Below are 49,731 nucleotides of genomic sequence, written 5' to 3'. Positions count from 1 at the left end.
GCCGGGCAACCCACCCACCGGGCCCACGACAACGCCGCTGCACCGACCACACCACCGGTCAGGTCCAGCGGCGTCGTGCATCCCCCACACCCCCCCACGGATGCGCAAAACCCCCACCACGCGCAGCATGAGGATGAACCCACTCATCCGTCGGGCCGGCCCAGGCCGTTCCGGGACGGGAGATCAGCGCCATGAACTTCGCGGCGAACCTGGCGGCCGACTACCCGCTGCTCAACATCTTCTGGACCATGCTCTGGTTCTTCCTGTGGATCCTCTGGTTCATGCTCCTGTTCCGGATCATCGCCGACCTCTTCCGCGACGACTCGCTGAGCGGCTGGGCCAAGGCCGGCTGGGCCGTGTTCGTCGTGCTGCTGCCCTTCCTCGGTGTCTTCGTCTACCTCATCGCCCGCGGGCGGGGCATGGGCGAGCGCGAGCTCAGCCGGGCGCAGCAGAGCGAGGAGCGGTTCCGGACGTACGTCCGCGACACCGCGGCCGGCTCGGACCAGCCGTCCACCGCGGATCAGCTGGCCAAGATCAGCGAACTCCGCGCGGCGGGCCACATCACGGACGAGGAGTTCGCGCAGGCGAAGGCCAAGATCCTGGCCTGACCGCCGCCCCGGTCCACAGCTCCGGCCCACGGCCCCGGCCGACCGGGCCCGGATCCCCCCGAGGGTGCGAAACCCGGGCGGACCGGCGGACCGTTCGCACTACAGTCTGATCCCGTCGGGACGCACCCGTCTCTCACAGGGGGAACAGACTTGAGGCTTCATCACCATGCCGGAACGGCCGGACGCACGGGTGGACTCCCGTCCGTCCGGCCGTTCCGGCGGCGCGCGCGGGCCGTCCTCGTGACGCTCGCCCTGGTCGGCGGACTGCAGGGCGGCCTGGTCACGGCGGCGCAGGCGGACCCGGCGGCGTCGCTGTGCTCGTCGGTCAACGGGCCGTTCGGTTCGGCGGTCGTCGGCGGGGGCCGTTACCGGATCATGCCGGACGAGTGGAACTCCGCGGCCGAGGTCTGCATGACCAGCGACGGCGGCCCGAACTTCACGGTCACCCGCAGCGACCTCAGCAGCGCCACCAACACCAAGCCCGGGGCCCCGGGCGCGTACACCCGCATCGAGTACGTGCCGCGTCCCGGTGAACTCCCCACGCCCGTGGCCACGATGGGGGACACCCTGACCGGCTGGCGGACCAGCACCGGCGTCCCGGGGCAGTACAACGCGGCCTACGACCTCTGGTACGCGGACGCGGCCGAGGCGTGCGGTCCGACGACCTCGCACGAGCTGATGATCTGGCTCGACCGGCAGGGCGGGCCCGTCCCGCTGGGCACCGCCACCCAGCAGGTCGCCCTCGGCGGCCGGACGTACCAGGTCCACCAGTACCAGAACGCCGCCAACGGCAAGCAGGTCATCAGCTACCTGGCGACCAGCCCGGTCCGCTCGGTCTACGCCCTGAACCTGCGCGCGATCACCAACGACGCCGTGGTCCGGGGCTACGTGCCCGCCGACGGGAAGCTCTGCTCCGTCCAGGCGGGCTTCGAGATCTGGAACGGCGGCGCCGGACTCGCCACGAACTCCTTCTCCTACCAACCCGCCGTCGGCCTCCCGACGGGCAACGTGACGTCCGGGCTCCCCGGCAAGTGCCTCGACGCCGGGAACAACTCGGCGGGCCCCGAGACCTTCAGCATGCCCGCCGACATCTGGGACTGCGCCACGACGCCGAACCAGACCTGGACGGTCGGCAACGACGGCACCGTCAGGGCCCTCGGCAAGTGCCTCGACGTCACCGGCGGCGGAACCGCCGACGGGACCCCGGTCCAGCTCTACCCCTGCAACGGCACCGGCGCCCAGGTGTGGAGGCAGAACGCCAAGGGCCTGCAGAACCCGCAGTCCGGTCTCTGCCTGGCCGACCCCGCCGCCTCGACCACCAACGGCACCCAGCTGATCCTCTGGACCTGCGGTGCGAGCGGACAGGACTGGCGCCACCCCTACAGCGGGCAGCCGCTGTGGACCGCCTTCACCAACAAGGCGACCTCCTACTGCCTGAGCGGCGGGGTCGAGAACGCCGGCTCGGTCAGTCTCCACACGTGCAGCGCCGGCACCACCCCGCCGCAGAACTGGCAGCTGGTCAAGGACGGCACCCTGCGCGTCTCCACCGGGGCGTGCCTGGACGCGGGCAGCGCCGGCACCGCCGGCAGCCCGGTCCAGCTGGCGCCGTGCTCGGGATCGGCCACGCAGCAGTGGCTGCTGTCGCCCACCGGCTACCTGCTGAACCCCGTGTCCGGCAAGTGCCTGGACGACCCGCAGTCGACGGCCGTGCAGGGCGTCCCGCTGAACCTGTGGACCTGCAACGGCACCGCGGCCCAGGTCTGGTACTCGGCGGCCTGACCGGGCCGGGCCCGACAGGGCCGGACCGGTGGCCCGACCGGGCTTCCGGTCGGGCCACCGGTCAGGGGAGTGCGCCGCAGGCCCGGGAAGGAGCCCCCGCTCCCCCGGGCCTGCGGCCTGCCCGGCGGCCCCGCCGGTCCCGCCCGGGCCGCCGGTCCCGCCCTACGGAACCGGCTGCTGCTGGGTGACGCAGTGGATGCCGCCGCCACCGAGACCGAGGTGGTCGATGTTCAGCTGCTCGACGACGCGGCCCGGGAAGAGCGACTGCAGCTTCGCCTTCGCCGCCGCGTCGGCCCGGGAGTCCCCGAACTGGGCGGCGATCACCGCGCCGTTGCAGACGTAGTAGTTGGCGTAGGAGCCGACGAACGCCGGGTCGCTCTGCCGGATCCGGTAGTAGTCGGGTCCACCGAGCTTGGTGGCCTGGATCCGGACGCCGCGTGCGTCGGTCGACGCGGACAGCACGTTGTACTGGTTGATCTCGTCCTTGGTCCAGACGTCCGACGGGTCGTCCGTGGCGTTCGGCTGCTGGACCAGCCCCTTGCCCGGGGCGAGGAAGCGCGAGGTCGCGTCGACGTGGTCGCCGGTGATGTCCTGCCCGACGACCCCGGCGAACCAGATGACCTTGGTGGCACCGTACGCGGCCTTCATCGCGTTCTCGGCCTGCGCCTGCGTCATGCCCGGGTTCCGGTCGGCAACCAGGATGCTGCTCCGGGTGGCCATCAGGGTGCCCGCGCCGTCGGTCTCGACGGCGCCGCCCTCGCCGACCAGGCCCGCCGCGGTGAACGGCACCCCGACGAGGGCGGCGACCCGGGCGGCGACCTTGCCGTCGTTGCCGTGGACCTGGTGGCCGCCCCAGCCGTTGAAGTTGAGGCCGACCGCGTCCAGGCGGCCGAGACCGTCGGTGCGGAAGACCGGTCCGGAGTCCCGCATCCAGCAGTCGTTGACCGGGACCGTGGTGACCACCGTGACGTTGGCGCCCGGGCACGCCCGTCTGGCGGACGCCGCGGCGGCGGGGTTGGCGCACAGGTACACGGGCTCGTACTTGGCGACGGTGTTCGCGATCAGGGCGATGTTCGCCTGGATCTGGGCGACCGAGGGCGTCGTCCCGCCGCGGCGGCCACCGCGGCGGCCGGTCCAGATGGCGGGGTCGTCCGGCCAGGCCATCCAGGTCCGGGTGTGGGCCACCGTGTCGATCGGCACCGTGAAGGTGCCGGCCGTCGCGGCGGCCGGTCCTGCGGCGGCGGACCCCGCAGCGGCCCGGCCGGCCGCGGCCGCCGATCCGCTCGCGGCCCAGGCGGTGCCGGCCGCCGCCAGCCCGGCGGCGGCGAGGAAGTTCCGCCGCCCCAGCGCGCCCTGCGTTCTGCCGGACGACACGTGCGGTTCGTTCTGACCGTGCATCTCCTGGCCTCCCGTCTGCTACTCATCCGCGGTCGTTCCACGTGATGGCCATGACGGTAAAACTGACCAAGCGCTCGGTCAATACTTTGCGCGCGAGACTCTCGGTCCGGACTCGCCGCCCGCACCCGAGTCGCCGGCGCGTCGCCACCCGCGCACCCGGGCCGACGGACGCTCGCTAGAGTGCCCGGATGGCTAAGCACGCTGAGGACCCCCGCCCCGCCGAGCCGGCGGCCCGGGAGTCCGTGGACGGCGCCGGCGGGCCCGGCACCAGGCGCCCGCGGTCCTCGGCCAAGGGCGAGCAGACGCGCGCCCGGCTGCTCGCCGCCGCCCGCGAACTGCTCGCCGGGGACGGCTCGGTGCCCTTCACCACGCGCAACGTGGCCGCCCTGGGCGGCGTGACCCACGGCATGTGCCACTACCACTTCCAGAACCGCACCGACCTGATCGTGGCGCTGGTGGAGAGCATCAGGCCGGAGTGGATCACCCCCCTGGAGGAGGCCGTCGCCGGCCCGGGGACGTTCGCCGACCGGGCCGAGCGCGTCGTGGCGATGCTGGCGCAGCCGGAGGCCGGCGACCTGTCGCGGGTGCATGCGGCGCTGCACTGGTTCGCCGCCAACGACGAGCGCGTGCGGGAGAGCCTGGAGGCGGAGTACCGGCGGTGGCGGGAGTGCTTCGTCGCCCTGTTCCGGGTGCTGGCCGACGAGCGGGGCGGCGGGTTCGACCCCCGCCCGCTGGGAGAGGCCGCGGCGGCCGGCACGGACGGGCTCGCCGCGTTCCAGTCGCTCGGCGCGGCCGTCGACCCCGCGCCGGTGGTGCGGGCGCTCGTCCTCGGGCTCGCGGCCGGAGCGACGGGAGCGACGGGAGCGGCTGAACGCTGACGGCCGCCGACACCCCCCGGGATCACGAGCTCACACGGTCACGGGCTCGCCGGAGCGGCGGAGCCGCCCGTCGCCTCGGGCTGTTGCTGGGTGGAGCAGTGGATGCCCCCGCCGCCGGCGGCGATGGCGTCGATGCTCACCGGGACGACCTCGCGCCCGGGGTGGAGGTCGGCCAGGATTCCCGCCGCGCGGTCGTCGGACGCCCTGTCCCCGAACCGGGGCATGATCACGGCCCCGTTGACCACGTAGTAGTTGAGGTAGGTGGCCAGGAAGTCCTTCCCCGGGTCCGGGACGCCGCTGAGGTCGGGCTCGGTGAGGTCCACGATCCGCAGCGGGCGGCCCATGGCGTCGGTGGCCCCGCGGAGCACCTCCAGCGCCTGGTCGGAGGCCCGGGACCAGATGTCCGGCGGACTGTCCGGCCCGGGGCGGTGGATCAGCACCACGCCGGGCTCGGCGAACCGGGCCAGGGCGTCGATGTGGCAGTCGGTGATGTCCTGTCCGGCCACCCCGGCGAACCAGATGACCTTCCGGACGCCGAACAGTTCCTTGAAGGCGGCCTCGATCCCGTCACGGCTCTTCCCGGGGTTGCGGTTCTCGTTGACCCAGGAGCTCTCGGTGGCCATCAGGGTGCCCTCGCCGTCGACCTCGATCCCGCCGCCCTCACCGGTGATCGGCGCCTGGATGCGGCGGATCTCGTAGCGGTCGAGCAGCCTGCGGGCGACCTGGCCGTCCTCGGTGTGGGTCTGCTTGCCGCCCCAGCCGTTGAAGTTGAGGTCGACGCCCGCGAGTCCGGCCGGGCCGGTGACGAAGGTGGGGCCGGTGTCGCGGGCCCACAGGTCGTCCACCGGCAGGTCGATGACCTCCACGCTGGAGCCGCACAGCTGCCGGGCCGCGGCGCTCTGGTCCGGGCGGGCCATCAGCACCACCGGCTCGAAGCGGGCGACGGCCTGCGCGACGTGCGCGATGTCCTCGCGGACGGCCGGCAGTTGGTCGCCCCACACCTCTTCGAGGGCCGGCCAGGCCATGAACGTCCTGGTGTGGGGGCGCCACTCGGCCGGCATGGCGTACGAGGCCGGGGCCGCCGTGGAGGGTCCGGAGGCCGGGCTCGCGGACGCGCCCGGCGAGGACGGCTGCGTCCCGCCGGCCGGCTCCGCGTCGGAGCCGCAGCCCTCCAGCAGCGCGAGCGCGGCGACGGCCGCCCCCGAGCGGAGCACCGACCGGCGGGACAGGGAAGGTTCACTCACAGCAGGTCCCCTCGTTCATCCGCATGCACCCGAATCGGGCGATATCCGACAGTAGAGGTGACCGGGGGGCGTGCCGGTGAGCCCGCGCGCCGCCGATCGGGCGAATCGGCGCGGGGTGAAGCCGCACGGGCCAGGACCGGAACGGGCCCGGACCGCCGCCGTGGGGGCGTCGACGGTCCGGACCCGGGTACGGGGGCCGCCGCTACGGGCTGTCCGACAGCGCGCGGCGTGCGGCGGCGATGGACCGCGGGTCCCAGCCGGGCCCGGGCACGGAGTCCAGCAGCAGCCGGGTGTAGGGGTGGCTCGGCCTGGCGAGGACCTCGGCGGTCGGACCGGACTCGACGACCCGCCCGTGCCGCATCACGATGACGTCGTCGGTGACGCACCGGACGACCCCGAGGTCGTGGGTGATGAACAGGTAGCCGATGCCGGTCGCCTCCCGGATGTCGGCGAGCAGGTTGAGGATCTGCGCCTGCACGGACACGTCGAGGGCCGCCACCGCCTCGTCGAGGACGAGGACCGCCGGTTCCACCGCCAGTGCCCGGGCGATCGCGACCCGCTGGCGCTGGCCGCCGGAGAGCTGCCGGGGCAGTGCGCCCGCCTCCCGCTCCCCGAGGCCGACCTGCTCCAGGAGCTCGGCGATCCGGCGGGGGTGGTCGGCGTCGGGGAAGTGCAGCCGGAGGGTCTCGCGCAGCACGGCGCCGACGGTGGTGCGCGGGTCCAGGGACAGGTACGGGTCCTGGAAGACCATCTGCACCTCGCGGGCCCGTGCGAGCCGGTGGACCCGGCCGCGCCGCCGCTCGGTGCGGTCCCGGCGGTGGACCAGCACCCGGCCGGTGTCCGCCCGTTCCAGTCCCACGACGATCCGGGCGGTGGTGGTCTTGCCGGAGCCGGACTCGCCGACGATGCCCAGCGACCTGCCCTCGGCGAGGGTGAAGGAGACGTTGTCGACGGCCCGGACGCCTCCGTAGGCGCGGTGCAGCCCGACCACCTCCAGCACGGTCCTCCGCATCGGCGGCTCTCCCTTCGAACGGGTCGCGGCCCCGAGGTCCGGGCTACGCATCGGCGGTCGCCTCCCCCGTCCGGTCGCTGTGGTGGCAGGCGGTGCGGCGGCCCGGCTCGCCGTCGACCGGCAGCAGTTCGGGCGCCTGCCGGGTGCACTCAGAGGTCGCGAGCGGGCAGCGCAGCGCGAAGGGGCAGCCGACCGGCTCGTCGCGCAGGCCGGGCGGCCGGCCCTCGATGGCGGCGAGCCGGCCCCGGGGACCGTCCAGGCGCGGCGTCGAGGCGAGCAGCGCGGCCGTGTAGGGGTGGCGCGGCCGTGCGAACAGGGCCTCGGCGGGACCGGTCTCGACGATCCGCCCGGCGTACATCACGTAGACGCGGTCACCGATGGCGGCGGCGAGGCCCAGGTCGTGGGTGACGAAGAGCAGGCCGGTGCCGAAGCGTTCCTGGAGGTCGCCCAGGAGGGCGACCACCTCGGCCTGGGAGGTGACGTCCAGGGCCGTGGTGGGCTCGTCGGCGAGGATCAGCGCCGGATCGCCCATCAGTGCGGCCGCGATCATCACCCGCTGGAGCATGCCGCCGGACACCTGGCCCGGGTACCGGCCCAGGACCGACGCGGGGAGGCCGACGGCGTCCAGCATCTCGGTGGCCCGCGCGGTCGCGGCCTCGGCGGACAGGCCCCCGTTGAGACGCACGCTCTCGGTGAGGAAGTCCCCGAGGCGGCGCAGCGGGTTGATGGCGGCCCGGGGGTCCTGGAAGATCATCGCGGCGGTGCCGGTGCGCAGCCGGCGCAACTGCTCGGGCGTCATGGTGAGGACGTCGTCGCCGCCGACCCGGACGGTGCCCTCGGTGGCGGCTCCGGCGGGGAGCAGGCCGAGCACGCTGCGGGAGGTCAGGCTCTTCCCCGAGCCGGACTCCCCCACCAGGGCGACCGTCTCGCGGGCGCCGACGGTGAGGTCGACGCCGGCGAGCACGGGCCGGGCGGTGTTCGGCAGGCGCAGGCGGTAGGCCCGGATGTCGAGGACGGTCATCGGTCCCTCCTGGCGACCTGGTCGGCCCAGCGTTCGCCGACGACGTTGAAGGCGACGACGGTCAGCACGATCGCGGCGCAGGGCAGGACCGCCGACAGCGGGTAGCCGTGCTGGACGGCGGACTGGCCGTCGAAGACCATCCGGCCCCAGTCGGGGGTCAGCGCGGGGACGCCGAGCCCGAGGAAGGAGAGCCCGGCCAGGTCGATCAGGGCGTAGCCGAAGTTGATGGTGGCCTGCGCCAGGACGACCGGCGCGATGCCGGGGACGACGTGGCGCAGGCAGATCTGCAGGCCGGAATGGCCCTGGACCTGGTAGGCCTCGACGTAGGGGCGGGCGCGTTCGGCGAGGACGAGGGAGCGGGTGAGACGGCTGACGTAGGGCAGGTAGGCGATCGCGAGGGCGACGACGGGGGCCAGCAGGCCCTCGCCGTACACGGAGACGATCAGGATGGCCAGCAGCATGCCCGGGAAGGCGAAGACCAGTTCGGTGCTGCGGGAGAGGACGGAGTCCAGCCAGCCGCCCCGCCAGGCCGCGGTGACGCCGACGGCGACGCCGGCCAGGGTCGAGAAGGCGACCACGCCGAGCGGTCCGAGCAGGGAGGTGCGGGCGCCGGTGACCAGACGGGCGAGGGTGTCCCGGCCGGCGGCGTCGACGCCGAGCAGGTGCTCGGCGGAGGGTCCCGCGAGCGCGTCACCGAGGTCGACGGCGTTCGGGTCGTCGGGGGCGAGCCACGGGGCGAGGACCGCGGCCAGGACGACCAGGGCGACGAAGCCGAGGCAGATCCGGTGCAGCGGCGCGCGGGCGGTCCGGATCCGGCCGAGACCGGACCGGCGCGTCAGGACGGCGGTCATCGGGCGGCCTCCCGCGCGCCGAGGGTGACCCGGGGGTCGACCAGCGGGTGGAGCAGGTCGACGACCAAGTTCACCGCCATGAACAGCCCGACCATGATCAGCGAGATGGCCTGCACGGTGGGGAAGTCCTTGGTGGTGGTGGACAGTTCGAGGAGCTGGCCGATGCCGCCGACGCTGAACGCGGTCTCCACCAGGACGGTGCAGACCAGCAGCGTGGAGACGACGAGCCCGCCGGTGGTCAGGAGCGTGCCCAGGGCGTTGCGGAAGACGTGCCGGCGGACGACCCGGTGTTCGGAGACGCCCCGGCTGCGGGCGACGGTGACGTGCTCGTGGCCGAGGACGTCCAGCATCGCGGCGCGGGTGACCCGGGCGAGCATGCCGATCAGGTAGAGCGCGAGGGCGAGGGCGGGCAGGGCGAGGTGCCACAGCATCTGGCCGAGACCGTCGCCGGTCCCCCCGGTGGGGAACCAGCCCAGCTTCACGGCGAACAGGCCCTGCAGCAGGACGGCGGCGACGAAGGCGGGGGTGCCGACGGCGACGGTGGTGGTCACCAGGATGGTGGAGTCGGCGGCGCCGCCGCGGACCGCGCCGATCCAGCCGAGCAGCAGGCCGAGCGCGACGACGAGGACGAGGGCCATCGCCACCAGCAGCAGGGTCGCGGGGAGGCGGTCGGCGAGGAGCCGGGAGACGTCGGTCCGGTAGGTGATCGAGCGGCCGAAGTCGCCGTGGAGGACCTGACCGGCCCACCGCAGGTACTGCAGGAGGAACGGTTCGTCCAGGTGGTACTGGGCGTTGATCGCCCGCAGCGCCTCCGGGGAGGCCGAGCGGCCCGCGAGCAGGAAGCTCGCCGGGCTGCCCGGCGCGAGGTACATCGCGCCGAAGATCACGAACGAGGCGCCCACCAGGGTGGCGGCCATCTCGGCCAGCCGGCGGGCGGCGAATCTGAGGAAGCTCACCGGGCCGCCCCCACGTCGGCGGCCCACGGGTAGTACATGTACGCGATGGTGGTCGGGGCGCCGGTGATCCGCTTGTTGAGGAAGACCGCGGTCGGCCACTCGGCGACCGGGATCCAGAGCAGCTGGTCGGAGGCGATCTGCTGGAGGTGCGCGGTGATGGCGAACCGCTCGGCGGGGTCGGAGGCGTTGACGGCCTTCTTGACCAGGTCGTCGTAGGCGGGGTCGCTGAAGGAGGCGAAGTTCTGGAAGGCGCCGGTCCGGAAGTTGGCCAGCAGGTCGAGCGGGTCGGTGATGGAGTCGTAGTACGTCTCCGGGAACAGGTCGACGCCCTCGCGGGCCTGCGGGTCGGTGAACAGCGCGGTGAACGCGTTGGGCGCGATCGTCTTCAGCCGCACGTCGAGGCCGATCTTCGCACCGGCGGACTGGACGGCGGTGGCCAGGACCGACACGTCCTGACCGATCGGGCTGGTGGCGACGGTCAGGGTCTTCCCGGTGGCGCCGGCCTCCTTGATCAGCGCCTTGGCCCGCTCGATGTCCGGCGCGGTCGGGGTGAGTCCTTCGAAGGCCTCCCTGCGCACCTCCTCCGGCGCGCCCGCCCAGGCGGCGCGGCTGGTCAGCGAGCCGGTGACGTGCCCGGCCCCGCCGAGGCCGGTGCGGACGAAACCCGTCCGGTCGAGGGCGAGCGACAGCGCCTGCCGGACCCGGAGGTCGCCGAGCACGCCCTGCATGGTGGTGACGTTGACGTTGACCGTGCTCAGGCCCTCGCCGAAGTAGAGCGTGCCCGAGCCGCTGCCCCGCAGCCGCCCGTAGCTCTCGGTGGGGATCAGGTAGCCGCCGTCGGCCTCGCCGCTCAGCATCGCGTTGACCCGCGCCGAGGGGTCGGTGAGGAAGCGGAAGACCGCCTTGGCCGACTTGGCCTTCTGCCCCCAGTAGCCGTCGAAGCGCCTGAGCTCGACCGACTGGCCCTTGTTCCAGTCGCCGAGCTCGAACGGCCCGGTGCAGGCGAGGCCACCGCTGGTGCCGTAGTCCCGGCCGGCCGCCTCGATCCCGGCCTTCGAGGCGACGACGCCGGCGGCGGTGGCCATGTACTGGTTGAACTGCGAGTCCGGCTGGGTGAGTTTGACGGTGACCTGGAGCGGGCCGGTCACGGTGACGGAGCTGACGTTCTGGAACTGCTGTGCCCAGGCGGCCGCGTTGTCGGGGTTCATCTGGCGGCCGAGGCTGTACACCACGTCCTCGGCGGTCATCACGCGGCCGTCGTGGAAGCGCACGCCGGGCCGCAGGTCGTAGACCCAGGTGGTGGGGTCGGGGTTGGACGCCTTCTCGGCCAGCCCCGGCGCGAGGGTCAGCTGCGGGGTCCACCGCATGAGGCTCTCGCAGACGTTGGACAGGACGGTGTTCTGCGGGTAGTCGAAGGCCGAGACGTAGTCGAGGGTGGGCGGCTCGGCGTAGACGGCCCAGGTGAACGAGTCCAGCTCGCCGACGGCGGCCGGGGTGCCGGCGGACAGCCGGTACGACTCGCCGTCGGTGCCCCCGTCCTTCGGCGGGCCGGCGCAGCCGGAGGCGAACGTGAACGCGGCGAAGGTCGCGGCGGCCAGGGCGGCCGCCGCGGGGGCCTGCCGGCGGCGGGGGGATCTACGGGTGCGGGACCCGTCCTGGGGCTCTGGCATGAGGGTGGCTCTCTTCCGTGCGTGACGGGGCGAGGGAGGGTGGCGGCCCGGCCGGGCCCGCGGGTGGGTCGCGGGACCGGCCGGGCGGTCCGACGGCGGAAGGTACGGCGCCGGGCACCGGGCGGTGGGGCACCCGGCGGGTGGGCGGCGGGCGTGAGGCGTCGGGCCTCGGGCGTCGGGCGTCAGGCGTCAGGCGGTGGGGACTCAGGCGGTGGGGCGGGCCACCGGCACCTGCTGGGTGATGCAGTGGACCCCGCCGCCGCCGTAGGCGATCACCCGGGAGCGGATGCCGACGACCTTGCGGCCGGGCAGCGCCGCCGCGATCACCGCGAGCGCGCCCTCGTCCTGCTCGGGCACCCCCGCGACCGGCACGACGACGCCGCCGTTGGCGACGTAGAAGTTGAGGTAGCCGACCTCGGTCCGCTTGCCGTCGACCTCGACGAAGGCGGCCTGCGGCAGGTCGAGGATCTCCAGCCGGCGGCCCCGGGCGTCGACGGCGGCCTCCAGGACGGCGCGGTTCTCGCGCATCCGGGCGTAGTCGGGGTGCTCCGGGTCGCTCGGGAGCTGGACCACCACCTTGCCGGGGGCCACGAAGGCGCACACGCCGTCCACGTGGCCGTCGGTCTCGGTGTCCAGCAGCCCGCCCCACGGCAGCCAGATCACCGTGGTGACGCCGAGCCTGGCCTTCAACTCCTCCTCGATCTCCGCCCTGCTCATGCCCGGGTTGCGGTTGGGGTGGAGGAGGCACTGCTCGGTGGTGATCAGGGTGCCCTCGCCGTCCACGGTGACGGCGCCGCCCTCCAGGATCATCCGGGAGTCGATGCGCTCGACGCCGAGGCGCTCCAGCAGCACGCCGGCGATCCGGTCGTCCGTGTCGTACGGGTGGTGCTTGCCGCCCCAGGCGTTGAAGCGGAAGTCCACGCCGGCGCGCTCGCCCCCGGGGCCGAGCACGAAGATCGGGCCGGAGTCGCGGAACCAGGAGTCGTCGATGGGCAGTTCCACCACCTCGACGCCGTCACCGCACAGGACCCGCGCCTCCTCGCCCTGGCCGGGGCGGGCGACCATGGTCACCGGCTCGAACCCGGCGATCGCCCGGGCGACGTCGGCGTACTCGCGCTTGGCCTCCTCGAAGGTGTCGCCCCAGAGGTCGGCGCGGGTCGGCCAGGCCATCAGGCAGCGCTCGTGCTCGGTCCACTCGGCAGGCATGCGGAAACTCACGATGGAACTCATCTCTGTTCGGGCGTTCGGTCGGTGCGGTGGGTGCCGTCGGTGCGGTGGGTGCGGTTCCCCGGCGGGGCACGGGCGGTGCCCCGCCGGGGCGGCGGCGGTGGCTCTCAGCGGGCGTCGGGCACGGCCGGCTGCGACTGGGTGGAGCAGTGGATGCCGCCACCGCCGCTCGCGATGCCGTCGATGGCGGTCTGGACGATCCGGCGGTCCGGGTAGGCGGCCTGGAGGATCGCGTAGGCGACGCCGTCGGCGTAGCCGTCACCGAACTGCGGGGCGATGACGGCGCCGTTGACCGTGTAGTAGTTGGTGTAGCTGGACAGGAAGTCCTTGCCGCGGCCGCGGATCTCCCGGCGGTCCGGCCCGGGCAGTTCGGTGACCTGGAGGCGGCGGCCCCGGGCGTCGGTGGCGGCGTGCAGCAGCCGCTTCGTCTCGTTGTAGACGGCGACCCACCGGTCGTCGGTGCCGGGCCCGGGCTGGTCCAGGATGACCTTGCCCGGGGCGGTGAACCGGGCCAGGCAGTCGATGTGGCAGTCGGTGATGTCCTGGCCGGCGAGGCCCGGGACCCAGATGACCTTCTCGACGCCCAGCGCCGACTTCAGCCCCTGCTCCACCTGGGCCTGCGACCTGCCGGGGTTCCGGTTGGGGTTGACCAGGGAGCTGACGGTGACGAGCAGGGTGCCCTCGCCGTCCGTCTCCAGCGAGCCGCCCTCACCGACGAAGGGGGCCCGGATGCGGTCGATCCCGTACTCGGCCAGCAGGCCGGCCGCCGCTGCGGCGTCGTTGGCGTACGGCTGGTAGTACGAGGTGCCGCGCTTGCCCCAGCCGTTGAAGTTGGTGTCGACACCGGCGACGGACCCGGGCGCCACGACGAAGGTCGGTCCGAAGTCCCGGATCCACAGGTCGTCGACGGGAATGTCCAGGACCTCGATCGGGTGGTAGGCGCCCGATCCGCAGGCGTACCGCGCGGCGGCGGCCTGCCCGGGACGGGCCAGCATCACGACCGGTTCGTAGCGCGAGATCGTGTGGGCGAGCTCGGCGATGTCCCGGCGTACGCCGGACAGCTGGTTCTGCCAGACCGACGACAGCGCGGGCCAGGCCATGAAGGTGCGGGTGTGCGGATCGGTCTCCGCCGGCATCCGCAGTGCCGCGCCGGGCCGCGGTCCGGCCGCTGCGGGGGTGGGGGCCGCCGAGGCGGCGCGGGCGCTCACCGGCAGTGCGGCACCGAGGGCGGCCAGCGGCAGGGCCGCCGCACCGAACTTGAGCACGCTGCGACGGGGGGAAACGGGGTGGTTCATGGGGCTCCCTGGAGGGATCGGGAGGTGTGGGGTGACCCACATCCTGGACCGAACTGAAAGTTCAGTCAAGATTTTCGAGCCATCCTTCCGCCCCTGCCGCTCCCAGGACCTCGGGGCGAGCCTCACGGCGACCAGACGTCGCGGGTGGAGGCGCCGCAAAACGGCCCGACCGGAGAGATTCCCTCAGGACGCCCCCACGAGCTCGACTGAAGATATGATCAGGACAAGCACCCGGGACGTCTACCTGCGTGCGAGGAGAGAGAGCACCTGTGTCAGACCGTCGAACAGAGATCGTCAAGGCCGCCACCCGGGTCATCGCGCGGCGCGGCGTCCGCGGACTGCGGGTCGCGGACCTCGCGGCCGAGGCCGGGGTGTCGACCTCGCTGATCTACTACCACTTCACCGACCGGGCCGGGATCCTCCGCGAGACCCTCGGATTCATCAGTGAGAGAGCCGACCGCTACGCCGCGGAACCGGGGCGCGGGACCCTCGCGGACACGCCGGGGGCGGAGCTGGCACAGGCGCTGCTGCTGGAGCTCCAGGACACCGCCGAGGTGCGCGAGAACAGCACCGCCTGGGGCGAGTTGCGGGCGAGCGCGGTGTTCGAGGCCGGGCTGCGCGAGGACCTGGCCCGGGCCACCCACACCTGGGTGCACGAGATCGCCGACCTGCTCGGCCGCGCCCGACCCACCGGGATCGCACCGGCGCACGCCGCGTCCGCGGAGCGCCTCACGGCCCTGCTGGAGGGGCTGAGCGTCCGGTGGCTCAGCGGGTCCCTCCCCCTCGACCACGCCCGCCGACTGCTCGGCGAGGCGATCGACGCGGAGCTCGCGGACGCCCGGCCGGAGCGCCGCCTCGCGGTCGACTGACTTTTCGGTCACGCTTTTCGGTCACGCCGTGCGGCAACCGTCGCCCGGTACGCCGTCGACTTCCGCGACCACGACCTCCAGAGGCCCGTCCGCCGACCGGCCGACGAAGGTGCGCCCGGTGGACGACGAGCAGCCCGTCCACCGGGCACCCGGTCGCCTTACGGCGACCGGCAGGGGAAGGGGTCAGCTCCCGTCCGGCTTGCCGGGCTGGTCGTGGGTCGAGCAGTGGATGCCGCCACCCCCGGAGGCGATCCCGTCGATCTTCACCTGGACGATGTCGCGGCCGGGGAAGTGGTCGCGCAGGATCTGCTTCGCCCGGTCGTCGGCCTTGGCGTCCCCGAAGCGCGGCATGAACAACGACTTGTTGGCCACGTAGAAGTTGATGTACGAGGAGACGAAGGCGTCACCCTTCCCGGTGATCCGGTCCGGATCGGGCTGCGGCAGGTCGATCACCCGCAGCGCCCTCCCGTGGGCGTCGGTCGCGGACTTCAGCACCTCGCGGGCCTGCGTGGCCGAGCGCGACCAGACGTCGGCGGGCGCACCGGGGAACGGCTGGTCCAGCAGCACGACCCCGGGCGCCGCGAACCGCACCAGGCAGTCCACGTGGGCGTCGGTGATGTCCTGGTCGCGCACGCCCGCGAACCAGATCACCTTGGTCACGCCCAGGGCCTTCTTGAGTTCGGCCTCGATCTCGTCCCGGCTCCGGCCCGGATTGCGGCGCTGGTTGACCACCGAGCTCTCGGTGACCATCAGGGTGCCCTCCCCGTCGGTCTCGAAGGACCCGCCCTCCGCGACCAGCGGCGTGGCGACCCGTTCCAGCCCGTACCTCCCGAGGGCGGCGGCGGCCAGCGCCGAGTCGTTCGCGTGCTCCTTCTGCTTGTTGCCCCAGCCGTTGAAGTTGAAGTCGACCCCCTTCAGCGTCGATCCGTCCTCGACGAACACCGGCACGGTGTCGCGGGCCCACAGGTCGTCGACGGGCAGCGGGACGACCTCGACGTCGCTGCCGCACGCGTTCTGCGCCGCGGCCACCTGCGCGGGGCGGGCGAACATCACGACCGCCTCGTAGCCGGCGACGGCGCGCGCCAGCCGCGCGATGTCCGCGCGGACCTCGGGGAGTTGGTCCTCCCAGATGCCGGTGGACGCCGGCCAGGACATGAAGGTCCGGGTGTGGCTCTCCCACTCGGCGCCGAACCGGCGACCGGGGGTCGCGCCGCCGCCGGGCGCGGGCGGCTGCGACCCGCCCGGCGCGGGCGGCGCCGGCGGGGCGGGCGACTCCGAGGGGCCCGGGGGAAGCGCCTCCTCCGGGTCGTCCGGCGACGCGCAGGCCGCCGCGCCCAGGGAGAGCAGGCCGGCGCCGGCCGCGGCGCGCAGCATCGTCCGGCGGGACGGGGCCGACCGGACGGACCGGGCGGACGAGAAGAACGAGGACATGTCAGACACAGGAGGCTCCGGCTGGGTCAGGCGCTGGGCGGGGGTTCAGGACGGCGGAACGGTGGGGCGGACCGCGGGGGCGTCACCGGGTGCGGTCACCGGGTGCGGCGGTCTACTGCTCCTGGGGCAGCGGTTCCTGCATCGTGGAGCAGTGGATGCCACCGCCGCCCGCCATCAGGCGGTCGACGTCGAGCTGGACGACCTCGCGCCCGGGGAAGGCCTCCGCGAGGGTGCGCCGGGCCGCCTCGTCCTTCACCGGATCGCCGAACCGGGTGGCGACGACACCGCCGTTGACGACGTGGAAGTTGAGGTAGGAGTCGACGAACTTCGGGTCGCGCGAGCGGACGGTGTCGGGACCGTCCACCCGGATCACCCGGAGTCTGCGGCCGCGGGCGTCGGTGGCCCGGGAGAGGATGTCGAACTGTTCCCGGGCGTCCCGGGCCCAGACGTCGTCGCGGTCCGCCGGGGGCAGCTGGACCATGACGACACCGGGCCGGACGAACCGGGACGTGACGTCGATGTGGTCGTCGGTGATGTCCTTGCCCTTGATGCCCGGGACCCAGATCATCCGGTCCGCGCCGTACACCTCCAGGACGGCTTCCTCGATCTCGTCCCGGCTCATGCCCCGGTTGCGGTTCTTGTTGACCAGGCTGCTCTCGGTCGCCATGAGGGTCCCGTCGCCGTCCGTCTCGACCGACCCGCCCTCCCCGACGAAGTCGGCGCGGGAGAAGGGGATCCCGAGCAGGCCGGCGATGCCCTGCGCGACCTCCGCGTCGTCACGGTGCGTCTGCTTGTTCCCCCAGCCGTTGAAGTTGAGGCCGACGGCGTCGAGCCGCCCGTAGCCGTCGCGCCGGAACACCGGGGCGGTGTCCCGCATCCACAGGTCGTCGGTGGGGACGGTGTCGATCACCGTGACGGCGGGACCACACAGGGCCTGCGCCTCCCGGACGCTGTAGCCGTCCGGGGCGCACAGCACGACCTGCTCGAAGCGGGCGATCGTCCGGGCGATCAGCGCGATGTCCTGCTGGGCGCCCGACAGCTGCCGGCCCCAGACGGACCGGCGCGAGGGCCACGACATCCAGGTGCGGGCGTGCGGGACGTCGTCGCGGTCCACCCACCACTGCGGGAGGCCCGTGTCCGTCGCCTCCTGCGCGCGGCCGGCGTCCGGGACCGACCCGCGCGGGGCCTGCGCTCCGAAGAGTCGGCCGAACAGGGATCGGCTGTCACCGTGGGTGTCGCTCATGCGGGTCTCCGAATCAAGTGTTGCCCACCAGGTGGCCGGACGCCCGCCGACAGGGGCGGTCCGTCGGCAGGCACGCGCTCGGCGCGGCCGGTGGCCTTGCACGGGGCGCCCGGGGCGGATGTCGCCCGGCGCCGCTCCCTTCACTCTCGCATTGACTGAATTTTCAGTCAACAATCGAGGGGCACGCCTGCGCGTCGACCCGGGCAGCGACACCGGAGTCCGGACCGGAGTCCGGAGACGACGAAGCCCCGGACCGTCCCGGCCCGGGGCGGAACGCCGCGCGCGTCAGCCGCGCAGCCGCTCCAGTTCGCCGTCGATCGCGCCGACCATCAGCTCGCGCGCGTGCGCCACCGGCAGGCTCCCGCTGAGCCAGCGCACGCTCAGCCCCTCCAGCAGCGCGGTCAGCCGCTCCGCGGAGGCGGCGAGCGAGGCGGCCCCGTTCATCGGGTGCACCCTGCCGAGCAGGTCGGTGACCTCCTGGACCCACACCAGCGTGGCCCGGGCCAGGTCCTCCCGGAGATCGGGATCGAACACGGCGCTCGCCCGCAGCTCCCCCCACGCCGTGCTGTTCTCGCGCACCTCGGGGGTGTCCTGGAGCTCCAGCAGCAACGTCTGCCGCAGTTCGCCCCGGGCGTCGAGGGGCGGGGCGTCCGCCGCGCGCTCCGTCGTGTACCGCTCGGCGCGGTCGTTGATGAACTCCAGCGTCGCGCGGAGGATCCCCGCGCGGTCCTTGAAGTGGTAGTAGATCAGCGCGGTGGACACGCCCGCCTCGGCCGCCAGCTCCTCCACGCGCAGCCCGCGGACACCGCGCCGGGCGATGACCCGCGCGGCCGCTTCCATGATCAGGGTTCGACGGTCAGCCACAAGCGATCACCTTACCGGGAGGCCGGCCGATCGCGGACCCCGGGGCCATCCTGACTGAAACTACAGTCGGGGTATGATCCGTGCGGTTCACCGCCGCCACCCGCTCGACCCGCTGGAGCCAGCATGACCGCAGAACCCTTCGGTGCCCCGTCACCCACGGCGTTCCGGGAGCTGTCCCCGGACGACCCCCGCGAGGTGGGCGGATACCGCCTCTGCGCGCGGCTGGGCGCGGGCGGCATGGGCCGCGTCTATCTCGCGTACACCCCCGGCGGACGCCCGGTCGCGCTCAAGGTCGTCCGGCCCGAGCTCGCCGAGGACCCCGAGTTCCGGCACCGCTTCGCCCAGGAGGTCGCGAGCGCCCGGCGCATCCACGGCCTCTACACCGCCCAGGTGGTCGACGCCGGCACCGACGCCGCCACACCCTGGCTGGCCACCACCTTCGTGCCCGGCCCCTCCCTCCAGCAGGTCGTGCACCGCCACGGTCCGCTGCCCGAACGCACCGTCCTGCTGCTCCTGGCCGGGGTCGCCGAGGCCCTGCAGGCGATCCACGCCGCCGGTGTCGTCCACCGCGACCTCAAGCCCGGCAACGTCCTCCTCGCCGCCGACGGCCCGCGCGTCATCGACTTCGGCATCGCCCGCGCCGCCGACGCCGTCCCGCTCACCAGCACCGGCCTGAGCATCGGCTCTCCGGGCTTCATGGCCCCCGAACAGGTCCTCGGGCTCGCCCCGACCCCGGCCACCGACGTCTTCGCGCTGGGCGCGCTGGCCGCCTACGTCGGCGGCGGCGCACCGCCCTTCGGCGACGGACCCGAGCCCGCGGCGCTCTACCGGGCGGTGCACGAGGAGCCCGACCTCTCCCGGCTGCCCGCCGGGCTGCACGAGCTGGTCCTGCGCTGCCTGGCCAAGGACCCCGCGGACCGCCCGGACACCGCCCGGTTGATCGAGGCCGCGCGCGACCACCCCGCCACCGGCGGCGAACTCCGCTTCTCCGACGACTGGTTGCCCCAGCAGGTCAGCAGCGAGATCAGCCGCCACACCGACCTGCCGACGACGCCGACCGCCACGCCGTCGCCGACCGCGGTCCCCGGCTACACGGTGGTCTACTCCGGCCTCGAACTGACCTCGCCCGACCACACCTACGAGTTCGACCTCCGGGCCGGCAAGGTCGCGCCGCAGGAGGCCTCCACCTGGTACCTGGGCCGCCACGCCGGCGAGTTCTACATCCCGGAGGACAGCGACGCCCACATCGCGCCGGCGGGCGGCCTCGGCCTCGCCGACTGCGTCAAGGGCGTCGAGACCCAGCCCGCGTCCGCCCTGCCCTTCAGCACCCTCCGCCCCGACCGGAGCTTCTGCGTCCGGGCGGCCGGCGGCCGGGAGTTCGCCGTCGTCCGCCCGCTCGCGACCGGCCCGGACAGCGGCCCGGTCACCGTCGGCGTCACGTACTACCGCCGCTCCACCTGAGCACCGGCGCGGGGCGTCACGGCTCCGGCAGCCGGAACTCGAACCACACCACCTTGCCCCGGCCCTGCGGGTACCAGCCCCAGCACAGGGCGAGCCGGTCCACCAGGAAGAGGCCGAGGCCGCCGACGTCGTCCGGACCGTGCGTCGTGCGGAGCCTCGGCGGGCGCGGACTGCCGTCGGACACCTCCGCGCGCAGCCGTCCCGGCCCCTGGACGAGCAGCAGGTCGTGCGGGGTCCCGGCGTGGCGGCAGGCGTTGGAGACCACCTCGGAGACCAGCAGCACGGCGTCCCCGACCACGACCGGGTCGGCTCTGCCCGCCAGCCGGTACGCCGTGAAGTCCCTCGCCGCGGAGACCACGCCGGGGTGCGCCGACAGCGGCAGCCGGCCGGCCTCCCACGGGGGTCCGGTGCCGGGGTCGGCCGTGCTCGACGCGGGGGTGCCTGGTTCGGCGGTGCCGGGCCCGGCGGTGCCGGGCCCGTCGTACAGCCGGCTGCAGGTCATCAGAGTCGATCCCTCCTGGTTCGTCGTCCTCTCCGGGGCACCTGCGGCGCTCGGCCGGCGCCCCGGACTCGTGTGTCAGCGTCGGACTCGTGTGTCAGCGTCCGGGGAAGTGGCGGAGTCCGCCGCCGTGCGAGGCCTCCTCGCCCGGTGCCGCGACGGCGCGGCCGTCCGCCCCGTCGACGGACCGTGAGCGCGGTGCGTCCCCACGGGCGGGCGGCTCGCCCCTGACGTCCCGGACGGCCGGGTCCGCACGGACGCCGGAGTCCGCACGGATCGCGGAGTCCTCACGGCCCGCAGGCTCCTCGCGGACGGGCGGCCGGTCCTGACGGACGTCCTCGGCCGGGTGCTTCCCGGACCGGGCGGCGTGCCGGGCGCCACGACGCCGGCGGAAGACCCGGGCCGTGGCGAGCGCCAGACCGAGACAGAACAGCAGGGCGAGCGCCAGACCGGCCAGGAAGATCCCCAGGGCGTCGAGCGTCACCAGGTCCTGCCCCAGAATCGTGACCTGGTACTCCGGCCCGCCGGACAGGTTGTCCGCGATCAGCAGGCCCGTGAAGGCCCCGGTCGCGACGATCAGCAGAAGTCCGAACAGCAGCATGGCGATGTCCTCCGGTCCCGTTCACCCCGGCTCCACCCCGTCGACCCGCGCCTACCCTCCCCGCCCCGGGGCTAACGCGCGAAGACGGCCGGCCCCTCCACGGCGGGCCGGCCTCGCGCTACTCGATCCGGACGGCGACGAGGCAGGTGTCGTCGTCGGTGTCGGCCGGGCTGAGCTCCAACAGGCTGTCCAGATACCGCTCCAGGTCGTGGCCGGGCGGACCGGCCGCCCGGATCAGCTGGTCGACGGACTCCTCCGTCGGGTGGCCCCGGCGCTCGACGAGGCCGTCGGTGTAGAGCAGCAGGACGTCGCCGGCGACCAGTTGGACGGTCCGCTCCTCGTACACGGCCTCCTCCAGGGCGCCGAGCAGCACCCCGTGCGGCAGCGGCAGCACCTCGGCCCCGGACGGACCCAGCAGGATCGGCGGCAGGTGTCCGGCCCGGGCCCAGCGCACCTCGCCACCGGCCGGGTCGAACAGCACGCAGGCGGCCGTGGCCGTGACCTGTCCCGGTTCGCGCAGGGCGACGGTGTTGGCCCACTCCAGCAGCCGGCCCGGCCCGGCACCCGTGACGGCGAGGCCGCGCAGCGCGTGCCGGAGCGCGACCATGCCGGTGGCCGCGCCGACGCCGTGCCCCGCGACGTCGCCGACGGCCAGCAGCACCCGCTTGTCGGGGAGCACCAGCACGTCGTACCAGTCGCCGCCGACCCGTTCCCGCTTGGCGGCGGGCCGGTAGCGGACGGCGGCCCGCAGGCCCGTGGTGTCGAGCGGCGGCGGCGCGGAGGGCAGGATCGCCTGCTGGAGGCTGAGGGCCAACTGCTCGCTCTCGACCGTCTCCTGCTCGCTGTCGGCGAGCCGCTGCCGGGTGGCGCCCAGCGCGATCTCCGTCCGGTGCTGCGCCGACACGTCGAGGTACGCCCCGCGGACGGCGTCCAGCCGGCCGTCCTCGTCCAGGACCGGCTCGACGACGACCCTGGTGTAGTGCTCGGTGCCGTCGGGGTGGCGCAGCCGGAACACGGCGGAGGAGGTGCGGTGGCGGCGCTCGACGGCGTCCACGAGCCTCCGGACGGCGGGCTCGTCGTCGGGGTGGACGTGCCCGGCCAGGTCGGCCAGCGGAACGGCGGGGGCCTGCGGCGACCGCCCGTACAGCTCGGCCAGGCCTTCGCCCCAGAGGATCCGGCCGGTCCCCGGGTGTTCCTGGAAGCCGGCGACCCGGGCGAGCCGCTGGGCCTGGTGCTGCACGGCGGCCTGGTCGGACTCGCCGGGCCGGTCGGCCGCGGGCTGCCAGGTGACCAGCAGACGGCGGCCGAACGGCGCGACGGCGAGCCGGACGGTGACGGGCACGTCCGTCCCGCCGCTCCGGAAGACCACGTGGAGACGCTCGCCGGACCGGGGTTCGCCGCTCGCGTGGGCGCGCAGCAGCGGTTCGAGCAGGCCGGTGGCGCAGGCGACCGGGTAGACCTCCAGCAGGGAGGCGCCGTCCAGCCCGCTGCGGGGGCGGCCGAGCGGGTCGCGGAACGGCGGGCTGGTGCGGAGGATGGTGAAGTCGACCACCCGGCCGTCCCTGAGGACGGGTTCGAGCAGCAGGGCGGGGGTGAGCAGACCGTCGAGCACGTCGGCCTGCCGGTCCGGTTCGGCCGGGGCGCCCGGATCGCCGAGCAGGGTGCTGCAGAGGTCGGCGAGGGCGCGGAGCCGGCGGTGCTGCGGCGGGGTGAGAACGGGTGCGGGGCCGGGCCAGAGCACTTCGAGCGCTCCCCGCCGCCGACCGTCGTCGACAAGGGGGAGGACGAGCCGCGGCGCGTCGACACCACCGACCGACGGCACGGCCGGGACGGGGCCCGTGGTACCCGCGGTCCCGTCGTCGGGCCAGCACTCGACGCCCTCCGAGACGGCCCGCTGGGCCGGGGTGGCGACCGTCGGCGGGACGCGGCTCCAGGCTCCGGCCTCGTCCGCGCGGAGCCCGGCCTGGGCCACGAGTGCGAGGGCCCCGCCGGGCAACCGCTGCCAGACCACGACGGCGTGGGCGCCGAGCGGTCCGGCGATCTGCCGGAGCAGGGCGTCGACGGCGGCCGGCAGGTCGGGTGCGGCGGCGATCGCCCGGGCGGCGACCGCTGCGGCGACCGGCTCGGCGGCCCGCTCGGCAGCGGGGTTCCGGGCGGGCTGCGCCGACGGCCCGGCCGGCCCGGACGGCGTCGGCAGCTCGTCCCGGTCCTCCTGCCGCCCGACGATGTCGGCCGCCAGCGTGGCGACCGGTACCCCCGCCGTGCGGGCGAGCCCGGCAAGGCGGACGGCCGCCTCACCGGGCGGCACGGCCAGCCGTTCGGCGAGCATGCCGGTGGCCAGGTCGACGAGGGTCCGGGGCCCCTCCTCCGCGCGCACCCGGGCCGCGTCGTCCTGGAGCCGCCGGACGGCGGCGGCCAGCAGCCGGGCGCTGCCGGACGCGGAGTCGCCCTCGCCGGCCCCGGCCCCGCCGTGCCGGGGGTCGCCGTGCCGGGACTCGCCGGGCCAGGGATCGCCGGTCATGGCGCGTCCGGCCGGTGCCGCATCCGGGCCGGCAGGTGGTCGGTGTCCACCGGCTCGGTGACGTGGTCGTCGGCCCCGGCCTCGCGGCTCCTGTCCCGGTCCCCGGGCATCGCCCTGGCGGTGACGGCGACGACCGGCGGGCGGGCGAAGCGCTCCTCGGCGCGGACGGCGGCGACGGTGGCGTAGCCGTCGAGGCCGGGCATCATCACGTCCATCAGGACGGGACCGGTCTCGGGGTGGGCGCGCCGCAGGTCGAGACCGGCGCCGCCGGCGGCGGCGTGCAGCACGGTCGGGCCGCGCGGCCCCTGTTCGGCCGGGGTGATCCGGCCCACCGGCACCGCTCCCGGCGCCGCCTGTTCGTCCATCCGTCCACCGCCCGGATCGGCTGCGCGGCCGGAGCCCCGCGGGCAGCCCGGCCGGTGGAGGCGGCGGCACCGCCTCACCTCCCACTCTGCCACCGACCGGCGCGGCGTGGCGGGCGGGCCGGGCGTGCGTCCGGCGGTCGGGCGAAGGGCCGGCGGTCGGGCGAAGGGCCGGCCCGGGCGGGTTCGCCCGACGGCCGCCCGGGTAGACGCGCCCGGACAGGGACACGACCGTGGGAGGAGTGGCCGCCATGCCCCGAGGATCCAGCCCCAAGCGGGAGCGCCAGTACGAGCACATCAAGGACAGCGTCCTCGACCGGGGCGAGAGCGAGGACCGGGCGAAGGAGATCGCCGCCCGCACGGTCAACAAGGAACGCGCCCGGCACGGCGAGTCGAGGACCGCGAGCCGCAGCTCGACCCAGGACGTCTCCTCCGGGCACCGGGGCGGGAAGCGTTCGCACACGGGCGCCGCCGGGCCCACCTACGACCAGCTGTACAACGAGGCCAGACAGCGCGGCATCAAGGGCCGTTCGACGATGAACAAGGGCGAGCTGGCCCGAGCCCTCGGGCACTGACCGGCCGGCCCCGCCGCCGGTACGGTCGCCCCGACCGGGCTCCCCGCCCGCCGCGGCGCCCGTACCGGTCAGCTCGCCCGGCCGTCGAGGCCCCGGAGGCGGTGGAGCGGGGACGGCACCTCCAGCCAGACCTGCTTGCCCCCGCCCTCCGGCCGGGAGCCCCAGACCCGGGCGAGCCGGTCCACCACCCGCAGCCCGTGCCCGCCCGGCCGGCCCGGATCGGCGTGCGGGCGCAGCCTCGGCGGCACCGGGCTGCCGTCGCTGACCTCGACCCGGAGCCTGACGCTGTCCCAGCGGAGCCGGAGTTCGCGGGGGCCGCCCGGGGCGTACAGGCAGGCGTTGGTGACGAGTTCCGACACCATGAGCAGCACGTCCTGCGCGACGGCGAGCCGTTCCTCGTCGGGCTGCCGCTCGTCCCCGTCCGCCGGCAGCCACCGCCAGTCGAGCAGCGCCCGCCGGCTGAAGTCCCGGCAGCGCTGGACCGCACCGTCACTGCCGCGCAGGGCCAGCCGCCGGAGCTCGTCCCGGCGGGACGGCGGGCCCACTCCGGGAACGGTCATCAGGGCGCCCCTCAGCCGTGACCGGAGGGCCGGTCCGGTGTCTGCGGGTCCGGTGGCTCCCCGGCGCCCAGCGCGGCGTCGAGCCCGGGGTGGATCCGCAGCACGGAGTTCACCCCGGTGATCTCGAACAGCCGGGCGACGACCCCGCGCGGCCCGGCGAGTTCCAGCCTCAGCCCGGCCCGCTCCGCCTCCGGGCGGGCCCGCAGGAGGGTGTTCAGTCCGGTGGAGTCGCAGAAGCGCAGGTCGGTGAGGTCGACCACGATCCGGGTGAGGCCGCCCTCCGGTGGCGCGGCGAGCGCCGTCCGCAGACCGTCCGCCGAGGTGTGGTCCAGTTCCCCCGCCAGGGCGACGATCAGCACGGACCCCTCACGGCGCGCCGCGACCTTCAGCACCCCCGGCTCCAGCGCGTCGTCCGCCGGCCCGCGTCCTTCCCCGGCAGGCAGCTGCATGATCGGCTCCCGGTCCGTTCGGGACGGCACGGTGCCGTCCCGACCATGATGCCGCGCGGGAGGCGGGGCCGCGCGGACGGCGCGGAGCGGCCGGACCGGCACGGTACCGCTCCGGACCGGCGAAGCCCGGACCGATGCGTTCATGCCCGGCGTCTGCCCACGCCCGGCCCGGCTACACGCGGACTCCCCCGCCCAGGACGGCGCGGCGGCGCGCAGGGCGAACACCTCGGCGGTGTCGGCGAGTTCGGGCATGCGCGCGACGCGCGGCCGGGGCCGGGGCCGGGGCCGGGCGCGTTCGACCGGGCTGCCGTCGGCGGTGGCCCGGACACCGGGCACGGCCGGGGCGCGGACCCGGCACGGCCCCCGTCAGCCCGTTCCGGCGGGGTCCTCCGTCCAGCCCGGGGCGTCGCGGTCCTCCAGTTGCTCGCGCAGGCGGGTGAGGGTGGCGGAGAGCAGCCGGGAGACGTGCATCTGGGAGACGCCGACCCGTTCGGCGATCTCGGACTGGGTCCGGTCGTCCCAGAACCGCAGCTTGAGCACGGTCCGCTCGCGTTCCGGCAGCCGGCCGAGGAGGGGCCGGACGGCGGTGCGGAAGTCGGCGAGTTCGATGCCGGGGTCGCAGGAGCCGAGCCGGTCGAGCATGGCGCTGCCGGTCTCGTCGGTGTCGTTGTCCCGCAGCGCGTCCAGCGAGTCGGGTCGGTAGACCCGGCCGGCGACCAGCCCCTCGATCACCTCGTCGACGGTGAGGTGGAGGTACTCGGCGAGCTCCGCGGGCTGCGGCAGACGGCCCAGCCGCTGTTCGAGCCGGTCGGAGCCGCGCACGACGCTCAGGTACAGCTCCTGCATCCGCCGGGGGACGCGCACCGGCCAGGAGGTGTCGCGGAAGAACCGCTTGATCTCGCCGGCGATGGTGGGGATGGCATAGGTGACGAACTCGACGCCGCGCTGCGGGTCGAAGCCGTCCACGGCCTTGATCAGGCCGACGGTGCCGACCTGGAGGATGTCGTCCATCTCCTCCGGGCGGTGACGGAAGCGGCCCGCGATGAAACGCACCAGCGGCATGTTGAGCTCGATGACGGTGCCGCGGACGTAGCTGTAGGCGTGGCTCTCGCGGGCCAGCCCGGTGAGGCGCTCGAAGAGGGCGTCGCTCAGCTCGCGGGCCTCGGTCTTGCCCATCGCGCGCAGTTCCTGCTCGGTGGGGCGCGGCGGTAGTTCGGACACCGGCGGATCGGACGGGACCTGCGGGGTCGGGCTCCCCGGGCCGGTGGTCGGACCGGCTGCGGGGTGGTGGGCCGGACGGGGCGGCGCGGCGGTCGGCAGCACGCCGGGAAGGGTGGTGGGCACAACTGGCTCCAGGGCAGCGGGCATCCCTCGGACCGCGCGGGAGGCGGATCGCGCCCGCGCGCCGCGGGTTGTCTTCCCGAGGGCCACTGCCCGGCTTCTTCAAGCGACGGTCCCGGTGGCACCCCGACGGGGTGCCGGAGCGGGGTGCGGGCTTCCGCGACCGCTCCGTCTCCGGTGATACCCATCCTTCGGACGATTGATGCCGATCTGACCTGCTTTGCCGGAGGCGGGTCGGACGCGAGGACCGGCCGGCGGCACCGAGGGGAGGCCGGTTGGCGACCTGTCAGGCACGCCGCCGAAGAGCGGACAGGTTGCGAGGTCCGCCGCCCGGCTCCGCCGGATAGCGTCGGGGCATGATCCACAGCTTCGCCCTGCACGTGGCCGACGTCGACCTCCTCCCCGACCCGCTGGACCCGGACCAGATCGTCTCCGGTGACCCGCAGGTCACCGGCCGGGTGCTCTGGGAGTCCCCCGACGGCCGGCGGCTGCGCGGCGTCTGGCAGATCACCCCCGGGGTGGTCACCGACACCGAGGCCGACGAGCTGTTCGTCGTGGTCAGCGGCCGGGCCACCGTCGAGGTCGAGAACGGGCCCACCCTGGAGGTCGGGCCCGGCGACGTGGCCGTCCTGCGGGAGGGCGACCGGACCACCTGGACGGTGCACGAGACGCTCCGCAAGGTCTACGCGATCGACCTCGGCGCCGTCTGACCGGCCACGGCCGGTCACCCCGGGCCGACGCGCGGGCAACTCCCCAGACCGCACGGGGTGCGTACGGGGTGGGTGCGTACGGTGCGTGCGGCCCTCGCCGCTCAGTGGCCGAGGGCCGCCTTCGCCGCCACCAGGACCAACCCGAGAACCAGGTTGATCACGCCCTCGACCACCACCTCCGTGCGGGTGGCCCCGGCCTGCACGGCCCCGACGCAGGCCCAGCCGACCTGCTGCGCCACCGCGATCCCCAGCGCGAGCCACGCCGCGCCGCTCAGCCCCAGCCCCAGGAGGGGGCTCACGGCGACGGCCGCCGCGGGCAGCAGGGCGGCCTCCACGATGGGCCACTCGTGCCGCCCCACCCGCCGGACCTCGGCCCAGCCGGGCCGGCGGCCGACCCGGCGTTCGCCGGCGAGGTTCGCGTAGACGTGGGCGGCCCAGAAGACCAGGCCGGTCACGAGGAGCAGCACGACGGCCTGGACGCGCGGGAAGTCGCCGACCACACTCGCCGAGGCGATCACGGAGGCGGCGAGGAGTGACCCGTAGAGGGCCCCGGCGTAGTCGGTCCGCACCGGCGGCCCGCCGGCCGGGTCGGGTCTGTGCGGCCACGGGAGTAGGCGGTTCACACGCACCACCCTAGGGATCCGGGCCGCGCTCGGCCCGGTCCCACGCGGCGGCGCGCCGCCCGTGGGGGAGGCGCCCGGAGTCCCTCCCCCACGGGCGGACGCTCAGTGGGCGCCGTGGACCAGCCGGCCGTCGAAGTAGGTGAGGTCGACCGGCAGCCCCGGCAGGTCGTGCGGGGAGGTGTCGGCGAGGCGCCCGCCGAGCACGCACAGGTCGGCGACCTTGCCGACCTCGACGGTGCCCTTCCAGCGCTCGGCGAAGTCCTGGACGGCGGGTTCGGCGGTGTAGGCGCGGACGGCCTCGCGCAGGCCGACCCGCTCCCCCGGGCCGCTCGCCCGGCCGGTCGCCTTGGACTCCCGCAGCAGCATCGAGGCGACGCCCTGCCGCCAGTCCGGTTCGGTGATCGGTGCGTCGGAGCTGGCGCAGACCCGGACGCCCGCCGTGAGGGCGGACCGCACCGGCCACATCCGCCCGGACCGTTCCTCGCCGACCACCTCGTCCATCAGGTCGGAGATGGTCCACTTGATCGCCGGGTTCATGTTGACGCCGTAGCCGTGCGCGGCCAGCACGGCCAGGCTGTGCGGGGTCGCGAAGTCGCCGTGGATCAGGTAGTGCCGGGCGTCGGGTCGCGGGTGGGCGAGCTGGGCGGCGGCGAAGGCGTCGACGACCGTGTCGATCGCCCGGTCCCCGGTGACGTGCACGCCGATCTGGTGGCCGGCCGCGTGGACGGCGTCGATCATGGCGGTGAGTTCGGCGGCCTGCAGCGCCGGTGCGGCGCCGTGGACGCAGAGCGCGCCGTGGCCGCCCCCGGGGTAGGCCTCGTGCATCCAGGCGGTGCGGTTCGGCGGCACCCCGTCCGCGAACAGCTTGACGCCGAGGACGGCGAGCCGGCGCGGGTCGATGCCGTCCAGCGGCACGCCGGCCAGCTCGGCGAGGCCGGCCCGCAGGTCCCGGACGCCGCCGCCCATCGGGGAGGGCAGCAGCAGGACGCCCACCCGGGCGTCCAGTTCGCCGGCCCGGGCGAGGTCCAGGTAGGTGTGGAGCGCGCCGGTGCCCATCGCGCCGGACATGATGCCCTCGCCGCCGGGGCCGAGGCCGGGTTCGGTGTAGCTGGTGGTGCCGAGGGCGTGCAGGGCGCGGACGGCTCCGGTGATCGCCGCGCGGCGGCGGCGCTCGTCGGCCCGGGGGATGTGCGCGTGGACGGCGCGCTGGGCGGCCTCCCGCAGGATGCCGGTGGGGTGGCCGGTCGGGTCCGTGTCGATCGTGCCGCCCGGCGGGGGCCGGGTGCCGCGGTCGATGCCGGCGGCACGCAGGGCCGCCGAGTTGACCCAGGCCATGTGGTCGGAGAAGTCGGTCAGGCAGACCGGGTTGTCCGGGGCCGCGGCGTCGAGGTCGGCACGGTCGGGCAGGTCCCGGCTGCCGTCGCGGCACTCGGCGAGGTAGCCGACGTCCCAGCCGCGGCCGACGATCCACTCGCCGGGGGCGGTGGCGCGGGCCGCGGCGGCGACGGCCGCGACGATGTCGGCGATCGAGCGGACGGCGGGGAAGTTGAGGTCGAGGGCGAGGGGCGGACGGTTGAGGCCCCAGGCGTGGCCGTGCAGGTGGGAGTCGTTGATGCCGGGCAGGACGGTGCGTCCGCGCAGGTCGACGACCCGGGTGGCGGGTCCGGCGTGGGCGAGGACGGCGGCGGTGCTGCCGACGGCGGTGATCAGGCCGTCACGGACGGCCAGGGCCTGGGCGGTGGTGAAGTCCGCGTCGGCGGTCAGTACGTCGCCGTCGACGAGGACGAGGTCGGCGGGCCGGTCCACGGTCTCTCCTGGGGGCGGGCCCGGGGTCGGGCCGGTTCGGGGAACGCTGGTCGGGGCGGGGCGGGCCACGGGGTGTCAGGGCCCCTCGGGGTCGACGGCGTCGCGGTCCGCCCAGTACGGGGCGACCAGCTCGCGCAGCCGGTCGGCGCCGACCCGGTCGAGCAGGTCGAGGGCTCCGACGTTCTCGGTCAGCTGCCGCATCCGGCTGGCGCCGAACAGCACGGTGGCGGTGGCGGGGTGGGTGAGGGTGAAGGCGACGCAGAGCTGGGCGGGGGTGGCGCCGAGCTCGGCGGCGACGGCGGCCAGGCCCGGGGCGGCCCCGGTGATCCGGTCGCGGATACCGCCCGGGTCGCGGCCGATCTCGCGCGACGGGCTGGTCCGGCCGGCGAGGATGCCGCCCTCCAGGACGTCGGAGGCCTGCATCGTCAGGCCCTCGGTGAAGAGCGCGGCGAACGGCTCGCCGTCCGGGATGGCGCGGCGGCAGGGGCTGTACTTGAGCTGGGCGAGCTGCGGGCCGGGCGAGCCGGCGGCCCGGGCGTGGTCGCGGACGGTGCGGATCGCGGTGGCGGACCAGTTGTTGACGCCCCAGCAGCCGATCAGACCCTCCGCCTCCAGGGCGGCGAGTTCCTCGGCGATGCCGCGCAGGTCGAGGTCGTCGCGGCGGATGTCGCCGAGGACCGCGACGTCGGCGTGCTCGGCACCGGCGCGGAACAGCGCGTTGGCCAGCTGGTCGCGCAGCGACTGCGCGGGGTAGGGCTCCAGCCACAGCTTCACCGACAGCAGGTACTCCTCGCGGGCGAGGCCGGCCGCCCGGACGATCGCGGAGAACAGCACGTCCGTGAAGACCGGCGGATGGCCGGGCAGGCCGTAGACGGCCACGTCGAAGAGGTTGACGCCGAGGTCCACGGCGTGCCGGACCATGGCGACGGCGTCGCCGAAGTCCATCCGGTCGTAGGTGTGCCAGGAGCCGAGGGAGAGGGCGGACACCTCGGGGCCGGCGGTGCCGAGCCTGCGGCGGGGGACGATGGGCATGGTGGTCCTCGTGGGTTTCGGGAGCGGTCGGCGGGCGTACGGCGGGTGCGGTGGCCGGTCGGAGTACGGCCGGCGGGCACCCGGCGCCCCGGGCTGGGACACACGGAGGGTGGGGTCCCGGGGCGCCGGGCGGCGAGGGGGCCGGGCGGCGGGGCGCCGGTGGTGCGGCGGTCCGCGCGGCGGGTCCGCCCGGACGGGCGGACGGGTGTGGACGGGGCGGTCGTCCCGGCCGTGGTGCGGCCGGGCGGGGACCGGACGTCGGGTCAGGGCAGCCAGGGGTGGACGACGGCCTTGGTCTGCTCCAGCCTGGCCATCGCCTCGATGGCCGCGGAGGCGCCGCTCAGCCCGACCGGGGCGCTGAACAGCGCGTCCCAGTCGAACCGGGAGCGGAAGTCGCGCAGGAACCCGATGGCCCGGTGGTAGTCGCCGACATCGCCGTTGAGCGAGCCGAGCACGGTCAGCTCCTTGCCCATGACGGTGCCCAGCGGCAGCTCCTGCGGAGCCGGACCGGTCGATCCGACGATCACGAACCGGCCGCCCCAGGCGGCGAGGTCGACGGCCTCGGCGCCGACGCCGGGGGCACCGGCGAGGTCGATCACCAGGTCGGCGCCGCGCCCGCCGGTCGCGGCGAGCACCGCCTCGCGACGGGCCTCGGGGCCGTCGGCCAGACCGAGGGTCAGATCGGCGCCGAACTCCTCGGCGAGTGCGAGCCGGCTGTCCGGGGCGCCGATGGTGATCACCGGTCCGGCGCCGCCGGCCTTGGCCACGGCGGTGGCCACGATGCCGAGCGCGCCGGCGCCCTGGATCACCACCGAGGAGCCGGGCCGGGTGCCGCCCGCCCGGTCGAAGGCGTGCAGCACCGTCTTGACGGCGCAGCCGGCCGCGGCGGCCCAGGTGGACTCGACCTCGTCGGGCAGCAGGTACTTCTGCGCCTGCGGGACGACGTAGTTGTACTCGGCGAGCCCGGCGGTGGCGTACGGGTACCGGTCGGCACGCTGGCGGAAGCCGTAGCCGCGGTCCTCGCAGGCCACCGGGGTGCGCAGCACGGTGCAGCCGTGGCAGTACCCGCAGGTGGACTCCGACCAGCCGATCCGCCGGCCGACCGCGACCGGGCGGCCCAGCGCGTCGACGGTGCCCTCGCCGACGGCGACGACGGTGCCGACCATCTCGTGGCCGAGGACCAGGGGCAGCATGCCGGGCATCGACATCGCCCCGCTCCACAGGTGGACGTCGGTCGCGCAGAGGGTGGCGCAGTCGATCCGCACGAGGGCGGCGCCCGGTTCGATCCGCTCGGGCAGCGGGAGTTCCTCGATCTCCAGCGGCTTGCCGTGGGTGCGCAGCACGGCGGCCCTGGTGCTGGTCACTCGGGTCATGGTCGGTCTCTCCTTCGTTCCCCCGGTCCGGGGTCCGGGCTGGTGCCCGGACCGGTCATCGGCTGTGCGCGGTGTCCCAGACCTCGTTGCGGCTGCGCCACCAGAGCAGCACCACGATCACCAGGAAGGGCACCACGCCCTGGTACTTCTGGATCGCCTCGACGGAGGCGGAGAAGCCCTCCAGGCAGCCCAGGACGAGGCCGCCGAGAAGGGTGAGCGGCAGGCTGCGGAAGGCGCCGAGCATGGCGACCGCCAGCGCGGTGTTGATGAGCTTGCCGAGGGTGGAGAAGTCCCCGCCGAGGCGCGGTGCGGCGAGCACCACGACCAGCGTGGTGACGGCGCCGATCGCGGCCCAGACGGCGACGGCGAGGCGGGCCACCGGGATGCCGACGACCTCCGCGGTGGCGGGCCGCTCGGAGAGCGCCTGGAGGCGCAGGCCGAGCCGGGTACGGCCGAGCAGCAGGCCGACGCCGACGGTGATGACCGCGGCGAAGGCGATGGTGACCAGCACCGACTGCGGGATCACGACGCCGCCGAGGGTGAGCACGGGCTTCTCGAAGGGGCTGGGGAAGCTGTGCGCGCCGGTGGTGGTGGAGCCGAACAGCCGCAGGCCGACGGCCATCACGGCGACGTAGACGGCGACGGTGACGGCCGCCTTGGTGTTCTGCGAGTGATCGGCGAACCAGCGCACCAGGACGGTACCGAGCAGGGCGGACAGCGCCGCCCCGGCCAGCACGCCGACCGGCAGGGCGAGCCAGGGGCTCACTCCCCCGTCGGTCAGGCCGACCATGACGAAGGCGCCGATCGCGCCGACGGCGGCCATCGCGAAGTTGACCGTGGCGACGAGCCGGTAGGTCAGCACGACGCACAGGCCGAGGAGGGCGTAGACGCCGCCACCGGTCAGGCCCGCGAGCGTGGAGTTGAGCATGGGACACCTCCTGGGGTCCTGGGGTCCGGTCGTGCGCCGGGGCGCGGCGCACGGTCCGGGGTGGGGGGACGGCGGGCTGCGGCCGGGTCAGGGCCGGCCGGGGTCACTTCTTGCCGGGGACGACGAAGCCCTCGGGGAGCACCTGCCAGCTGCCGTTGACGGCCTGGACGAAGCGGCTGCCCTGGACGGGGTTGTGGGTGTCGCCCTCGCCGAAGACCCAGGGGGTGCCGACCATCGGGTAGTCGATCGGCTTCATGGACTTGAAGGCCTTGGTGACGGACTCGCGGGTGATCGGTCCGGAGATGCCCTTGAGGACCTGGACGAAGACGTCGGCGGCCATCACGCCGCCCTGGCTGAAGGCGGTCTTCTGGATCTTGTTCTTGTCGACCAGCTGGGACCAGCGCTCGTTGCCCGGCAGGGTGGTGTCGGTGTAGGGCTGCCACTCGGTGCCGGCGTAGACCTTGAGGCCGGCCGGGATCGCCTGCGCGTTGGCGTCGGTGTAGGTGTTGGCGCCGACGATGAAGTCGACGTCGTCCATGCCCTGGGTCCTGGCCTGGGCGAAGTAGGGGCCGACGATGCCGTTGTAGAGGACGGCCTGGCAGCCGGCGCCCTTGTCGGCGACGAGGTACTTGGTCGGGTCGCCCTCGGCGATGGCGAGCTCCTTGTGGGCGAGCTGCTTGCCGGTGAGCTCGGTCCACTTCTTGATCGCGTCCTCGATGCCGCCGCCGCTGCCGGGCAGCACGGTGTAGTCGAGGCAGACCTTGTCCCGCTTGAGCACCTCGGAGGCGTAGTAGAGGTTGGCGGTCAGCAGGTTGAACGGACCGGGGTTGACCGGCGCGATGTTGGGGCTGGTGAAGCAGGCGGGGTCGACGCCGACGGCGGGGATCGAGACGACCTGGGCCTTGCTGTAGGCCGCGCGGTTGAGGCCGCAGTCGACGGCGCTGGAGGAGCCGACCAGGGCGACGACGTTCTTGGACTTGACGAGGTCGACGGCGGCCTCGGTGGCGCGCTGCGGGTTCATCGCGTCGTCCATGCTGAGCAGTTCCAGCTTGCGGCCGTTGATGCCGCCGGCGGCGTTGACCTCGTCGAAGACGGCCTTGACCGCCTGCGGGACCTCGGGGGTCTGGAAGAGTCCGGTGATCCCGTTGATCGCACCGACCTTGATCGGGCCGGTGTCCGAGCCGGATCCGCTGTCACAGGCGGTGGCGCCGAGGGCCAGTGCGGTGGCGGCGGCGAGGGCGGCGGTCAGCCGTGCATGCTTCATTGGTGCACTCATTTCCGTCTGTGGGGGCGCGCCGGAACGGGGTTGCGCGGTTCCGCACGAGGGTGGGGGTGGGTGTCGCGGGGGGTGCGGGGGTGGTACGGGCCGGGCCGGTGGAGCGGCGGGCGGCGGGCGGCAGGCGGCAGGCGGCGGGCGGCGGGCGGCGGGCCGTGGTCAGCCGACCGGGACGTCCGCGGTGCCGAGGTAAGCGGCCATCACGGTCGGGTCGGCGAGCACCTCGCCGGTCGGGCCGGTGGCGATGACGTGGCCGAAGTCGAGGACGGTGACCTCGGAGCAGGCGGCCTGGACGAGGTCCATGTCGTGCTCGACGAGCAGGACGGAGACGCCGAACCGGGCCGGGACCTGCGCCAGCCGGCGGCCGAGGGCGAGCGACTCGGCGGCGGACTGACCGGCGGCGGGCTCGTCGAGCAGGGCGACGGCGGGCCGGGCGGCGACGGCGGCGGCGACGTCCAGCAGGCGGCGGGCACCCGCGTCGACCATCGAGACCGGCAGCCGGCCGGGCGGGCAGCCGAAGAACGCGAGCAGTTCGTCGGCCTCCTCCGTGGCGAGCCGGCGCCCGGCGCCGATGGTGAGGTACTCGTACTGGGTGAGTTCCGGGGCGATGGTGGTGGTCTGGAAGGTGCGGCGCAGGCCGCGGGTGGCGCGGGCGCTGGGGCTGAGCCGGTCGATCGGGGATCCGACGAGCGCCACGCTCCCCTCGTAGCCCCCGACGAAGCCGGTGACGGCGGCGATGAAGGTGGACTTGCCGGCGCCGTTGGGGCCGATGAGTCCGACCACGGCGCCCCGCGGGACGGTCAGGTCGACGCCCTCCAGCGCGGTCACCGACCCGTAGCGGACGGTCAACCCCCGTACGGTCAGGGCCGGTTCGCCGCCGGCCGCGGCGGGAGCGGATTCCACGGGAGCGGATGCGGCGGGCGGTCCCGGCAGGTCCTCGGCGGCCGGGAGCCCGGCGGCCGGCCGGGCCTCGTGGGTCTCCAGGAACCTCCGCGCCGCGCGTTCGCGCTTGCGGGCCCGGGTGAAGTCGGTCTGGCTGACCCCGCTGCGCAGGGCCAGGACGGCGCCGACCCCGAACAGCATGCCGCCGAGGTCCTGCGGCAGGTCCAGCTTCTCCAGCACGGTGGCCATCACCGCGCCGAAGACCCCGCCCATCACGGCGCCCTCGGGGTTGTGCGGGCCGATCAGGACGGCGACCGCGAACAGTGCGAGCGACTGCATCATGGCGAAGTTGCCGGGCACGACCAGGCCGAACTGTCCGGCCATCAGACCGCCGCCGACACCCGCGACGAAGGCGCTGATCGCGAACGCGGCCAGCTTGGCGCGGGCGACCGAGACGCCGTGCGCGGCGGCGGCCCGCTCGGAGTGCCGCAGCTCGGCCCAGGACATCCCGAGCCGGGTGCGGTTCAGCAGGGCGAGCCCGAGGGCCAGCACGGTGAAGACGATCACGACCAGGACGAAGTAGCCGCCGTCGTCCTCGAACAGGGCGGGCCGCTCCAGGGTCTTGAGCTCGGACATGCCGGGGAACTGGTTGGCGTTCAGCACGATGTCGGCCGAGACCGCGAAGCCGAAGGTCACCACGGCCAGGTTGACGCCCCGGATCCGCAGCGCCGGGAGCCCGATGGCGACCCCGACCGGGACGGCGGCCAGACCGCCGAGCACCAGCCAGACCAGGAACCCGCCGGGGGCCTGCGCGACGTTGAGCCGCAGCACCACCCAGGCGCCGATCGAGGCGAAGGACATCTGGCAGAGCGACATCACGCCGACCCGGCCGACGATGACGCCGTAGCTCTGCATGATGACGGCGCTGACCACGGCGGTGATCGCCAGGTACACCCAGTAGGGCGGCAGCAGGGCCGGCACCAGGACGCAGGCGGCGACGGCGGCGCCGAGGCCGGTGACGAGCGCCCGGCGGTCGGTGGCCAGTCTCTCGGTGAGGCTCATGCTCCCTCGCTTTCCGCCGGGGCGCTGCCCGGGCTGTGGGCGCCCGCCGCCGCGGCGGCGGGCGCCGGGGTCGCGCCGAAGTAGAAGTCGTGCAGGCGCTCCGCGTCGCCGCGAAGCTCGGCGCACGGGCCGTCGAAGGCCAGCCGGCCCTTGCTGAGCACGTACGCGCGGCTGCCGATCTCCAGCGCGAGATGGGCGAACTGCTCGATGAGCAGCACCGCGATGCCGAGGTCCACCAGGTCGGCGACGGCCTTCATCAGGCGGTGGACGACCACCGGCGCGAGGCCGGAGGACATCTCGTCGATCAGGATCGTCTTCGGCCCGGCGACCAGGGCCCGCCCGAGGACGAGCATCTGCTGCTCGCCGCCGGAGAGGTGGCCGGCCTGCAGGCCGCGCCGCTTGTCCAGCTCGGGGAAGAGCCGGTACGCCGTGTCGAGGTCGGCGCCCTGCCGCTGGGCGACCAGCAGGTTCTGCTCGACCGTCAGGGTGCGGAAGACGCTGCGGGACTGCTCCACGTAGGCCAGGCCGGAGGTGGCGCGGCGGTAGGTGGAGAGTTTGTCGAGGGGTTTGCCGTCGAGGGTGACGGTGCCGGAGGTGCAGCGGACCAGGCCGGCGATGCCGTCCATCAGGGTGGTCTTCCCGGCGCCGTTGGCCCCGAGCAGGACGGTCACCGAGGCGGGGGCGACGTCCAGGCTGACCCCGTGGACGACCGGGGCCTCGGCCCGGCTGATGCTGACGTCGCGCAGTGCGAGCGCGGGCGTCATCACGCGGCTCCGCCGCAGGCGGAGCGGATGGCGTCGGCGACCAGGGCGTGGGCCCGGGCGGCGTCGGTGAGGTCGGTGGCGAGCAGGCCGAAGAAGCCGTGGATGAGGCCGTCGAACCGGACCAGGGAGGTCTCGACCCCGGCCGCGGCGAGCGCCCGGGCGTACTCCTCGCCCTCGTCGCGGAGCACGTCGTACTCGGCCTCCAGGACGAGTGCGCGGGGCAGTCCGGAGAGGTCGCGGGCGCGCAGCGGGAGCAGGTACGGGTCGGCGAGGTCCGCCTCGTCGCGCGGGTACTGGGTGAAGAACCAGTCCATGCTGTCCTTGGACAGGAAGTAGCCGTCGGCGAAGTCGCGGTAGGAGAGCCGGCCCTCGTCGGGGTGGGCGACCACCGGGGAGATCAGGACCTGGAGGGAGATCCGGGGGCCGCCGAGGTCGCGGGCGCGCAGACCGGTGACGGCGGCGAGGTTGCCGCCCGCGCTCTCGCCGCCGACGGCGAGCCGCCCGGGGTCGACGCCGATGGTGGCGCCGTGCTCGTGGAGCCAGGTGAGGACGGCGTAGCAGTCGTCCGCGGCGGCCGGGTAGGGGTGTTCCGGCGCGAGCCGGTAGTCCACCGAGACGACCACCGCGCCGGAGGCGGCGCAGACGGCGCGGCAGGAGTACTCGTTCTCGTCGAGACAGCCGATGGTCCATCCGCCGCCGTGCAGCCAGACGAAGGCCGGGAAGGGGCCCTCGCCCTCGGGGGTGTAGATCCGTACGGGGATGTCGCCCGCCGGGCCCGGCACGGTGGTGTCGGCCACCGAACCGACGGCCGGGAGCGTCTCGGGCATGATCCAGGTGGTGCGGAACTGTTCGCGCATGGTCTGGGCATCGAGTTCGACGGGCTGGGCGGGCTGCTCCGCCGCACCGGCCCGGTCGATGATCAGCTGTGCCTCGGGGTGCAGGGGCATCGTTTACCTCCGATTGCCCGGGTGCCGTCGTAGGGGTCCGGCACTCGCAAATCGTATCTGATTCCATGTACGTTAAGAGTCACAATCCACGGTGTCCAGAGCTGGGAGCAAGAAGATGCGCAACGGACTCCAGACCGGAATCACCACGGCTGACCTGGTCATGAGGGGTGGCCGTGTCCACACGATGGACGGCGCCCGGACGGTCGCCCAGGCGCTCGCGGTCAGCGGGGGGACCATCCTCCGGACCGGCACCGACGCCGAGGTCGCGCCGCTCGTCGGGCCCGGTACCCGGGTGGTGGAGCTGCGCGGACGCTCGCTGATCCCCGGGATCAACGACTCGCACCTGCACGGGGCGTGGCTCGGCACCATGTGGCCGGACACCCTGATGGCCCAGCTCGCCGCGGCCGCCCCGACCGGCGGCGGGCCGGACCACCCCGGAGGCGGGGACGGGCACGACGCGCACGGGCACGACGGGCACGACCACGCGGGCGAGGGGCCGGCGCTCGCCGCCCTCACAACCCCCGCCGAGCGGCGCCGCGCGATCCTCCGCACCGGCGACCTGCTCGCCTCGCTCGGCATCACCAGCTACACCGAACCGGGCCTCGGACCCGGCGAGGACGCCGGACCCACCGGCTGCTTCTCCTCCGCCGTCCTGCACGAGTACGCCGAGCTGGCCGCCGAGGGCCTGCTGCGCGCCCGGGTCACCGCGCTGCTGCTGTTCGGCCTGCTGGACGGCGCGAGCAGCGCCACCGACCTGCTGCGCGGCCTGGCCGGGTTCCGGGCGCCGGCCGAGGTCCCCGGCTGGTTCCGCGTCGCCGGGGTGAAGATCTTCGCCGACGGCATCCCGCCGATGGGCAGCGCGTGGAGCGAGGAGCCGTACGCCGACGGCGGCCACGGTGCCCTGCTGGTGGACGGCGCCGACGCCGGCGAGCGCGAGGTGAACCTGCGCTCGATGATCCGCGCCGCGCACGCGGCCGGTCACCAGATCGGGGTGCACGCCACCGGCAGCCGAACCACCCGGGTGGTCACCGGGGCCTTCGCCGAGGCCCGCGCGACGGACGGCCGGGACGGCCGCCACTACCTCATCCACGGCGACGTCGTCCACCCGGCGACGCTCGCCGCGATGGCCGCCGCCGGGGTCGGGCTGAACACCCAGCCGGGCATCGCCGCCGCGACCGCCCCGATGCTCGCCGGGGCCCTCGGCCCGGACGCCCTCGCCCACGCCTGGCCGGTGCGCGACGCGCTGACCGCCGGTGTCCCGCTCTGCCTCAGCTCGGACGCTCCGGTGCTCGCTCCGGACTGGCGGGCCGGCGTGGCGGCGGCGGCCACCCGGGCCGGGGCCGACGGCACCGCGGGAGGCCGCGGGCAGCGGCTCGCCCTCGACGAGGCGCTGTACGCCTACACCGTGGCGCCGGCCCGGCAGGACGGCGCCGAGCGCTGGAAGGGCACCCTGGAGGCCGGGAAGGTCGCCGACCTGTGCCTGCTCGGCGCGGACCTGCGGGACGTCGACCCGGGTGCGCTGCCCGAGGTCCCGGTGGCGATGACCGTGGTCGACGGCCGGGTGGTGCACGAGGTCTGAGCCCGGAGCGGTGACCGCCGCGGCCCGGCGGACGCGACGGGCAGGACGGGCAGGACGGACGGAACGGACCCGACGGGCGCGCCCCGGACCTCGCACGGTGGAGGTCCGGGGCGCGCCCGTCGCCGCTGCGGAGCCGCCGGGCCCTGCCGGACGGGCGTCAGCGGGCCGGGGCGTCGGTACCCCAGGAGGCGGCGGGGTGGACGACGTCGCGGTCCAGCCAGAGACCGGCGACCGCCTCGCGCAGCTCGCCGCCGTGGCGCTCCAGCAGGTCCAGCGCGCCGAGGTTGGTCTCGAACTGCTCGATGCTGCTGGCGCCGAACAGCACGCTGGCGGCCGCCCGGTGGGTGAGCGTGAAGGCGACGGCCAGCTGGGCCGGCGTGGCGCCGAAGCGTTCCGCGACCCGCAGCACCTCCGGGTAGGACTCCCGGATCCGCTCGCGGATGCCGCCCGGGTCGGCGCCGATCTTGCGCTGCGGGTGCAGCTTGCCGGCCAGGATGCCGCCCTCGAAGACGTCGGAGGCCTGGAGGCCGAGCCCGGCCTCGTCGAAGAGCCGGCCGTAGGGCTCCCCCTCGGGCACCGAGCGGCGGGCCAGGCTGTACTTGAGCTGGGCGAACGACGGCGGGACCATGCCCTCGGCGAGCGCGAACCGGCGGGCGGCCCACAGGTCGTCGGCGGACCAGTTGTTGACGCCCCAGGCGGTGAACCGCCCGGCCCGCACCAGCTCGGCGACGTCGGTGACCACGGAGTGGACGTCCAGCTCGCCGAGGTGGTCGCCGGCCACCACGAAGTCGGCGCGGTCGGTGCCGACCCGGGCCAGCGAGACGTCCAGCTGCTCCGCGAACGACGCCTTCGGGTAGTCCCAGAGCCAGAGCTTCCCGCAGAGCAGGTAGTCCTCGCGGGCCAGACCGGCGGTGCGGACCGCCTCGCCGAAGATGATGTCGGTGACCGCGTTCTCCGCGTGCGGCCCGAAGTTGTAGTGGGCGACGTCGAACAGGTCGACCCCGCGCGCGACGGCGCGGGAGACCAGCTCGGCGGCCTCGTCGGTGGTCATCCGGTCCCAGGTGTTCCACGAGCCGAGGCCGAACACCGGCACCTCCGGGCCGTCGGCGCCGAGCCTGCGCCGGGGCACGCGGTCCGTCGCGGACGCACCGTCCGGCGCGCCCGCACCGCCGTGGGGGGAGTCAGCCTGCGAGAGCTCCACGTCAACCTCCTGGGATCCGAGTAGTCCGGCTCTGGCCGCCGGGAAGACGATCGTATAGCATCCGGCATATTCTTTGACCGTCAAGGAGGACGCGATATGTCCCTTCGTCCGGAATCCCCCCGTTCCGCGGACCCGACGCCGATCGTCGACGTGGCCGTCGGCTACATGGCCGCCAAGCAGCTCTTCGCCGCCGCCGACGCGGGCCTGTTCGCCGCGCTCGCCGACGGCCCGCAGGACGTCCCGCAGATCGCCGCCCGCACCGGCCTGCCGGAACGCACCAGCCGCATCCTGGCCGACGCGATGGCCGGCCTCGGACTGCTGGAGCGTACGGCCGGACGCTACGCGAACTCCGCGAGCACCGCCGCCTACCTCACCGGCGCCGAGGGCGAGATCGACCTCCGCCCCTTCCTGACCTTCCTCGACGAGATCAGCTACGGCCACTGGCTGGGCTTCGGCGAGACCAGCCGGACCGCCGAGCCCAACCGGCTGGACCTCGGCGGCGACCGGATGACCACCTTCCTGGCCGGCGTGATGACCTACAACGCGCTGCACGCCCGCCAGCTCGCCGAGCACTACGACTTCACCGCGCACGAGCGGGTGCTGGACCTCGGTGGCCTCTCCGGCTCGTTCCTGGCCGAGGCCCTCAAGGCCGCCCCCGGCCTCAGGGGCACCTTCTTCTCGGCCGGCGAGCTGGTCGGCCACGCCCGGGGCGTGCTGGCCGGCGCCGGGGTGGACGACCGGGTGGAGATCGTCGAGGGCGACGCCGTCACGGGCGACGTCCCGGGGGGCTTCGACCTGGTGCTGCTGGAGCACGTGGCCCACCGCTTCGACGCCGAGCAGAACCGCGCCATCGTCCGCCGGGCGCGCGCGGCGGCGGCCGAGGGTGCGAAGCTGGTCCTGCTCGACTTCTTCCTCGACTCCGACGAGCAGCAGCGCGGCATCGACGCCCTGCACGCCGGCGAGTACCTGGTGATCGACGGCACGATCGTCTACCCGGAGGACGAGGTCCGCGGCTGGCTGCGCGAGGCCGGCTGGGAGCCCGTCGAGACCCGCGCGCTGCCCGGCAGCCCGCGCATCCTCATCGCGGAGGCACGATGAGCACCGAAGGGCGCGTCGTCCTGGTCACCGGGGCGGGCAGCGGCATCGGCCGCGCGGTCGCCGAGGCGTTCGCGGCGGCCGGCGACCGGGTGGTGGTCGCCGACCTGAACCGTGCGGCGGCCGACACGGTGGCGGAGGGGATCGGCGCCGGTGCGCTCGCCGTCACCATGGACGTCACCGACCGGGAGAGCGTGACCGCCGCCCTGGCCGAGGCCACCGCTCGGTTCGGCCCGGTCGAGGTCCTGGTCAACAACGCGGGCCTGGCCGGCGGCGGCGGTCCGCTGCTCGACCTGCCCGCCGAGATCTTCGACCTGGTCGTCTCCGTCAACCTGCGTGGCACCTTCACGGTGACCCAGGTGGTCGGCCGGCAGATGGCCGACACCGGCCGGGGCGGGGCGATCGTCAACATCAGCTCGATCGGGGCCCGCCAGCCGACCCCGGGGCTCGGCCACTACGAGGCCACCAAGGCCGGGGTGGACGCCCTCACCCGGACCGCGGCCCTCGAACTCGCCGGGCACGGCATCCGGGTCAACGGCGTCGCCCCCGGGCCGGTGCACACGCCGATGACGGCGCCGCTGATGGAGGACGAGACGGCGCGCGGTCTCTGGGAGACGCGCATCCCGCTCGGCCGGATCGCCGAGACGTCCGACCTGACGCCCCTGGTGCTGTTCCTGGCCTCCGGACAGGCCCGGCACATCACCGGCGCCGTGGTGCAGGTGGACGGCGGCCAGCTGCTGGTGTGACCCCCCGCAGAACCCGGAAGGGGCGGGAGTCCTCGGACTCCCGCCCCTTCCGCGTGCCGCCCCTGCTGCGGGCTCGGCGCCCCACTCGGCGCCCCACTCGGCGTCCGGACCCGGGTCCGGACGCCGGGTCCGGCTCAGCCCGACGGCTTCGCCTGGTGCAGCGCGTCGGCGGTGGCCGCCTTGTGGGCACAGGCCACGCGCTCGATCTCCGCCATGTCGGCGCCCCGCTCGATCAGGTCGAGGATGTGCTCGTGCTCCACCACCGAGCGCCGGGCCCGGCCCGGGACGTAGGTGAAGGTGGAGCGCCGCATGTGGTCCAGCCTGGCCCACTCGGCCTCCAGCAGCGACCGCAGGTGCGCGTCCGGGCAGTGCTGGTAGATGGAGAAGTGGAAGGTGCGGTTGAGGGCGGTGAACGCAGCCGGGTCGAACTCGTCCAGCGCGGCCACCATCCGGGCGTTGATCTCGCGCGAGGCGGCGATCTGGTCCGGCGTCAGCAGCGGCGCGCAGATGGCCGTCGCGTACCCCTCCAGCCGGGCCAGGATCTGCAGCGAGTGCTCGACCTGGACGGACTCGAAGACCGCGACCCGGGCCCCGATGTTGCGCACCACCTCGACCAGGCCGTCCGACTGGAGCCGGCGCAGCGCCTCGCGCAGCGGGATGGTGCTCACCCCGGTCTCCTGCGCGAGCTGGTTCATGACCAGCCGGTAGCCCGGCCCGTACGTGCCGTCGAGGATGCGTGAGCGGAGCAGCTCGTAACTCTGCTCGGCCTTCGACCCGCCGGTGGATCGGTCCTTCGCGGAACCCAACGCCGTTCCCTCGTCCTTCCTCACACCGGCCATCGCCCCCGTGGCGGACCGCTCGGCGGTCCGCGCGCCCCGTGCGGTCACCGTGCGAGGGCCTTCAGTACGACACGGCGGAACTCCGCACCGGCCACGGCCCCCAGGTGATCGCCGGGGACGGTCACCAGCTCCGCCCCGTCAAGGGGAGCAACGATACTCTCGATGCCCCGGGTCATCACATCGTCCGCGCCGACGACCACGACCGGCGCGACCCGGCCGGCCCAACCGCCCGGCGCGAAAGGGGTGTTGCGCAGCCCCTCGACGCAGCGGGCGAGGGCCGGGGCCCGGTCGCCGCGCGAGCGGACCAGGCCGGCGACCATGCCGGTGAAGGGGTCCTCGGGCTCGCCGCCGCCGGCCGCCGCGCGGTGCAGCGCCTCGACGTCGACGGCCGCGAACGGCTCGCGCGGGCTGAGCCCGCCGAGCACCACGCGCCCCACCCGCCCGGGCGCGACGGCCGGGAACTCCCAGGCCAGCCGGGCGCCGAGGGAGTAGCCCACGAGGTCGAACTCCCCCACCCCGAGGGCGTCCAGGGCCGCCAGCAGACGGTCCGTCAGGGCGCCCGCGCCCATCTCGGCGGCGGTGACCGGGTCGGCCGAGGCGCCGTGGCCGGGCAGGTCCGGCACCACGACGGTACGGCCGGTGGCGGCGAGCGCGGCGGCGGTGCCCGGTGCGATCCAGTCGGTCACGCCGTCGGAGACGAAGCCGTGCAGCAGGACGACGGGCGGCTCCCCTCCGGTGGTCCGCACGTCGCCCTCCGCCGGCGTGATGATCCGCACCGCCAGGCCGTCGATCTCTCTCATGCCCCTGCACCTCTCCCCAGTTTTCGCATACGATTTTTGATAGTACTGCACGCACCCTCCCCGGTCATGACCTCGACAGGGTCGATCTGCGCCCACGGATCATGTACGAAGTCGCATCCGATCAACCATGGTCAGCGCCCATCGCGTCCGCTATCGTGCATGATGCCGTATACGATTACAGGAGGGCAACGTGGAGCACCCCCTAGGGCTGGCGCCGGGAAAGATCATCGCGGTCCACCTCAACTACCGCAGCCGCGCGGCTGAACGCGGCCGGACACCGGACGCCCCCTCCTACTTCCTCAAGCCCCCCACCTCGCTCTCCTGGAGCGGACGGCCCGTCGTCCGCCCGGCGGGCTGCGAACTGCTCGCCTTCGAGGGCGAGATCGCCGTGGTGATCGGCACCCGCGCCCACCGGGTCTCCCGGGAGAACGCCCTGGAGCACGTGGCCGGCTACGCCGCCGCCAACGACTTCGGCGTCTACGACCTCAAGCACGCCGACCTCGGCGCCAACCTGCGGGCCAAGGGTCGCGACGGCTACACCCCGGTCGGCCCCGCCCTGCTCACCGACGTCGATCCGGCCCGGCTGCGGCTGCGCACCTGGGTCAACGGCCTGCTCGTCCAGGACGCCTCCACCGAGGAACTCCTCTTCCCCGTCGACCTGCTGATCGCCGACCTGTCCCGCTCGACCACCCTGGAGCCGGGCGACGTCCTGCTGATCGGCACGCCGGCCGGCTCCACCGTCGTCCGCCCCGGCGACGTGGTGGAGGTCGAGCTGGAGGAGAGCGGCCGGCTGCGCAACGAGATCGTCGCCGAGGAACCCGGCGTCACCGAGTACGGCGCGCTGCCGCGGGCGACCGAGGCCGCCCGGCAGGCGGCCTACGGATCCGCGCACGACGCCGGCCACCCGCCGTCGGCGGCCGGACGCGCCGCCGCCCCCGCGGGCCCGGCCGGCCTCGACGAGGAGACCGCCGCCGCGCTGCGCACCGTCTCCACCGCCACCCTCTCCAGCCAGCTGCGCGCACGCGGCATCGACCACCACTTCATCGAGGGCGTCCGCCCGGCCCGCCCCGACCTGCGGATGGTCGGCGTCGCCCGCACCCTGCGCTACCTGCCGCTGCGCGAGGACGTGTTCGCCGAGCGCGGCGGCGGGATGAACGCCCAGAAGAGCACCGTCGAGGAGATCCTGCCCGGCGAGGTGCTGGTCATCGAGGCCCGCGGCGAGCACGGCTCCGGCACCCTCGGCGACATCCTCGCGCTGCGCGCGCTGCGCCGCGGCGCGGCCGGGGTGGTCACCGACGGCGGGCTGCGCGACAGCCCGGCCTTCGCCGAGCTCGACCTGCCCTCCTACTACGCCGTCGCGCACGCCGCCGTGCTGGGCCGCCGGCACGTCCCGATGGACTCGCAGGTGCCGGTCGCCTGCGGCGGGGTGCTCGTCATGCCCGGCGACGTGCTGGTCGGCGACGCCGAGGGGGTCGTGGTCATCCCGCCCGCACTGGCCGCCGAGGTCGCCCGGGCCGCCGTCACGCAGGAGGACGAGGAGCGCTTCATCCTGCGGCAGGTGGACCGGGGCGCCGGCATCAAGGGGCTCTACCCGATGGACGAGCACTGGCGCGCGCTCTACCTGCGCGAGAACCGGCCGCAGGGCGACTGACCCCCGCTCCCTCCCGCACTTCCCCGCCCGCACTTCCCCGCCCCTCTCCCCCTCTCCTCCCCCCACTCCCGACGGAGAACCGATGAAGTTCCGAAGCGACCCGTCCGTGATCCGCGGCTCCCTCGCCCCCGTGGTCACCCCCTTCACCGACGCCGGCGCCGTGGACCACGACTCGCTGCGCGCCCTCGTCCGCTGGCAGCTCGACTCCGGCTCGCACGGCATCTCGCTGGGCGGCTCCACCGGCGAGCCGAGCGCGCAGAGCGTCGCGGAGCGGATCGCCGCGATGCGCACCGCCGCCGACGAGATCGCCGACCGGGTGCCGTTCCTGCCCGGGACCGGCTCCGCCAAGCTCGACGAGACCCTCGAACTCACCGCCGCCGCGGCCGAACTCGGCGCCGACGCCGCGCTGGTGATCACCCCGTACTACGCGCGGCCCACCCAGGAGGCGCTCTACCGGTGGTACGCCACGGTGGCCCGGGAGTTCCCCGACCTGCCGCTGGTGATCTACAACGTGCCCTCGCGCACCGCCGTGGACATCGAGCCGGAGACGGTGCGCCGGCTGTTCACCGACTTCGACAACGTCGTCGGCGTCAAGGAGACCACCAAGGACTTCGAGCACTTCTCGCGCGTCCTGCACGCCTGCGGCCCCGAACTGCTCGTCTGGTCCGGCATCGAGCTGCTCTGTCTGCCCCTGATGGCGCTCGGCGGGGCCGGGTTCATCAGCGCCGTCGCCAACCTCGCACCCGCCGCCGTGGCCCGGATGTACGAGCTGTGGGAGCAGGGCGACCACGCCGGCGCCCGCGAGTTGCACTACCGGCTCCACCCGCTGGTGGACCTGCTGTTCGTGGAGACCAACCCGGCCCCCGCCAAGTGGGTCCTGGCCCGGCAGGGGCGGATCGCCTCCGACCACGTCCGTCCGCCGCTCACCGCCCCGACCGACACCGGCCTGGAGCGGATCCGCGCGCTCCTCGCCGCGGGCGGCGACCTGACCCAGCAGCTGTGACCCCGGGGCCGGCGGCCCCGCCCACCACGAGAGCAGGAGACGAGATGACCACCAGCACCCAGGCGACCCCGGAGGCCGCCGCCCACCCCGCCGGCGCGCCGGCCCGCCCGGCCGGACTGCCCGGCGCGATCCTGCACTGGATCGGCGGAGCGGCCGCCCCCTCCGCCGACGGCCGCGTCCTCGACGTCGCCGACCCGGTCTCCAACACCCCCTACGCCACCCTCGCGGCGGGTAGCGCGGCCGACGTCGAGCGCGCCGTCGCGGCGGCCAGGGCCGCCTTCCCCGCGTGGGCCGCACTCGGCAACCGCGAGCGGGCCACCGTGCTCAACCGGATCGCCGACGCCGTCGAGGCCCGCGAGGAGGAGCTGGCCGCGTTCGAGTCCTTCGACACCGGCCTGCCGATCACCCAGGCGCGCGGCCAGGCCCGGCGCGCCGCCGAGAACTTCCGCTACTTCGCCGACGTCGTCGTCGCCCTCGGCGAGGAGGCGTTCCGGGTCGGGAGCCAGCAGCTGAACTACGTGGTGCGCACGCCGGTCGGCGTGGCCGGACTGATCACCCCGTGGAACACCCCGTTCATGCTGGAGAGCTGGAAGCTGGCACCGGCCATCGCCTCCGGCTGCACCCTGGTGCTCAAGCCCGCCGAGTGGACCCCGCTGTCCGCCAGCCTCTGGCCGCAGATCCTCACCGAGGCGGGCGTGCCGGCCGGCGTGGTCAACATCGTGCACGGGCTCGGCCCGGAGGCCGGTCAGGCCCTGGTCGACCACCCGGACGTGCCGATCCTGTCGTTCACCGGCTCCACCGCCACCGGCCGGCACATCGTGCGCTGCTCGGCGAACCGGCTGAAGACCGTCTCCATGGAGCTGGGCGGCAAGTCCCCGGTCGTGGTCTTCGCCGACGCGGACGTCGAGGCCGCCCTGGACTCGGTGGTGTTCGGCGTCTTCTCGCTCAACGGCGAGCGCTGCACGGCCGGCTCCCGGGTCCTTGTCGAGCGCCCGCTGTACGAGGAGTTCACCCGCCGGCTGGCCGAGCGGGCCGAGCGGGTCAGGGTCGGCCTGCCGGGCGACCCGGCGACCGAGGTCGGCGCGCTGGTGCACCCCGAGCACTACCGGCGGGTGCTGGACTACGTCGAGACCGGACGCACGGAGGCCCGGCTGGTCGCCGGCGGCGGACGCCCGGAGCACCTGCCCGAGGGGAACTACCTCCGGCCGACCGTCTTCGCGGACGTGCCGCGCGACGCCCGGATCTTCCAGGAGGAGATCTTCGGCCCGGTGGTGGCGGTCGCCCCGTTCGACGACGAACACGAGGCCATTGACCTGGCCAACGCCACCGAGTACGGTCTGGCCGCCTACGTGTGGACGTCCGACCTCAAGCGGGGTCACCGGGTCGCCCACGCCGTGGAGTCCGGCATGGTCTGGATCAACTCCCACAACGTCCGCGACCTCCGCACGCCGTTCGGCGGGGTCAAGGCCAGCGGCCTCGGCCGCGAGGGCGGTGCGCACAGCATCGACTTCTACACCGAGTCCAAGATCGTCCACGTGATGCTCGGTGACGTCCACACCCCGCGCTTCGGCGCCGACGAGCAGCACTGACCCGCAGATGGAGGTCACGGAGATGCCCACCCCCCCGGACGTCGTACGCTCCGCCTACGCCCAGCTGGTCGTCACCGACCTGCCCCGGACCCGCTGGTTCTGGGTCGACATGCTCGGCTTCCACGTCCAGTACGAGGACGACCGCACGCTGTACCTGCGGGGCACCGACGAGCTCACCCACCACAGCCTCGTCCTGCGGGTGGGCGACGCCGCCGCGCTGGACCACCTCGCCTACCGGGTGCGCACCCCGGAGGACCTGGACCACGCCGAGGAGTTCTTCACCGCACTCGGCTGCCCCGTGCGCCGGGTCCCGGCCGGCACCGGCACCCGCGGCGTCGGCGACGCCGTCCGCGTGGTGGACCCGCTCGGCTTCACCGTCGAGTTCTTCCACGCGATCGAGCGGGCCGAGCGGCTCATCCAGCGGTACGACCTGCGCCGGGGGGCGGAGGTCGCCCGGCTGGACCACTTCAACATCGTGGTGCCGGACATACCCGCCGCCTACGAGCACTACCGCTCCCTCGGCTTCGGCTGCTCGGAGACCATCGAGGGCGACGAGCACGAGCTGTACGCGGCCTGGATGTTCCGCAAGCAGACCGTCCACGACGTCGCGTTCACCAGCGGCGCCGGGCCGCGGCTGCACCACGTCGGGGTCTTCGCCCCCGAGGCGCACCAGGTGCTGCGGACGGCCGACATCTTCGGCTCGCTGCGGGCCGAGCACCACATCGAGCGCGGGCCCGGGCGCCACGGCGTGTCCAACGCCTTCTACGTGTACCTGCGCGACCCGGACGGCCACCGGGTGGAGATCTACACCTCCGACTACTACACCGGCGACCCGGACCACGAGACCTTCCGCTGGAACGTGAACGACGACCGGCGCCGGGACTTCTGGGGCAACGCCGTCATCGAGTCCTGGTACAAGGAGGCGGTGCCGGTGCTGGACCTCGACGGGAAGCCGCAGCCGGTCGTCTCGGCGGCACTGGACGAGTCGGCGGTCCAGGTCGGCGCGGACGGGCTGGGGAACATCCCGGCGGCCGTGCCGGCCGCGGAGGGCTGACCGGCCCGCACCCCGCCGAACGACGCCGCTGCCGCCCCGGGTCCGCCCGGGGCGGC

The 49,731-nt window shown here is 74.5% G+C and carries 44 protein-coding genes and 1 pseudogene; 14 read left to right on the top strand and 31 right to left on the bottom strand.

Annotated features, from left to right (window positions below):
- The first annotated feature begins 191 nt into the window (after positions 1-191).
- Both ABZY91_RS24890 and ABZY91_RS24885 read left to right on the top strand, forming a co-directional pair.
- Positions 192-608, top strand: coding sequence for an SHOCT domain-containing protein (locus ABZY91_RS24890; RefSeq protein ID WP_355405293.1), 417 nt, complete (start codon positions 192-194; stop codon positions 606-608).
- A gap of 240 nt (positions 609-848) precedes the next feature.
- On the top strand, positions 849-2,387 hold the full coding sequence (locus tag ABZY91_RS24885) for a ricin-type beta-trefoil lectin domain protein (RefSeq protein WP_355405292.1): 1,539 nt from the start codon (positions 849-851) through the stop codon (positions 2,385-2,387).
- Between the two features lie 162 nt (positions 2,388-2,549).
- On the opposite strand, the gene ABZY91_RS24880 is transcribed toward ABZY91_RS24885, so the two are convergent.
- A complete protein-coding gene (locus tag ABZY91_RS24880; protein ID WP_355405291.1) occupies positions 2,550-3,785 on the bottom strand; it encodes an agmatine deiminase family protein in 1,236 nt (411 codons plus the stop codon).
- Between the two features lie 188 nt (positions 3,786-3,973).
- On the opposite strand from ABZY91_RS24880, the gene ABZY91_RS24875 reads away from it, so the two are divergent.
- Positions 3,974-4,663 carry a TetR/AcrR family transcriptional regulator gene (locus tag ABZY91_RS24875; RefSeq protein WP_355405290.1) on the top strand — a complete coding sequence of 230 codons (690 nt, stop codon included), beginning with the start codon at positions 3,974-3,976 and terminating at the stop codon, positions 4,661-4,663.
- Between the two features lie 38 nt (positions 4,664-4,701).
- Here the strand turns inward: ABZY91_RS24875 and ABZY91_RS24870 are convergent, their stop codons facing one another.
- The 8 genes from ABZY91_RS24870 to ABZY91_RS24835 form a co-directional block, all read right to left on the bottom strand.
- Positions 4,702-5,907, bottom strand: coding sequence for an agmatine deiminase family protein (locus ABZY91_RS24870; protein ID WP_355405289.1), 1,206 nt, complete (start codon positions 5,905-5,907; stop codon positions 4,702-4,704).
- Between the two features lie 202 nt (positions 5,908-6,109).
- On the bottom strand, positions 6,110-6,919 hold the full coding sequence (locus ABZY91_RS24865; protein ID WP_355405288.1) for an ABC transporter ATP-binding protein: 810 nt from the start codon (positions 6,917-6,919) through the stop codon (positions 6,110-6,112).
- Between the two features lie 43 nt (positions 6,920-6,962).
- Positions 6,963-7,940 (bottom strand): ABC transporter ATP-binding protein, encoded by a 978-nt coding sequence (locus ABZY91_RS24860; protein ID WP_355405287.1) that lies wholly within the window; start codon positions 7,938-7,940, stop codon positions 6,963-6,965.
- Positions 7,937-8,791, bottom strand: coding sequence for an ABC transporter permease (locus ABZY91_RS24855; protein WP_355405286.1), 855 nt, complete (start codon positions 8,789-8,791; stop codon positions 7,937-7,939). Before ABZY91_RS24855 ends, ABZY91_RS24860 begins: the two co-directional genes overlap by 4 nt.
- Positions 8,788-9,747, bottom strand: a complete 960-nt coding sequence (locus tag ABZY91_RS24850; protein ID WP_355405285.1) for an ABC transporter permease — start codon at positions 9,745-9,747, stop codon at positions 8,788-8,790. The genes ABZY91_RS24855 and ABZY91_RS24850 overlap by 4 nt, the downstream gene beginning before the upstream one ends.
- Positions 9,744-11,417: an ABC transporter substrate-binding protein gene (locus tag ABZY91_RS24845; protein ID WP_355405284.1), complete on the bottom strand. Its 1,674-nt coding sequence runs from the start codon at positions 11,415-11,417 to the stop codon at positions 9,744-9,746. The genes ABZY91_RS24850 and ABZY91_RS24845 overlap by 4 nt, the downstream gene beginning before the upstream one ends.
- A 204-nt stretch (positions 11,418-11,621) precedes the next feature.
- Positions 11,622-12,635, bottom strand: a complete 1,014-nt coding sequence (locus ABZY91_RS24840; protein ID WP_355405283.1) for an agmatine deiminase family protein — start codon at positions 12,633-12,635, stop codon at positions 11,622-11,624.
- 116 nt (positions 12,636-12,751) lie between these two features.
- Positions 12,752-13,939, bottom strand: a complete 1,188-nt coding sequence (locus ABZY91_RS24835; protein WP_329879861.1) for an agmatine deiminase family protein — start codon at positions 13,937-13,939, stop codon at positions 12,752-12,754.
- Between the two features lie 269 nt (positions 13,940-14,208).
- On the opposite strand from ABZY91_RS24835, the gene ABZY91_RS24830 reads away from it, so the two are divergent.
- A complete protein-coding gene (locus ABZY91_RS24830; RefSeq protein ID WP_329879859.1) occupies positions 14,209-14,808 on the top strand; it encodes a TetR/AcrR family transcriptional regulator in 600 nt (199 codons plus the stop codon).
- Positions 14,809-14,991: 183 nt separating this feature from the next.
- On the opposite strand, the gene ABZY91_RS24825 is transcribed toward ABZY91_RS24830, so the two are convergent.
- From ABZY91_RS24825 to ABZY91_RS24815, 3 genes are all read right to left on the bottom strand, one after another.
- Positions 14,992-16,239 carry an agmatine deiminase family protein gene (locus ABZY91_RS24825; RefSeq protein WP_355405282.1) on the bottom strand — a complete coding sequence of 416 codons (1,248 nt, stop codon included), beginning with the start codon at positions 16,237-16,239 and terminating at the stop codon, positions 14,992-14,994.
- Positions 16,240-16,351: 112 nt separating this feature from the next.
- The gene (locus ABZY91_RS24820) at positions 16,352-17,482 is read right to left on the bottom strand and encodes an agmatine deiminase family protein (protein WP_355405281.1); all 1,131 of its coding nucleotides are present in this window, start codon (positions 17,480-17,482) and stop codon (positions 16,352-16,354) included.
- A 285-nt stretch (positions 17,483-17,767) separates the two neighbouring features.
- Positions 17,768-18,346 (bottom strand): TetR/AcrR family transcriptional regulator, encoded by a 579-nt coding sequence (locus ABZY91_RS24815; RefSeq protein ID WP_355405280.1) that lies wholly within the window; start codon positions 18,344-18,346, stop codon positions 17,768-17,770.
- Between the two features lie 123 nt (positions 18,347-18,469).
- Between ABZY91_RS24815 and ABZY91_RS24810 the strand changes: the two are divergent.
- A pseudogene (locus tag ABZY91_RS24810) lies at positions 18,470-19,375 on the top strand (serine/threonine-protein kinase); the annotation flags it as partial.
- A 448-nt stretch (positions 19,376-19,823) separates the two neighbouring features.
- Here the strand turns inward: ABZY91_RS24810 and ABZY91_RS24805 are convergent.
- From ABZY91_RS24805 to ABZY91_RS24790, 4 genes are all read right to left on the bottom strand, one after another.
- Positions 19,824-20,309, bottom strand: coding sequence for an ATP-binding protein (locus tag ABZY91_RS24805; RefSeq protein WP_355405279.1), 486 nt, complete (start codon positions 20,307-20,309; stop codon positions 19,824-19,826).
- Positions 20,310-20,403: 94 nt separating this feature from the next.
- Positions 20,404-20,907, bottom strand: a complete 504-nt coding sequence (locus ABZY91_RS24800; protein ID WP_355405278.1) for a hypothetical protein — start codon at positions 20,905-20,907, stop codon at positions 20,404-20,406.
- Between the two features lie 118 nt (positions 20,908-21,025).
- Complete coding sequence (locus ABZY91_RS24795; RefSeq protein ID WP_355405277.1) at positions 21,026-23,428, bottom strand: SpoIIE family protein phosphatase; 2,403 nt, start codon at positions 23,426-23,428, stop codon at positions 21,026-21,028.
- Entirely contained in the window at positions 23,425-23,793 is a 369-nt protein-coding gene (locus tag ABZY91_RS24790; RefSeq protein WP_355405276.1) for a response regulator, read from the bottom strand. The genes ABZY91_RS24795 and ABZY91_RS24790 overlap by 4 nt, the downstream gene beginning before the upstream one ends.
- A 248-nt stretch (positions 23,794-24,041) precedes the next feature.
- Between ABZY91_RS24790 and ABZY91_RS24785 the strand changes: the two genes are divergently transcribed.
- A complete protein-coding gene (locus ABZY91_RS24785) occupies positions 24,042-24,365 on the top strand; it encodes a plasmid stabilization protein (protein ID WP_355405275.1) in 324 nt (107 codons plus the stop codon).
- Positions 24,366-24,433: 68 nt separating this feature from the next.
- Here the strand turns inward: ABZY91_RS24785 and ABZY91_RS24780 are convergent, their stop codons facing one another.
- From ABZY91_RS24780 to ABZY91_RS24770, 3 genes are all read right to left on the bottom strand, one after another.
- Positions 24,434-24,925, bottom strand: a complete 492-nt coding sequence (locus tag ABZY91_RS24780) for an ATP-binding protein (RefSeq protein WP_329879849.1) — start codon at positions 24,923-24,925, stop codon at positions 24,434-24,436.
- A gap of 11 nt (positions 24,926-24,936) precedes the next feature.
- Positions 24,937-25,374 carry an STAS domain-containing protein gene (locus tag ABZY91_RS24775; protein WP_355405274.1) on the bottom strand — a complete coding sequence of 146 codons (438 nt, stop codon included), beginning with the start codon at positions 25,372-25,374 and terminating at the stop codon, positions 24,937-24,939.
- 366 nt (positions 25,375-25,740) lie between these two features.
- Entirely contained in the window at positions 25,741-26,718 is a 978-nt protein-coding gene (locus ABZY91_RS24770) for an RNA polymerase sigma factor SigF (protein WP_355405273.1), read from the bottom strand.
- A 353-nt stretch (positions 26,719-27,071) separates the two neighbouring features.
- Here ABZY91_RS24770 and ABZY91_RS24765 point away from each other — a divergent pair, with 353 nt between their 5' ends.
- The gene (locus ABZY91_RS24765; RefSeq protein ID WP_329879845.1) at positions 27,072-27,425 is read left to right on the top strand and encodes a cupin domain-containing protein; all 354 of its coding nucleotides are present in this window, start codon (positions 27,072-27,074) and stop codon (positions 27,423-27,425) included.
- A 101-nt stretch (positions 27,426-27,526) separates the two neighbouring features.
- Here ABZY91_RS24765 and ABZY91_RS24760 read toward each other — a convergent pair whose 3' ends face one another.
- From ABZY91_RS24760 to ABZY91_RS24720, 9 genes are all read right to left on the bottom strand, one after another.
- The gene (locus ABZY91_RS24760; RefSeq protein ID WP_355405272.1) at positions 27,527-28,048 is read right to left on the bottom strand and encodes a hypothetical protein; all 522 of its coding nucleotides are present in this window, start codon (positions 28,046-28,048) and stop codon (positions 27,527-27,529) included.
- Between the two features lie 102 nt (positions 28,049-28,150).
- Positions 28,151-29,854 carry an amidohydrolase gene (locus ABZY91_RS24755; RefSeq protein WP_355405271.1) on the bottom strand — a complete coding sequence of 568 codons (1,704 nt, stop codon included), beginning with the start codon at positions 29,852-29,854 and terminating at the stop codon, positions 28,151-28,153.
- 75 nt (positions 29,855-29,929) lie between these two features.
- Positions 29,930-30,886 (bottom strand): aldo/keto reductase, encoded by a 957-nt coding sequence (locus ABZY91_RS24750; protein ID WP_355405270.1) that lies wholly within the window; start codon positions 30,884-30,886, stop codon positions 29,930-29,932.
- A gap of 263 nt (positions 30,887-31,149) precedes the next feature.
- Positions 31,150-32,259 carry a zinc-binding dehydrogenase gene (locus tag ABZY91_RS24745; RefSeq protein WP_355405269.1) on the bottom strand — a complete coding sequence of 370 codons (1,110 nt, stop codon included), beginning with the start codon at positions 32,257-32,259 and terminating at the stop codon, positions 31,150-31,152.
- A 55-nt stretch (positions 32,260-32,314) separates the two neighbouring features.
- On the bottom strand, positions 32,315-33,187 hold the full coding sequence (locus ABZY91_RS24740; RefSeq protein WP_329879838.1) for a branched-chain amino acid ABC transporter permease: 873 nt from the start codon (positions 33,185-33,187) through the stop codon (positions 32,315-32,317).
- A 103-nt stretch (positions 33,188-33,290) separates the two neighbouring features.
- Positions 33,291-34,451: an ABC transporter substrate-binding protein gene (locus ABZY91_RS24735; RefSeq protein ID WP_329947651.1), complete on the bottom strand. Its 1,161-nt coding sequence runs from the start codon at positions 34,449-34,451 to the stop codon at positions 33,291-33,293.
- A gap of 171 nt (positions 34,452-34,622) precedes the next feature.
- A complete protein-coding gene (locus ABZY91_RS24730) occupies positions 34,623-36,407 on the bottom strand; it encodes an ATP-binding cassette domain-containing protein (RefSeq protein WP_355405268.1) in 1,785 nt (594 codons plus the stop codon).
- The gene (locus ABZY91_RS24725) at positions 36,404-37,171 is read right to left on the bottom strand and encodes an ABC transporter ATP-binding protein (protein WP_329879835.1); all 768 of its coding nucleotides are present in this window, start codon (positions 37,169-37,171) and stop codon (positions 36,404-36,406) included. Before ABZY91_RS24725 ends, ABZY91_RS24730 begins: the two co-directional genes overlap by 4 nt.
- The gene (locus ABZY91_RS24720) at positions 37,171-38,118 is read right to left on the bottom strand and encodes an alpha/beta hydrolase (RefSeq protein WP_355405267.1); all 948 of its coding nucleotides are present in this window, start codon (positions 38,116-38,118) and stop codon (positions 37,171-37,173) included. Before ABZY91_RS24720 ends, ABZY91_RS24725 begins: the two co-directional genes overlap by 1 nt.
- 115 nt (positions 38,119-38,233) lie before the next feature.
- Between ABZY91_RS24720 and ABZY91_RS24715 the strand changes: the two genes are divergently transcribed.
- The gene (locus ABZY91_RS24715) at positions 38,234-39,697 is read left to right on the top strand and encodes an amidohydrolase family protein (protein WP_355405266.1); all 1,464 of its coding nucleotides are present in this window, start codon (positions 38,234-38,236) and stop codon (positions 39,695-39,697) included.
- A gap of 157 nt (positions 39,698-39,854) precedes the next feature.
- Here the strand turns inward: ABZY91_RS24715 and ABZY91_RS24710 are convergent, their stop codons facing one another.
- Positions 39,855-40,898 carry an aldo/keto reductase gene (locus tag ABZY91_RS24710; RefSeq protein ID WP_355405265.1) on the bottom strand — a complete coding sequence of 348 codons (1,044 nt, stop codon included), beginning with the start codon at positions 40,896-40,898 and terminating at the stop codon, positions 39,855-39,857.
- Positions 40,899-40,994: 96 nt separating this feature from the next.
- Here ABZY91_RS24710 and ABZY91_RS24705 point away from each other — a divergent pair, with 96 nt between their 5' ends.
- Entirely contained in the window at positions 40,995-41,996 is a 1,002-nt protein-coding gene (locus tag ABZY91_RS24705; protein ID WP_355405264.1) for a methyltransferase, read from the top strand.
- On the top strand, positions 41,993-42,739 hold the full coding sequence (locus ABZY91_RS24700) for an SDR family NAD(P)-dependent oxidoreductase (RefSeq protein ID WP_329879829.1): 747 nt from the start codon (positions 41,993-41,995) through the stop codon (positions 42,737-42,739). Before ABZY91_RS24705 ends, ABZY91_RS24700 begins: the two co-directional genes overlap by 4 nt.
- 134 nt (positions 42,740-42,873) lie before the next feature.
- Here the strand turns inward: ABZY91_RS24700 and ABZY91_RS24695 are convergent, their stop codons facing one another.
- Positions 42,874-43,545, bottom strand: coding sequence for a GntR family transcriptional regulator (locus ABZY91_RS24695; protein WP_329947646.1), 672 nt, complete (start codon positions 43,543-43,545; stop codon positions 42,874-42,876).
- 77 nt (positions 43,546-43,622) lie between these two features.
- The gene (locus tag ABZY91_RS24690; RefSeq protein WP_355405263.1) at positions 43,623-44,378 is read right to left on the bottom strand and encodes an alpha/beta fold hydrolase; all 756 of its coding nucleotides are present in this window, start codon (positions 44,376-44,378) and stop codon (positions 43,623-43,625) included.
- A 190-nt stretch (positions 44,379-44,568) separates the two neighbouring features.
- Between ABZY91_RS24690 and ABZY91_RS24685 the strand changes: the two genes are divergently transcribed.
- From ABZY91_RS24685 to hpaD, 4 genes are all read left to right on the top strand, one after another.
- On the top strand, positions 44,569-46,029 hold the full coding sequence (locus tag ABZY91_RS24685) for a fumarylacetoacetate hydrolase family protein (RefSeq protein WP_355405262.1): 1,461 nt from the start codon (positions 44,569-44,571) through the stop codon (positions 46,027-46,029).
- Between the two features lie 82 nt (positions 46,030-46,111).
- The gene (gene dapA, locus ABZY91_RS24680; RefSeq protein ID WP_355405261.1) at positions 46,112-47,032 is read left to right on the top strand and encodes a 4-hydroxy-tetrahydrodipicolinate synthase; all 921 of its coding nucleotides are present in this window, start codon (positions 46,112-46,114) and stop codon (positions 47,030-47,032) included.
- 44 nt (positions 47,033-47,076) lie between these two features.
- On the top strand, positions 47,077-48,621 hold the full coding sequence (hpaE, locus tag ABZY91_RS24675; protein WP_355405260.1) for a 5-carboxymethyl-2-hydroxymuconate semialdehyde dehydrogenase: 1,545 nt from the start codon (positions 47,077-47,079) through the stop codon (positions 48,619-48,621).
- 22 nt (positions 48,622-48,643) lie between these two features.
- The gene (gene hpaD, locus ABZY91_RS24670; RefSeq protein ID WP_329879822.1) at positions 48,644-49,675 is read left to right on the top strand and encodes a 3,4-dihydroxyphenylacetate 2,3-dioxygenase; all 1,032 of its coding nucleotides are present in this window, start codon (positions 48,644-48,646) and stop codon (positions 49,673-49,675) included.
- Positions 49,676-49,731: the final 56 nt, after the last annotated feature.

This window comes from Kitasatospora sp. NPDC002965 (assembly GCF_040611255.1).
Taxonomy (GTDB): domain Bacteria; phylum Actinomycetota; class Actinomycetes; order Streptomycetales; family Streptomycetaceae; genus Kitasatospora.
Note: the sequence above shows the minus strand (reverse complement) of the source record. Positions and strands in the feature narration are given on the sequence as shown.

What these genes read in the sequence shown, in the direction of transcription:
- ABZY91_RS24890 (WP_355405293.1), top strand. Translation starts at nt 192, where the DNA reads ATGAACTTCGCGGCGAACCTGGCGGCCGACTACCCGCTGCTCAACATC.
- ABZY91_RS24880 (WP_355405291.1), bottom strand. Translation starts at nt 3,785, where the DNA reads ATGCACGGTCAGAACGAACCGCACGTGTCGTCCGGCAGAACGCAGGGC.
- ABZY91_RS24875 (WP_355405290.1), top strand. Translation starts at nt 3,974, where the DNA reads ATGGCTAAGCACGCTGAGGACCCCCGCCCCGCCGAGCCGGCGGCCCGG.
- ABZY91_RS24865 (WP_355405288.1), bottom strand. Translation starts at nt 6,919, where the DNA reads ATGCGGAGGACCGTGCTGGAGGTGGTCGGGCTGCACCGCGCCTACGGA.
- ABZY91_RS24860 (WP_355405287.1), bottom strand. Translation starts at nt 7,940, where the DNA reads ATGACCGTCCTCGACATCCGGGCCTACCGCCTGCGCCTGCCGAACACC.
- ABZY91_RS24855 (WP_355405286.1), bottom strand. Translation starts at nt 8,791, where the DNA reads ATGACCGCCGTCCTGACGCGCCGGTCCGGTCTCGGCCGGATCCGGACC.
- ABZY91_RS24845 (WP_355405284.1), bottom strand. Translation starts at nt 11,417, where the DNA reads ATGCCAGAGCCCCAGGACGGGTCCCGCACCCGTAGATCCCCCCGCCGC.
- ABZY91_RS24835 (WP_329879861.1), bottom strand. Translation starts at nt 13,939, where the DNA reads ATGAACCACCCCGTTTCCCCCCGTCGCAGCGTGCTCAAGTTCGGTGCG.
- ABZY91_RS24825 (WP_355405282.1), bottom strand. Translation starts at nt 16,239, where the DNA reads ATGTCCTCGTTCTTCTCGTCCGCCCGGTCCGTCCGGTCGGCCCCGTCC.
- ABZY91_RS24820 (WP_355405281.1), bottom strand. Translation starts at nt 17,482, where the DNA reads ATGAGCGACACCCACGGTGACAGCCGATCCCTGTTCGGCCGACTCTTC.
- ABZY91_RS24805 (WP_355405279.1), bottom strand. Translation starts at nt 20,309, where the DNA reads ATGACCTGCAGCCGGCTGTACGACGGGCCCGGCACCGCCGGGCCCGGC.
- ABZY91_RS24800 (WP_355405278.1), bottom strand. Translation starts at nt 20,907, where the DNA reads ATGCTGCTGTTCGGACTTCTGCTGATCGTCGCGACCGGGGCCTTCACG.
- ABZY91_RS24795 (WP_355405277.1), bottom strand. Translation starts at nt 23,428, where the DNA reads ATGACCGGCGATCCCTGGCCCGGCGAGTCCCGGCACGGCGACCCCCGG.
- ABZY91_RS24790 (WP_355405276.1), bottom strand. Translation starts at nt 23,793, where the DNA reads ATGGACGAACAGGCGGCGCCGGGAGCGGTGCCGGTGGGCCGGATCACC.
- ABZY91_RS24785 (WP_355405275.1), top strand. Translation starts at nt 24,042, where the DNA reads ATGCCCCGAGGATCCAGCCCCAAGCGGGAGCGCCAGTACGAGCACATC.
- ABZY91_RS24780 (WP_329879849.1), bottom strand. Translation starts at nt 24,925, where the DNA reads ATGACCGTTCCCGGAGTGGGCCCGCCGTCCCGCCGGGACGAGCTCCGG.
- ABZY91_RS24775 (WP_355405274.1), bottom strand. Translation starts at nt 25,374, where the DNA reads ATGCAGCTGCCTGCCGGGGAAGGACGCGGGCCGGCGGACGACGCGCTG.
- ABZY91_RS24765 (WP_329879845.1), top strand. Translation starts at nt 27,072, where the DNA reads ATGATCCACAGCTTCGCCCTGCACGTGGCCGACGTCGACCTCCTCCCC.
- ABZY91_RS24750 (WP_355405270.1), bottom strand. Translation starts at nt 30,886, where the DNA reads ATGCCCATCGTCCCCCGCCGCAGGCTCGGCACCGCCGGCCCCGAGGTG.
- ABZY91_RS24745 (WP_355405269.1), bottom strand. Translation starts at nt 32,259, where the DNA reads ATGACCCGAGTGACCAGCACCAGGGCCGCCGTGCTGCGCACCCACGGC.
- ABZY91_RS24740 (WP_329879838.1), bottom strand. Translation starts at nt 33,187, where the DNA reads ATGCTCAACTCCACGCTCGCGGGCCTGACCGGTGGCGGCGTCTACGCC.
- ABZY91_RS24735 (WP_329947651.1), bottom strand. Translation starts at nt 34,451, where the DNA reads ATGAAGCATGCACGGCTGACCGCCGCCCTCGCCGCCGCCACCGCACTG.
- ABZY91_RS24730 (WP_355405268.1), bottom strand. Translation starts at nt 36,407, where the DNA reads ATGAGCCTCACCGAGAGACTGGCCACCGACCGCCGGGCGCTCGTCACC.
- ABZY91_RS24725 (WP_329879835.1), bottom strand. Translation starts at nt 37,171, where the DNA reads ATGACGCCCGCGCTCGCACTGCGCGACGTCAGCATCAGCCGGGCCGAG.
- ABZY91_RS24720 (WP_355405267.1), bottom strand. Translation starts at nt 38,118, where the DNA reads ATGCCCCTGCACCCCGAGGCACAGCTGATCATCGACCGGGCCGGTGCG.
- ABZY91_RS24715 (WP_355405266.1), top strand. Translation starts at nt 38,234, where the DNA reads ATGCGCAACGGACTCCAGACCGGAATCACCACGGCTGACCTGGTCATG.
- ABZY91_RS24705 (WP_355405264.1), top strand. Translation starts at nt 40,995, where the DNA reads ATGTCCCTTCGTCCGGAATCCCCCCGTTCCGCGGACCCGACGCCGATC.
- ABZY91_RS24700 (WP_329879829.1), top strand. Translation starts at nt 41,993, where the DNA reads ATGAGCACCGAAGGGCGCGTCGTCCTGGTCACCGGGGCGGGCAGCGGC.
- ABZY91_RS24690 (WP_355405263.1), bottom strand. Translation starts at nt 44,378, where the DNA reads ATGAGAGAGATCGACGGCCTGGCGGTGCGGATCATCACGCCGGCGGAG.
- dapA (WP_355405261.1), top strand. Translation starts at nt 46,112, where the DNA reads ATGAAGTTCCGAAGCGACCCGTCCGTGATCCGCGGCTCCCTCGCCCCC.
- hpaE (WP_355405260.1), top strand. Translation starts at nt 47,077, where the DNA reads ATGACCACCAGCACCCAGGCGACCCCGGAGGCCGCCGCCCACCCCGCC.
- hpaD (WP_329879822.1), top strand. Translation starts at nt 48,644, where the DNA reads ATGCCCACCCCCCCGGACGTCGTACGCTCCGCCTACGCCCAGCTGGTC.